This window comes from Psychroserpens sp. (genome assembly GCF_034670085.1).
In the GTDB taxonomy this organism is placed as follows: domain Bacteria; phylum Bacteroidota; class Bacteroidia; order Flavobacteriales; family Flavobacteriaceae; genus Psychroserpens.
In genome coordinates, this window is sequence record NZ_JAXMOD010000001.1 from 115,344 (window position 1) to 173,014 (window position 57,671).

The following is a 57,671-nucleotide window of genomic DNA, read 5'->3' on the forward strand; positions in this document are numbered from 1 at the left end:
GACTCGCAACATAATTTCTAATTTTGTGGGTGCCAAAAGAATAAAACGATGTTTTGTGCGGCAAAAACCGAGCAAAGAAGTAATAAATTACTGTAAATATTTTACGTTTAAGATTTTTCATCTGTGTAATTATTATACATTGAAAGACTAGACATAATTGGTACAAAAGATGGGAATCTTTTTCGGCTCTTTAAAACTAGTTTTTTAGTAAATTCAAATCTGTCACTTATAATCGTGCCTTCTTGAGGCACTTCAAATGGAAGTTCATATTCAAACTTATTCAATCGATATTGTAAATTTATATATTTCTTTCCAAAAAACTTTAATTGATTTGGTAGAACAATTCCTTTGTGAACTCTTTTTAGTCGTTCTCCTTTTTTAACACTAAAATTTCCAGGCATATAAATCTCCTCAAATGGCAGGTAGAATTTATGTTCAATAAGTAGGTTGCTCAACAATTTTTCAATCTCTTTGTGAAAGTTTAATACCAAATTGAGAACTTCTTTTTCTTTAGGTTGATTTTCGAACCATATCGCACGATAATCAAACACTCTTTTTACTAAATCATGCAATTCACCATCTTTAATATTAAGCAGCTCTAAATCGAATGAAATAGCCTTTCCTAATAACAAAAACGAACGAAGTTTAGATATTTTCAAAGTCGTTTGGGTATCTAATGCAATATACATTTTTAACAAATACTCAAGTGCGATTTGAGTTTTTAACCCTTGATCTTTAGTTGTCAATACATTGCCAAGTGACAAATCTTTACCACCTAACAACTGAAGATTTGACAATAAATTATAGGTCATTGCAGTAGTTAAATCTTGTTCTTCTACACCAAAAATGCCATGAGTTAAAATTTTCTTTTCATCATTTGACAAATCACCTCTAAGGTTGAGATTGCATTCTGAATCATTATGAAAAACACATATTAAATCTAAATCTGAAATACCAGGAGTTTTTACAGAACCCATTTGATAGACACTAAGAATTGAAGGATGTGATATAAGTTGATTCACAAGCTTGTTTTTAAGCTCATCATATTTACTTACTTCAATGAAGGTAGGATAATCAATAAACTTTACTCTCATGAAATTTCTGTTTTTATTTTAGCGACTAATAATATTATACTATTGTAGAACTCATCGTTCATCAATTTTTGATGTTGCTTTGGAATGTGTATTGGCATAAATCTGACCACTGCTTTTCTCACTAATCTAATTGGAATTTGCAATAACTTTTTTTGAAAATAATTTAGTTGCGGATGCCATTCGTTTCGTATTTGAGAAGCGCGTTCAATCACTAACCATTCCGATTGGTTAAATATAGCTTTTACGGCATGAAAACTTTCCTTTTTAAAAATTCCTTCTTTATATTTTGCAGAATAAAATAAGCAAGGCACCAACATTATCTGACTTAAAAAACTTTTTAGTTGAAACATGTTTTTTGGTTTCCACTTAGTAATGGCCTTTTGTTCAAGTTGATTGATCATTTTAAACAAACCAATCAAATAATCAGGTTGGTTATTCATCTGTATGTTGAGATCAATGTCTTTAGAAACTGGATATATGCCTTTTGATTTTTCTAAAACTGCCAGTGGCAAATAGTATTCAGGATAATCAAGTAACTGATTTTCATTTATTTGAAACCAACCATGATGTTGCAATGGATCAAACTTATAGATGTACTTCATGGATTCTATTTTAAAGTCCTTCAACTTTTGAGAATCAATCATGTTTGTTTTTACAATTAACAAGCCATCAAAATCACTATAAGGAATAACTTCATTTGTTGCTACACTTCCATGAACTATTACAGCTAAAAACAAGTCTTCATATTTGCTTTCAATCAAGTTTTGCAGTGACTTAATGAGTCCCAAATTACCCTTATATGATTCTAAAATCATTTAATCTTTTTGAATACGTTTTTAATAAACTGTTTAATAATATGACTATAAAATAACCAAATCAAAACACCAACAAGTACCGTTTGAGCTACTAATTTTATAAAATCTTGTCCTTGTAAGACATTAAAGTAATACACTAACCATTCACTTAAAATCAATGCAGCCACAGATAGGAAAACACCATTCAAATGTTTGTAAAGGGTTATAAAACTAAATTTAACATTAAGTCTGATGATAAACAAGACCACCAGCCAACCTAAAACTTTGGTAATTAAAATTAAATAAGCAACAGTAATAATACCATATGAAAACCCCAAGATAATTGCCAATACTGTTATAATTCCTCTAAACACCGAAACATAAAGAGACAATTCAGGCTTTCCTATGGAGTCTAAAACAACTGTACCAAATTGTGAAATAGACTGAAAAGCTCCAGCAAAACACAAGATTTTTAAAATAGGTACAGCTCCAATCCATTTAATTCCAAAAACAGTTAAAACTACCCAATCTGCATTAAAAGAAATCAAAGCCATGATAGGAAATGTTACCATTCCAATAAGCTGCATCGATTTAAAGTAGATATCAATTATTTGTTTGTAGTCATCTTTAATACTAGATAATGAAGGAAATAATACTTCAGCAAATATGCTTGATATTCTTTTTACAGGTGTATACATCACATTGTATGAAAATGAATAATACCCTAAGGTTGATGAATTAAAGAACTTACCAAGAATTAAATAATCAATATTCCTTTCAAAATATAAAAACCCTGTAGACAATCTATATTTTACAGCATACCATATCATATGCTTCACTTCAGAAATATTAAAATGAAAATTTGGTCTCCATTTACTATAAAATAAAGTAAACACAAGTTTAAAAAAGGTCGCACTTAATGCTTGTACGATTAAAGCATAAACTCCCATACCACAATATGCTGCTGTAATTGAAAGTATCGCACTCAACACATTGCAATAAATGACAATCTTACTAATGAGTTTAAATTCTAAATCTCGTTCAAGTATTTTATAATGGATAATAAAAATTGGATATACTAAAATGTTTATAGAACACCATTTGATTAAAGGTTCAATTTCTGCATTGTTATAATATTCGGCTGCATAAGGTGCTGAAAAGAATACAATTAGAAATGTAGCTGTGGAAACAAGATAGTTTAGGATATACAGTGTAGAAATTTGTTTCTGGGTTGAATCGTTATAATGAATAACAGCAGAACCAAAACCAATACTAAAGACCATAGCTATAAAGCCAATAAAAGTTGTAGCCAATGCTATTAAGCCAAAATCTTCAGCAAATAACAAAGTAGCTAATATGATATTTAGAACGATTGCATTTAACTGGGAAATAACATTAGTTATTCCTAGAAAAAAACCACCCTTCATTATTTTATTCTTAACGCTCAACGTCTATCTACAACTTTTTTAATTGGTTTCACGAATTTAATCGTATTGCTTAATTTTAAATTAATTAAAAACAAAATTTGCATTGCAAAATGCTTTAATTAAATTTTTTTTCAAGCTGATGCAAATCTAAAACAAAATAAAAGACAAATTGAATCTATTTTGGTTTTATAAAAATCAAAAATTCGTATTACATAAATACAAATAAACAGTTGTAATTAGACTTATCCATATTTGTTCAAAAAAGCTGGTGACCTTTTACATAATCAGGTGTCCAAGACTACGAGAATAAGTTGTTGCAATACTGTAGTTTTGTCATTCACAACTTTACACTATATTTGCATGTTCTAAAATATTGACAATCATTTCCTTTAGTAAAATCAAGATAAATTTTAGATCACATAATAATTACCGCTATGATAAAAAAACTTACACTTTTAGCTGCACTAACTATATGTACTATTGGTTATGGGCAAACTACAGAATTAGTGCATTTGAAATTAAGATTGAGCTCGAACAGTAATTCTTATAATACTGATATCTATTTTAATGATAATGCGACTCTTGGTTTCGATGTAGGATATGATGCTGGTTTTTTTGGTGTTATTCCAAATTTTGCAATTTATTCGCACTTAGTTGAAGACAATGCAGGATTAGCTTTAGCTTTGCAAGCCGTAAACACTACTGACCTTTCAGATGTCACTATTCCGTTAGGCGTAAATGCAAATCAAGGTCAACAAATAACGTTTAGTATCTCTCAGTCAACATTACCTGCTTCAGCAAACGTTTATCTTAATGATACAGTTACTAATACCTCGACGTTATTAAATAATACCGACTATACTGTTACTCCAGCGAGTACCTTATCGGGAACTGGACGTTTTTTTCTTAGAATTTCTGAAACTTATATTGCCTATACTTTTGATGGCTCTTGGTTACCAAGTGATCCAAGTGGCACAAATTCTGCTGGTCCTTCTGGTAGTGATTTAATCATCATTTCTGGTAATGCAGCTTTAACAGCTAACACTGGTTGTAATTCAGTTACAGTAAATCCTGGAGCTAGCCTAACAGTAAACAATAGTGTAAATCTTTTAGCGTCAAGTGGCATCTCTCTTGAGTCGAATTCGACTACCTATTCAAGTTTTATAGTGAATGGCTCCTTTTCTGGAACAGTTAATTATAATAGATTTGTGAATTCTAATGCTAACGGTAATGATTTAGTGTCATCTCCTGTATTTAATACTAGCTGGTCAAACTTCTTAAGTGCAGGTAATAATGCCGCAGACCTTTTAGATGATGGAAATACATCACCAACAACCTATGCATTTGCACCTTTTGATAAATCAATTGGTGATTTTAGTAACTATAACAGTACAACTTCTGCGACCCTTACAAATGGTATTGGTTATAGAGTTGCAACAGATTCAGGAACAACTCTAACGTTTTCTGGAAATAGTGTTGTTGGCACCATAATGGTGAATATTCAAAATTTTGGACCGTCGTTTGAAGAATGGAATTTGGTTGGAAACCCTTATCCTTCATATTTAAATGTTCAATCATTTCTTAGTGGAGAAGTGAGTCCTGGAGTAAAGAATATTAACTTATTCGAACCAACTTCTGCTGCCATTTATGGTTATGATGGTAATGCTACTAATGGTTGGACTATTTATAATTTAGCAAATACAAATGCGTCGACAGTTATGGCTCCTGGACAAGGATTTTTTGTAAGTGCAAATGTTGAAAATGTAGCTGCTTATAATTTACAATTTAAACCAGATATGCAATCTACTGGAACAAGTGACGATTTCATTGTAGGTCGTAATAACGAATTGATTTATCTAAAACTCGATGCAAGTACAGCTACTGATTCGTATACAACGGAATTCTACTTCAATAACAATTCAAGTCTTGGAATGGATTCAGGATATGACGCAACACTTTTTGGCTCTACTCCAGAATTTGCAATGTATTCGCACTTAGTAGAGGATAATGAAGGTAAACCTATAGCGTTACAATCCTTAAATATTACAGATGTATCTGCAACAACTATTCCATTAGGAATTCATGCAAACCAAGGTGAGCAAATTACATTTAGTATAGCAGATTCAACAATGCCTTCATCAATAAATGTATATCTTGATGATACAGTTACAAATACAACAACACTACTTAACACTTCTAATTATGTAGTTTCAACTGCAACCGCATTATCTGGAACAGGACGTTTCTTCTTAAGAACTTCAGAAGATGCCTTATCCGTAATTGAAGATAATTTAGACGCTATTCAAGTGTATGCCAATAAATCTCAAAAAATGATATTTATAAAAGGTCAACTTCAAGGCACTACTAAAATCAATATTTACGACATTCAAGGACGACAAGTTCACACTTCAGAATTAGATAGTAGAGCGACAACAAATCAAATTGATGTCTCCAATTTAATGACTGGTGCATATATTGTTAACCTTTACAATAACACACAACAGAAAACTCAAAAAGTTATTATCAATTAAACATATCAGTTTAAAATATAAAAGCACACTTTTTTAGTGTGCTTTTTTTTGCTGTATACCTAAAATAAATCAGCTAAGACCTGAAAAATATACTTTTTCTAAATTTGAAAACAACCCAAATCCCAGATTTAAGCATTCTAATATCATCAAAAAAATTATTAACAATTTCGGTATTTAATCATTTGTTAATATTTTGAAGGGTCATCATTAACAACTTTATGTTATCTTTATAGTCGCGACAATATTAAATTGTCTTGCATTCAAATATAAAATTCAATATTACAATGAAAAAAATTTACACGCTTTTACTAGCCCTATTAATTACTGGTTTAGGGTTTTCACAATCAAATCCAGGCGATATCGCTTTCATAGCATTTAATGCTGACGGAACTGATGAATTTGCTTTTGTAACCTTAGTAGATATTCCTGCAAACACAAGTATTTGGTTTACAGATAATGAATGGGATGGAGATTCATTTGCTGACCTTAATGAAGGAGAAATTGAATGGTCGCACACAAGTACAATTCTTGCTGGTACTGTAATTCTAATTGAAAACACTAACGGAAGTTCACCTACTGTTAATATAGGTACTGTATCTGGTGGTTCAGCCAATTTAGGAGCAAGTAATGAAGAATTATTTGCGCTGTTAAGCCAACCTAGTACGGCTGTTATGCCTACACCTGGTTTTTTAGCAGGAATAGCCAGTGATTTAGGTACTTCAACTCTTACAGGTTCGGGTCTAACTGTCGGGTTAGATTTCATTGATTTTAATAATGATAATGATGGTTTTAAGTATACTGGATCAATTTCTAGTGAATCTGCTTTTGCTGATTATTTACCTTTAATAATGAATACTGCTAATTGGCAAATAGAACCTTCAAACGGTAACTTAATCTTACCTATTTCAACTACGGCATTTACTATATCTGGGAGTGCATCTGACACCGAAGTTAGTTTTACTGCAACCTCAGCTTCAGTTTCAGAAGGCTTTGGAACTTTTGAATTAGAGTTTACAATTATAAATGAAGACGCAGTAGCAACAAGTTTTGATGTTGTGCTAACTGCTGGAGATAATTCAGATATTGATAATTATGTTACAGAAACTGTAACGTTTCCAAGTGGTTCTGCAGCAGATCAAGTTGTCGAAATAACAATTACTGATGATTTGGTTTTTGAAGATGACGAAGTTTTCACTTTCGAAATTCAAAATGTTACAGGTGGAAGTAATGCAGGCGCTGGAACAAATAGTTCCTTTGACCTGACTATAACAAATAATGATGCACCTCCAACAATTGCCTTACCATATACGGAAGACTTTGCAGATTGTGGTGCTGCTCTATGGGCTCCATATAGTCAAAGCGGAAGTAATTCTTGGACTTGCGCTGCTGGCCAATATACAATGAACGGGTTTCCAAATCCTGATGATATTGATTGGTTAATCTCTAATTTCAGTATTGATTTTAGTTTAACTAGTAATGAAAACATTGCTGTAACAACGTCGGAACAATTTGGAGATGATATTAATGATTTTGAAGAATTTGAATTACGCTATTCGACCGACTACCCAGGATATGGTGACCCAACAGGATTTACATGGACAGCATTAGCGTTTGACCCTAACAATACATCAACAGGTTTTGGTCTCTCTCCCGACTCTGTTACTGTAGTTGATGCCTCTGGAATCACAGGTGTAGCTTACTTAGCATTCTATTATGATGGCGCTGCAGGTTCAGGTCCTGAAGAATGGAACGTTACGGATATTTTAATTCAAGAAGGCGCTTTACCAACAAGTATTGAGTTTGTTAGTACATCTGCGTCTGTAGCAGAAGATTCTGGTACTTATGACTTAGTCTTAGCAATTACAAATGAAGATGCTACTAATGACACTACATTTGATGTTGTTTTAACTGCTGGTGATGCTGCAGATATAGATAGTTATGTTACTGTTCCTGTTACATTTCTTGCAACAGTGGGAGGAACTCAAAATGTCACAGTTACCATTACTGATGATATTATAGAAGAATTAGACGAAACATTTACTTTTGAAATTCAAAATGTTGCAGGAGGTAATGCTGCAGCAGTTGGAACAAATAACACTTTTGATTTAACTATTTTAGAAAATGATGAGGCTGTAATTCCTGGCACTTTATATGATGCCGACTTTTCAAATGATGGTGACGGATTTCCCGCACATTCAACCGCTTCACCTCCAGCAGTAGGTCCTGCATCAGTAGGTCCTTTTGGCACTGCGCCTAACGCTTGGAGTTTATCTTACGATACTGCACCATCTACTGATGGTTCGGATAACATATTCGAAGTTGTAGGTGGAGATTTATTTAGTGATGATTGGGGTGGCCAAGGTATTTTTACAAGTCAAATAATTGATGTGACCGGAATTAGTGTTGTTGATATCACTGCTACTGGTGTAAATGTTGGTGCAGGTGAAAACAATTTTACGTATTTCTATATCCTTGATGGTGGTGCTAGAGTTGAAACTCCTATAGCGTCAACAAATGGAGACCCTGTGAATTATGCTTTAACTAATATTGATGTTTCAGGAGCTACGGACTTAGAAGTAGGATTTGAATTCTCTGAAAATGGAGGTGGCGATGGCTACTCAGTTTCAGAGTTTCTGGTTATTGAAGGATCAACTGATACTTCAGTGCAATTCGCATCAACTAGTGATTCTGTATTCGAAGGAGTTGGAACTTATGATTTAACTTTTGAAATCCTTTTTGAAGATGCTACAAATGCAACAAATTTTGACGTAGTTTTAACGTCAGGTGATGCAGCAGATCTTAATTCATACACTACTCAATCAGTATCGTTTCCAGCTGGAACTTCAGGCAACCAAACTGTTACAGTAACTATTACTGACGACTTAGTCATCGAATCAACAGAGGTTTTTACTTTCGAAATACAAAATGTAGCAGGAGGAAATGCTGCTGTTGTAGGAGTTAACAACACATTTGACTTAACCATTCTTGATGATGATGGATTTGTACCAATGCCTGGTGACATTGTCATTTCTGAAATAATGTTTAACTCATCTGGTACTGATGATGAGTGGATAGAACTATATAACGATTCTGGTGCAGATATTACTTTAGATGCTGATTGGAGGTTGAATTACGGGTCTTCTACATACGATTTTACTGGTACTGTGATTACAGCTAATACTTATTTAACTGTTGCCTTAGGTAGTAATGGTGATGGGATTTATAATAATGATAATCCTTTTACGCCAGATGTTAGTACTATTGGTACTCCAGCTGATACTACAAATAACAGCAACAACCTTGGAAATACCTCTGCGACGATAGAACTAATATACCAACCAAGTGGTGCAAATACAACTATAGACACAGTAACCTATGATGATGGTGCGCCTGATTGGCATAGTGCTGCAGATGGAAATGGACCTTCATTAGAGTTAATTGATCTAACTTTTGATAATACATTGGGTGCAAGTTGGATAGCTTCTGGGTTTTATGATGGAGGTACTCCAGGAACAGAATATGTAGCTCCAATTACATATACCTTTAATGGCACTTGGTCTCCAAGTGATCCAAACGGAACGGCTACATTAGGTGATGATATTGTCATTGCTTCTGGTGATGCTTCTATAAATGCAAATACAACTTGTAATAGTGTAACCGTTAATCCTGGAGCTGGTCTTACAATAGATACTGGAGTGACACTTACGCCTACAAATGGTTTATCTCTAGAATCTAGTTCTACTAGTTACTCTAGCTTAATTCTTGATGGAACTGTGACAGGAACGATGACTTATGATCGTCACGTTAACGTAAATGGATCTGGAACTACAGGGAGTAACGATTTAATATCTGCTCCATTAACAGGACAAGACTTTGCAAGTTTTGCTTCAGCAAACTCCAATATTTTTAATAATGGAACTTTGTATTTATTTGGACCATTTGAAAAGGTTACTGGACAATTTGTAACTTATTTAGGAACCGAAACAGCTACACTTGATGCTGGTATAGGATATAGAGCTGCAACTTCTGATAATGGTGCGCTTACATTTATAGGTACTGCTGAAAATGGAAATGTTAGTAATGACATCGTAAATGGTGGATCTAATAACGCAGAATGGAACTTAGTAGGAAACCCTTACCCATCATACTTGAATGTACAAAACTTCCTTTTACATGATGTTGGTGGTGTAACAAACGTTCAATTGTTTGACGCTCCAACCGCAGCTATTTACGGATATGACGGAAGTGCACTAAATGGATGGACAGTTTATAATTTAGCAACGACAACTCCGTCTACTGTAATTGCTCCTGGTCAAGGATTCTTTGTAAGTGCTGATGCAGCTAGTACTGCAGCTTTTGATTTAGAGTTCACACCTGCAATGAGAAGTACTGGATCTAGCGATGATTTCATCGTTGGTCGTAATGCTGAATTAAATTATGTGTCATTAAAAGCGAGTACAGCTAGTAATGCTTTTGGTACTGACATTTATTTTAATGCTAATGCAAGTCTTGGATTCGATCTAGGATATGATGCTGCTCTATTTGGAGATACTACTCCCGATTTAGCTATCTATTCTCATCTAGTACAAGATAACGCTGGAAAAGCGATGACTTTACAAGCTATTAATTCGTCTAATCTTTCAGATGTAGTTATTCCTTTAGGAGTGCATGCAAATCAAGGTGAGCAATTAACGTTTAGCATTGATGATATGAATTTACCAGCTTCTGTCAATATATATCTTGAAGATGTAGTGGCTAACACCGTAACTTTATTAAATAATTCTGATTACGTGATTACACCAACAACAGCTTTATCAGGTACTGGACGTTTCTTCTTGAGAGCATCTGAAGATGCTTTATCAAACTTAGATAACAGTCTTGATTCACTTAATATTTACGCTTTAAACTCTTCTAAAGAAATAATAGTTAGCGGACAAATAAAAGAGAATACTGTTTTAAATCTATTTGATATTCAAGGCAGAAATGTAATATCAGTGGAGCTTGATGCAACAAATAATGAAAACCATATTGATGTATCTTCATTAAGTGGTGGTGTTTACATAGTTGCTGTACAAAATAACACACAACAAAAAACACAAAAAGTTATTATCAACTAAACAATAACAGTTTTGAATACAAAAGCACACTAAAATTAGTGTGCTTTTTTTGTTCAATTACATAAAACAGTTTAAACACAAGAGTTATATTGAATTCCAGTACGTTTTATTTTTAGATTTAGTGACTTCATTTAAATTAGAGTGTCATAAAAGTAACTATAGATAATTTCAAATATTAAGACGATTTAAACATTTGTTAATATTTTGAAGTTTCAACATTAACAACTTTACACTATATTTGCATCCGCTCCACTTTCAAATTAACTTACTATCAAGATATTATAAATTAAAAAACAATAATGCTATGAAAAAAATTTACACACTTTTAATTGCCCTTTTAATGACTGGCTTGGGGTATAGTCAAATTATAAGCCAGTATATAGAAACCAATTCTGGCACAACTCCTAAAGGAATTGAAATTTGGAATAATACAGGTGCAACATTGGACTTTTCAACTAATAATCTTGTAATTGAAAAAGGTACAAATGGAGCAACTCCAAGCGCAGACTTTACATTATCTACTGGTACATTAGCTGATGGAGATGTCATAGTTATTGGTACTTCGGATATGGCTACAGTTACTATAGCAAATGGAAGCACGCACTTTACGAAGGCGTTTACTTTCAATGGAGATGATGCACTTGTTGTAAAATATGGAGGAACCATAACTGACATGTTTGGTACTGCGGGTTCCGACCCTGGTTCAAGTTGGACTGGTAGTGGTGTCGATACTCGAAACCAAAATATAGAATTAAATTCAGGTTTAACTACTGGTGATACTGATGGATGGACTGATCCAAGTACTAGATTTAGCACAGTCAATACTGATCCTGCAGGAACTAATGGTGACGAAGGTTTTGGAATAGCTCCTTCAACAGGAGGAGGCTGTACCGCTCCAACAACTCAAGCTACCGCATATAATACAACCTCTATAACTAATACTACTGCTACCTTAAACTGGACGTCTGGTGATGGAGATGAAGTTTTAGTAGTCGTTAAAGCAGGTTCTGCTGTGGATACAGATCCTACAAATGGAACGTCTTATACTGCTAATACTGTTTTTTCTTCAGGAGATCAAATAGGCACAGGAAATTATGCTGTTTATGCAGGTACGACTGCAAGCACAGTTAGCATTACCGGCTTAAGCTCAGCTACTGAATATCATGTAGCGGTTTATGAGTACAACACTACAGGAACCTGCTATGAATTAACTGAATTGACTGGAAATTTTACAACAGATTGCTCAACACCAACAGATGTTACTCTTTTTACTGCAACTGCAGGAAATACAACTGTTGATTTAAATTGGACGAATGGTAGTTGTTTTGATGACATTTTAGTTGTAGCTAAAGCAACTTCTGCTGTATCGGTTTCACCAACAGGAGATGGTTCAGCATATACTGCTAACGCTACTTTTGGTTCAGGTACAGATTTAGGAACAAACGAATATGCTGTATATAAAGGGACAGGTTCATCGGTTACTGTTACAGGTTTAACAAACGGAACAACATATCATTTTACAGCCTTTGCTCGAAAAACTACTTCTTGGAGCGCAGGTGCGTCTGATTCCGGCACACCAACAACTGCACCAATCGCTGGAGATATAGTTATTACAGAAATCATGTATAATTCTTCAGGAACTGATGATGAGTGGATTGAAATCTATAATGCATCTGGTTCGGATATAACATTGGACTCCGATTGGAGAATATCTTATGGTGGAAGTACTTTCGATTTTAGTAGCACTGTAATTACCGATGGAAGTTACTTAACCATAGCCTTGGGAAGTGATGGTGATGGTACATTTAATGACGATAACCCTTTTACGCCAGATGTTAGTGCCATTGCTACTCCTGCTGCAACAACAGATGATAGTAATAATTTAGTAAATAGTACAGCAACTATAGCTGTTATTTATGATCCTAGTAGTTCTAACGTAACTATCGATACAGTAATTTACGATGATGGTTCTCCTTGGCCAACTACACCAGATGGCACTGGTCCTTCTTTAGAATTAATTGATGTTTCAAGTGATAATACATTAGCAGCAAGTTGGGCTGCTTCAGATAACAATGGTGGAACACCTGGATCTGCTTATCCTGTAACCTTCACATTCTCTGGCACTTGGTCACCTAGTGACCCAAATGGAGCAGCTGCTTCAGGTGACAATATCATTATTGCTTCTGGTAATGCTTCTATTGATAGTGGTACAACGTGTAATAGTGTAACAGTAAATGCTGGAGCTGGTCTTACTGTGGATTCTGGAATAACACTTACAGTTTCTAATGGATTAACTTTAGAGTCTAGTTCTACATCATTTTCAAGTCTAATTTTAGATGGAACTGTTAGTGGAACAATAAATTATGAACGACATGTTAATATAAATGGTTCTGGAACAACGGGAAGTAACGATTTAATATCAGCACCATTAACAGGACAAGCATTTAGTGCTTTCGCTACGGCTAACCCAAATATTTTAAGTAATGGCGCAGGTACATTGTTCTTATTTGGCCCTTTTGATAAAACTACTGGTGAATATGTGACATATGCTGATACAGAAACTGCAACTTTAGATGCTGGTGTTGGATATAGAGCTGCATCAGATGACAACTCAACATTTACATTTACTGGTACTGCAAATAATGGAACAATAACTAAGGACATTATTAATTCTGGACCTGCTGAAAACGAATGGAATCTAATTGGGAATCCATATCCTTCTTATATTAATGTTCAGGATTTTCTTAACCATGAAGTTAGTACTGGTGTAAGCAACCTAAATTTATTTGATGCTGGTACAGCCGCTATTTACGGTTATGATGGTGATGCTATAAATGGCTGGACCATATACAACTTAGCGACAACTACAGCTGCAACAGTAATTGCGCCTGGACAAGGATTCTTTGTAAGTGCTGATGCAACTAATGCACCTCTTTACGATTTAGAATTCACACCAAGTATGCGTTCTACTGGAACTACTGACGATTTTATCGTTGGTCGTAATGCTAATGGAACTTTAATCCATTTTACACTGAATTTAAGTTCTAATACAAATTCTTTTGATACTGAATTTTATTTCAACCCAAATGCTAGTGCTGGTTTTGATTTAGGATTTGATGCTGAACTTTTCACTAATCCTCCGTTCTCAGTATTTTCATATTTAGTTGAAGAAAATGAAGGTGATGCGTATCAGATTCAAGCACTAAATCCTAGTAATCTTGACGATACAACTATTCCTTTAGGTGTAAGAGCTAGTCAAGGTGTACAACTAACATTTTCAATGTCGCTTAACGAATTACCACCTACAATAGAAATCTTCCTTGATGATGTTGTAGCAAACACAACGACATTACTAAACACCTCAGATTATGTATTTACACCAGCAACACAATTAGCTGGAGCTGGTCGTTTCTTTATTAGAACCAATGACACGTCATTATCTACAATTGAAAACAGTCTTGATACCTTAAATATTTATGCATTAAACGACTCTAAAGAGTTAGTTGTTAGTGGACAATTACAAAACAACACCATGCTTAATCTTTATGATATTCAAGGGCGATTAGTACTTAGTACAAAACTTGATTCTACCGTATTACAAAATCGTATTGATGTATCATCTTTAAGTGGTGGTATATATGTAGTTAATGTTCAAAATAACAATCAGGAAAAATCACAGAAAGTGATTCTTAAATAAAATACTTTTTAAATAAATCTTTAAAGCGCACTACAATAGTAGTGCGCTTTTTGATTAAAAAACAGTGAATTACAATATTGCTAATTTTTTAATCCATTACTATTAATTTATCAACACGAAAACGTTTTCGTTTAATGCAGTATAAAAACTTTTATATATTTACATACTAATTACATAAAAATTAATTTGATTATGAAGAATTTATACATTCTACTTATTACTATTTTACTCACTGGTAGTGCTCAAGCGCAACTAGGAACAACTGTTTTTTCTGTTGGTGAAGATGATGCCAACAATTATGGTGGTAGTTGGGGAACGACTAACCAAGGCACAGGTTTTAGTGATTGGACTTTTGATACTGCAACACCAGGTGGTGGATTTGCTGGACGTTTTATAGGTTCATTCTCTACAGCTTTAGATGTTAGTGGAGATTCCTTTGGTATGTTTGCCAATAGTGGTAATGGTGCTGTTTCTGGAGCAACAACGACTATGCCTAAATCTTTAGAAGAAGGGGATTCATTTGTAGTATCGGTTGGTGTTAATTTTAGAGATGGTAATAAAGGATTTGATTTGAGAAATTCTGCAAACGCTACTATAATAAACTTCAATGTTGGAAGTGACGAATACAATATTACTGGGACTTCAGGACTCTATGGAAATGCTTACGATTCTAATACAGTCATTACATTTACCTTTACTCAAAATGCTACAGACGTATCATGGACTGCAGTGCGCTCAGGAGGTTCTTCTGGTAGTGAAAGTGGAACTATTGGAAGCATCAGTCCTGGAACGATTGAAAATATTAGATTTTATAATGTAAGTGCTGGTACCAATAACGATGGTGGAGCTGGTCAAAGAAATTTATTTGTGAACTCTTTAGAGTTTTATAGCTTATATACAGTAACTGGAAATAGCACTGTTAGTTCTTCTGGAAACATTACAGTTCCTTATTTAGATGTTCAAAGTGGTAGTACTTTAAATATCCCCTCAAACAGTAATGTAACTGTTTCTGGAAATTTAAATAATTCTGGTGCTTTAAATTTAGCATCTACAAGTACGCAATATTCTAGTATCATTCCAAATAGTGCAACTGGAACAATTACTTATAATAGATATGTAAATTCTAATGCCAATGGAAATGATTTAGTGTCTTCTCCAGTTACTCAATCATGGGCGAGTTTTTTAACAACGAATGGAACAGCGCTTTTAGATGACGGCAATACGGGTCCTACTACGTACGCTTTTGGACCTTTTAATAAAACCACAGGTGCTTATGAAAACTATACAGATGCAACATCTGCAACACTTACCAGCGGAACAGGATACAGAGCTGCTACAGATTCTGGAGCTACATTAGCCTTTTCAGGAACAACACCAACTGGCAGCGTAGCTGTAGATATATTAAATTCAGGGCCACAAGAACAAGAATGGAACCTTGTTGGGAATCCATATCCTTCTTATATTAATGTTCAGGATTTTCTTAATCATGAAGTAAGTACAGGTGTTTCAAATCTAAGTTTATTCAACTCAGGAACAGCTGCCATATACGGATATGATGGTGATGCTTCAAATGGCTGGACCATATACAACTTAGCAACAACTACAGCTGCAACAGTAATTGCGCCTGGACAAGGATTCTTTGTAAGTGCTGATGCAACTAATGCACCTCTTTATGATTTAGAATTCACACCAAGTATGCGTTCTACTGGAACTACTGATGATTTTATCGTTGGTCGTAATGCCAATGGAACTTTAATCCATTTTACACTGAATTTAAGTTCTAATACAAATTCTTTTGATACTGAATTTTATTTCAACCCAAATGCTAGTGCTGGTTTTGATTTAGGATTTGATGCTGAACTTTTTACTAATCCTCCGTTCTCAGTATTTTCATATTTAGTTGAAGAAAATGAAGGTGATGCGTATCAGATTCAAGCACTTCATCCTAGTAATCTTGACGATACAACTATTCCTTTAGGTGTAAGAGCTAGTCAAGGTGTGCAACTAACATTTTCTATGTCGCTTAACGAATTACCACCTACAATAGAAATCTTCCTTGATGATGTTGTAGCAAACACAACGACATTACTAAATACCTCAGATTATGTATTTACACCAGCAACACAATTAGCTGGAGCTGGTCGTTTCTTTATTAGAACCAATGACACGTCATTATCTACAATTGAAAACAGTCTTGACACCTTAAATATTTATGCATTAAACGATTCTAAAGAGTTAGTTGTTAGTGGTCAATTACAAAACAACACCATGCTTAATCTTTATGATATTCAAGGGCGATTAGTACTTAGTACAAAACTTGATTCTACCGTATTACAAAATCGTATTGATGTATCATCTTTAAGTGGTGGTATATATGTAGTTAATGTTCAAAATAACAATCAGGAAAAATCACAGAAAGTGATTCTTAAATAAAATACTTTTTAAATAAATCTTTAAAGCGCACTACAATAGTAGTGCGCTTTTTTTATGGTATTCATAAAATTGTATTATCTCTTAAGAATAATCACTTTATTTTTTAACAAAATCTTTGATAACACTTTCATTTTTATATATTTGTAATTCGGCTTAACATTCTGTAACTTATTGCAATTGTTTACCATCCCAAACCACCATTTTTTTCCTATTTAAGTTATTAAACAAGTTTTAATTAAAACAAGAATAACTTATGAAAAAATTTACATTTTTACTCTTTTCCTTATTAGCCGTGTGCTCGTACGGACAAGTGTCAATTGACGAAGATTTTGATTCTGGTACTCCTGCGGGATGGACAGACACTTATGCTAACACAACATCACAAGTTTGTGCTGGGCAATCTGAAAGAGACAACATTTTTACAGCTGCAGGAGGAAGCATGACTTCTCCTAATCAGGTGGCTGCATCTAATGGAACCGATATCACATTCTCTATCAGCTATAAAGTTGTGGATTGGTCTGCTGCAACTGTAGCTACGGCTGATGGTTGGGGAAATGCAGCTTTACAGTATTCTACCAACGATGGTACTACTTGGACTACCGCTGGTACTATTGATGATTCTAATGATAGCAACTCTAACGTTTGTACAACGTTTAGTGTTACTATTCCTGGTGCTTCAGTACCAACGAGTTCAGATCTTAGATTTAGAGTATTTAATACTTGGGCTGCTGGCGATTATTACTTTTATATCGATGATTTTTATGCAAATCAAGTGGCTGCTACACCACCAAACTGTGATTCTAGCTTAACTTCTGCTACGACAGATTTTGCTATTGACGGAACATTAACTTGGTCTGCAGCAACTGGAGGACCTTCAGGATACAAAATTGCAGTTGGTTCTTCAATGGGAGGAACTGATATTTCAGGAGGTACTTTAGACTTAGGAAATACAACATCTTACACTCCAGCTGGACTATCATATAGCACAACATATTATACAACAATTACACCTTATAATTTAAATGGTGATGCTTCTAGTTGTTCAGAAGAATCTTTTACTGTTGAAGCTGCACCACCATTAGGCACAGATTGTAATAGTCCAGTTGATGCAAGTAGTTTACCTTACGTAGCTGTTGCTGAAACTACATCTGGTTTTGGTGATGATTACTCAGGATCTCCTGGCGCTAGTGGATGTGGATCAACTTCATCTTATTTAAATGGTGATGATAAAGTCTACTCTTTTACTGCTAGTGCAGATGGTTCTATAAATGTTGACCTAACAAATATTACGGATACTTACACAGGTGTATTTATCTACAACGATTGTGCAGATATAGGCACATCATGTGCGGCTGGAGACACGAATACCAGTAGTACTGCAGATTTAAGCATTACAGCTTTTCCTGTCACCAATGGCGAAACATATTATATAGTAGTCTCTACTTGGGCGTCGCCTCAAACTACAACTTACGATTTATCAATTACGGCAGGCGCTACATGTTTTGATGTATCAGGTTTAACACTTGATAGCTCAACAACTACGTCTGCAACAATTAGTTGGACAGCAGCTGGAAGTGAAACTGCTTGGGAAATAGCAGTTCAAGCTGATGGAACAGGAACTCCTGGTACTGCAGATAATTCTGGAGCAAATACAACGAATAATCCACATACTGAAAGTGGCTTATCTCCAAGTACGGCTTACGAAGTATATGTAAGAGCAGAATGTACTGCAGGAACTGATTTTGGAGGATGGGTTGGTCCATTTGATTTTACTACAGATGCGTTATGTCCTGAGGTATCCGGATTAACTATTGATAGCTTTACAGGTGATTCTGTAACTGTTAGTTGGACTAATGGTGCTTCTGAAACGGATTGGGAAATCGCTGTTCAAGCTGATGGAACGGGAACTCCTGGATCTGGAACTGCAACGACAAACAACCCACATACTGAAAGTGGATTGACAGGAAATACAGCTTACGAAGTATATGTAAGAGCAGATTGTACTGGTGCTGGTAATGGTTTTAGTACTTGGGTTGGACCTGTAGATTTCACTACAGATTGTACGGCAATTGTACCTGATTATACAGCAGATATGTCAACAAATGTACCAGATTCATGTTGGGATGAAGCTGGAAGCGGTGAAGTTGCTGCTGGTCCTGGTGGACTAGGAGCTTCTGATTGGAGAGACACAAGTGCCTCTTATGCTGTAGGAGATGCCAATGCAATTAATTTATTTGCTGGCAATACTGATAGAGAATGGTTATTATCACCAGCTTTTGATTTATCTGCTGATGGATATGAATTAGTTGTCAACGTTGCAGTATCAGACTGGCAAGATGGATTTACAGCTGCTACTATGGGATCTGATGATGAGGTACAATTATTAATGAGTACAGATGGTGGTACAACTTGGACTAATCTTACAACATGGAATGTTGGAAACCAACCAGCTTTAGCTGGTACAGAATATACTGAAGATTTAACTGGAACAACTGGTACAGATGTGCGATTCGCAATTTGGGCATCAGATGGTACGGTTAATGACGCAGAAGATTATGATTTCCTTGTTGGGCAATTTGTAGTGAGAACGCCTCCTGCATGTCCTGATGTATCAAGTATTGCTGTGTCTAACATAAGTGCAACTACAGCTGATATTGATTGGACCAATGGTGGTTCTGAAACAGATTGGGAAGTAGCAATACAAGCTCAAGGAACAGGAACACCTGGTGGTGCTGGCACAGCAACAACTAGTAATCCATATAACGCAGCTGGATTAACAGCTCAAACAGACTACGAAGTATATGTGCGTTCTGATTGTGGTGGCGGACAGTTAGGTGCATGGATTGGACCTGTGAATTTTTCAACGGCTTGTAATACATTTTCTTTACCTCTAGTTGAAGGCTTCGAAAGCGGTGTACCTCCAACATGTTGGACGTCGTTTAGAGGCACCAATGGTGAAGGAACAGGATTTGATTGGACAACGGCTGGATTTTCTAACAGTGGATCATCAGCAGCATTTGTACGATATGAAAATGTCGCAACAGGTGCAGAAGATTGGTTAGTAACTCCTGCTCTTGATATGAGTACCGCTACAAACCCAGAATTATCTTTCTATGCGTCAGAAGATTTTGGAACAGACTATGGTACTGTTTATACAATACGAGTATCTACCACTAATACTGATCATGCATCATTTACTACAGTTCAAACATACACAGAGGCTGATTTTTCAGTCGATAGTTACGATCAATTTAGTGTAGACCTATCTGCTTATGCAAGTGAAGCAACAGTTTACGTCGCCTTTGTTATGGCAAATGACGATGGTGACAATTGGTATTTGGATGATGTAGTTATTTATGATAATGTACCAACAACCTTTACATACACAAGTGGTACTTGGGCGCCATTCAACCCAATGGGTTTTGCATCGACTGATGATGATGTTGTTATTGCGGCTGGTGATGCTGTATTGAGTTCTGATTTATCATGTGACTCGATGACAGTTAATCCTGGTGCTGGGCTTACTGTTGATATAGGAGTAACACTTACAACAGCTAGTGGTATGACATTAGAATCTAGCGCTACGAGTTATTCAAGTTTGATACTTGACGGTACGGTAGCTGGCACAATGACTTACGAACGTCATGTAAATATGAATGGTTCTGGATCTACAGGAAGTAACGATTTAGTTTCTGCGCCTTTAACAGGTCAAGCATTTAATACGTTTGCAGCGGCTAACTCTAACATTTTAAATAATGGTACTTTATATTTATTTGGACCGTTTGAAAAGGTTACTGGACAGTATGTGAATTGGGCTGGTACTGAAACTTCAACTCTTGATCCTGGTGTAGGATACAGAACTGGAACTACAGACAATGGCTCAGTAACTTTTACTGGAACTGCAAATAATGGTACTGTAACAAATGACATTATTAACGGTGGATCTAACAACGAAATTTGGAACCTTGTTGGTAATCCTTATCCTTCTTATATTAATGTTCAGGATTTCCTTAATCATGATGTTGGTGGTGCCACTAACCTTGCATTATTTGATGCAACAACAGCTGCTATCTACGGATATGATGGAAGTGCACTTAACGGTTGGACAATTTACAACCTAGCAACGACTACACCATCAACAGTAATGGCTCCTGGGCAAGGATTCTTTGTGAGTGCTAATGCAGCTAATACTGCTGCTTTTGATTTAGAGTTTACTCCTGCTATGAGAAGTACAGGTAGTAGTGATGACTTTATTGTAGGTCGTAATGCTGCTTTAACTTATTTAATACTTAATGTAAGTGCAAATGATAAATCATATAATACTGATTTATACTTTAATTCTAACGCAAGTCAAGGATTTGATGTAGGATACGATGCAGGAATTTGGGGTGATACGCCACCTGAGTTTGGAATCTACTCTCACTTAGTTCAAGATAATGTTGGTAAACCAATGGCTTTACAAGCATTAAACTCAAGTAACCTTTCTGATGTGACAATCGCTTTAGGTGTAAATGCAAATCAAGGTGAGCAAATTACGTTTAGTATTTCTGACATGACATTACCAGCTTCTGTTAATGTATATCTTGAAGATGTGGTTGAAAACACTTTAACATTATTAAACAACTCTGACTACGTAATGACGCCATCAACAGCGTTATCAGGAACTGGACGTTTCTTCTTAAGAGCTTCAGAGGATGCTTTATCAACTTTAGACAACAGTCTTGATATGTTAAACATCTTTGCAGTAAATGCTTCTGATGAACTTGTAATAAGTGGCCAATTAGCAGAAGAGAATACTATGTTAAACCTATACGACATTCAAGGTAGATTAGTGTTAAGCACGAAGCTTAATGACTCTATTTTACAAAACCGTATAGATGTTTCAAGTGTGAACGCTGGAGTTTATATTGTTACTGTTCAAAACAACAGTCAAGAACAAACTAAGAAAGTTATATTAGACTAAATAATTTTTATAAAAAATAGGTCAAAAATTAATGACATTAAAATAATTTTATTATTTTTGGCCTTTATCACAACAATAAAATGAAAAAATTAGAATCACAAAACCAAATTACTCGTAAGGAGGCAATTACAAAGATGAGCAAGTATGCTGCTTTAACAGCAATTGGAACGTTCATCATTTTAAACCCTAAACAAGCGCAAGCTTCTTCTCCACCAGATCCAGGAGGAAATCCTTTCGATTAAATCTATTTTTTTGATTTGAGAACAAATCTGTCTCCAAAGTTAATTCATGATATTAATGAAGATACTGTTTTACTTTGGTTTGAAAAATCAAACAGATATGTTGTTACATCAAAAGTAAATAGCAATCTTATAAAACTTTATATGAATCCTGACGAAAGTCGGGATTCATTTGTTGATAACTTGTCAACGAACTTTCAACTTAATCCGATTCAAGCTAATACGCTTTATGATGATATCTCAGGGTTTTTGAAAGATGCCAATATAGAAAGAGAGGAAGACGTAATTTCTAATAAAGTGTCAACAGTTCCTGACTCCTATATTGAACATTGTTATAAGTTTTCTGACTCGATTGTATGTATTCGTTATGACTCTGAAATTCTAAAAGGTTTGGTTCATCCTCAAATGAATCACCATTCTATAGAAAACACTTCTAATTATGATGTCCTCTTTAACGTTTTCAAACTAAATGATGACTTACACCTCTTAAAAAACGGAGTGCATATAGGCAGCTATAAAACGGATTTATTCCATTTCCTTCAAGGGAAATTTGCTTTAGAGCTTACAAATACAATTCATAAAAAGGATATCAATAACTGGGTAGCAACATTTCATGCCTCTACAATATCAAATGGAAAAGAGTCCATAATGATTATTGGAGATTCAGGTAATGGAAAAAGCACACTTTCAGTGTTGTTAATGGCTCATGGCTATGACATCCTTTGTGATGACTTCACGCCTCTGTATGAAGACAATCTTGAACTATATCGTTATCCTGCAGCTACATCCATTAAAAAAGGAGCTTTTGATGCATTAAAGCCTTATTTAAAGGGCATAGATTTATTAAAAACTCATACCAACGGTCCAAAAAAGGTAAATATTAAATATGTACCTCCTGTGATTAGCTATGAAAGTCTTCCAGCAAGTTTTGAATGTCATAAAATTGTATATGTAAAATACGATGCTTCGAAGAAAGATCATCTTAGCTTTGTATCACCTGAAAAAATTCTTGAAACTTTAATTCCAGATTCTTGGATTTCTCCAGAAGAATCACATGCTTTAAAATTTATAAATTGGTTTAAAAATGTTAAGTGTTACGAATTGAATTACAACAATAATGACTTTGCCATTTCAAAATTTAAAGATCTCTTCGAAGAATCATAAAAGTTTTTACTTACTTTTAAGTACTTAATAAAAACTATTGTCTTCACAAAAAAATTCATATAAATACACCCTTCAATTAATTGCAGATATTTTGAGTTTTGAAAACTCCATTAAAACTTTGCAACAAAAGATGACTTCCAATACCATAGATTGGGAGCAGTTTGTGTTTATTGCGAGTGATTATCTTGTTTTAACAACCTGCTATTGTAGACTAAAAGCAAAGAATTTATTAAAGTACCTTCCTGAAGATTTGTGTTTATACTTAGAAGAAATAACATCCATTAATAGAAATAGAAACAATACCTTACTAAATGAGATTAAAAATATTGCTGAAATATTCAATAAAAACAATATAGATTATGTGTTTTTAAAAGGTGGTGCATACTTAATCAAAAATTATTATAATGATTTTGGAGAAAGAATGCTTGGTGATATTGACATCTTGGTTAATGACGATCAAATTGATGACAGTTATCAATTACTAATAAAAGACAACTATATCGAGACGACACAAGGCATTAGCGCAAAATATTTCGACAATAAGCATTTGCCTCGATTACAACATAATTTGAATTTGGCGGCTGTGGAAATTCACAGCAAAGTACTTTTGAAATCTTATAATGGTGTTTTAGCTGTTAAAGACATTTTAAATTCTAAAGAACTAGTACAAAACGTGTATGTACCTTCTAATCAACACTTGTTATTCCATTCAATTTTGAATTTTCAAGCTAATGATTCGGGTTATACTTTTAGCCGAATAAGCCTTAAATCTATTTATGATTTACTTATCATAAAAAGGAATCATGATTTTAGCTATGATGATAAGTTTAAACCAGCTTATTTCAAAAACTACTTCTCAATAGCCAAGATTTTCTTTACTGATTTTGATGCTTTCAAATCAAATCTATTTATAAATAATTTGTTTTTATTAAAATTAAAGTATCCTTTTTTAAGAAAAAGCATAGATTATATGATAAGAAAGATTCAATTTTTGAGCACACTTATTACAAGTAGAATATGGTTCTTTTTTAAAAACAAAAACTACAGAAAGGATATCGTTAAAGATTATAAAAGAATTTTTGGTCTAACAAAGCTTAAAAATTCTTAAGTGATTACTTTTTAATGTAATATGTTTACTGTTTCTTTGTAAATTAGTGCTTAAAGCATATATTTGATTTACATTATTTTTTAACTATGAGAAATTTAGTTTTACTTTTAATATTAGTGACGTTATTTAATTTTAATGGTCATTCACAAACAACTTCAGAAACGGAATATGATATTACTGAAGAATCTGATTATATAGATGCTCCATGGAAACTTATGGTCGGCGTTAATGCTGTTGGAAGCTTAGGTACTAGGCAACCTTTTGCTCGCTTAGGTGAATTTCAATTCAAAAACCCTTTGGCATTAGCTATAGAGCATAAATGGTCAAAATATTTTGCTATTGAACAAGATTTAACTTTCAATGGATATGAAGTTAAAAATGAAATCGATGGTGGTATTTTAAAAGAAGACTATCTTTATATTTCTTCTAATACGTATATTAAATACTATTTCTCTGATGTACTTTTTACTGCAGATTGGATAGATCTTTATGCTGGTGCTGGTTTTGGTATTTTCTCGGTTAATGAGTTGAACTCATCTGGTAATTTAGTCTTTGGAGGTACAATTTGGGTTTCAGACAATGTAGGTATAAGACTTCAAGGTGTTGGGAAATTTGCAGTTAACGCAAAAGACCGACAATTTGATAACAATCACTTTCAATACATGCTTCAGGCCGTTATTAAACTATAATTAATAGCCTTTAAAGTTAAAATTAAGCATTCCTTTTACTTTATTATAAATCTCTGGAAATTGAGACCTAAATTCTTGTGGAGTTTCGATAAAGGTTTCAATAATTACAGCTAAAAACTCAAATTGGTTGGTAAAGGCATACTCTCTAATATACTTCGACGACACTAGCTCTTCTTTTAAATTACTATTGGTGTCTAAATCTTGTGTAAGTTCATAATAGGAATCCAAAAATATTGCAGAACTCGTACTTCGTTTTCTAACATTCATGTAATAAAAATGAATAGCATGAATAAACTCATGAACTGCTAAATTAAGATTGTCATCTTCTACATGGTAACCATGTAATACATCTTTCCAAGACAACACTAACGCTCTATATCCGAAGTTAAATTCACCTTTATGGTAGTTTTTATTGGTTCTTGAATAAAACTCTTCAGGATAAATTAAAATACGTTCTACAGAATCAATTTTGTAATCTCTTAAACCAAAAGTAAGTTTAACTAATGTTGCAGAAATTACAACCTTCATTTCGTCATTTACCTCCAATTCTTTACCAATAAATTCGGTACGATTTATCGTTCTATTAACCCTATGTTCAAAATAAGATTTATGCTTTCTAGATAAGTTATTATAAAATTTAATTTTTTGTCTAAGTATTGCCTTGCGCTCATTGGAGAGTTTCTTTTTAATAACATATAAATGATTGTAAAACAGATGTTTTTTAACGTACTCTATGTAAGCCATTTCAATAAAATTAAACAGCTTAAATAGCATAAAAAAAAACGCGATAGAAATAATAAAAAACAATAAGGCATTAAATACCAACTCTGCTTGAGGTGAAAGTTCTTGTTTGTGTTGTAGAATAATCGCTAGTAGGTTGTGCATTTTTGTTTTAAAATTCTTTTCAGCTTTAGTTAAGGCCTATACTCAAAAATACACTTTTATATATTAAACTGATTTTATTAGAAATCACCAATCACTTTAAATCATATTGAGCTTCTCTTAGATAAAAAACTTATTCTTAATTATTCCTTCTCATGGACTCTCTACGTTCGTCTTTCCTCAAAGCTCCGCTTTGAAAATAGAAAACTTCTGATTATAAATTCAAGCAAGCTTGATTTACTATAAGATTGACTCTCTACGTTCGTCTTTCCTCAAAGCTCCGCTTTGAAAATAGAAAACTTCTGATTATAAATTCAAGCAAGCTTGATTTAACACAGAAGTTTTCTATTTATTCGTGACCTCGAGAGGATTCGAACCTCCAACCCTCAGAGCCGAAATCTGATATTCTATCCAGTTGAACTACGAGGCCATTACTTCCTGCATTGGCAGGAATCTCTTAAGATAATTTAGATTTTACAATTGTTGAAATTGTTTTGCCATCAGCTTGTCCAGCTAATTGCTTATTAACTATTCCCATAACCTTTCCCATATCTTTCATACCATCTGCTCCTACCTTTTCAATAGTTGCTGCTACTACCTTCTCAATGTCTTCTTCACTTAATTGAGCAGGTAAAAATTGAGATATTATTTTAGCCTGTGCCAATTCTGGTTCTGCTAAATCGTTACGATTTTGCTCTGTATAAATAGTCGCACTATCTTTGCGTTGCTTTACTAACTTGGATAAAATTTTTATTTCTTCATCCTCCGTTATATCTTCTCCCGAACCTGAAGTTTGTGCTAATAATAACTCAGATTTAACAGCTCTTAAAGCTGCCAAAGCTACTTGATCCTTTTCTTTCATTGCCGCTTTAATAGCAGTCATTATGTTATTTTGCAAACTCATTATACCGTATTTAACTTAGATTGCGAAGATAGGAAAAATCTAAGTGCTTTTGGTTTGCCACCTCATTTTAAAAGATAAAAAACCCGAAAAGCTTTTCTCAACTTTTCGGGTTTAACAAAGTGTGAAACACTAAACTAAATTTGCTATTAATCTACGTTGTCGTGTAAAAATGAATTGTTGCTTCTCAATTGAATGTCGTCGTTATCATCTGTAGCTACCGAAGTTCTTGAAGCCTTGGTATCTGATGAATGTTGAGATTCTTCTAAACTCACACCTTGTCTTTTATATGCAGGTTCTTTTTCAATTTCGTCAATTTTAGCTGTATTGAATTTGTAGTTAAAGTCTTTCATCTTTCGTCTACGTTCGTCAGCTCTCTCTTTAAGTAATTCTGAAATTGGGCTGTTCATCGGGTCAATTTCTTCTCTAATTTCTTCTTCAGAAACCTCAGATTCAATCATTTTTTTCTCAAATACAATTTCTTCTTCAACTTCTGGTTGAACTTTTGTTTTTGTTTCATTAATTGAGGACTCATAAGTCATAAAGTCATCAAGTGCATAACGCGTCTCTCCTTCTTCATTTGCTTCAGTAACAGGAACTATTTCAATATGATCATTAACATCTAAATCTTTGACTTCTTCAAGTGCAAAAACAGTCTTTTCCTCAATTTCTGTTGTTTCCTCTTCTTCTTGACCAAAAGACAATGGCAAATCAAATGTTAACGTAATTTGCTCCTCTTCAATTTCATCAACAGTTTCCTCTTTCGTCTCCTGAATAGGTGTAATAATAAAATCTTCATCAATTGATTTATGATCTAGGACTTCATCATACACTACATTTATATTTTTAATAATTTCAGTAGTTGTGATTAAATTAGTTTCAAAATCTTCTACAACTGTATCTAAATCATCTTCTTCCATTAATGTGTGAACCACTACTTCTGGTCCAACTTCATCATTTTCAAGTACAATATCGGGTGTGATAATCGCTGGATCATTTTCTTTCACATGCACATCATTTCGATCATCTTCTAAAGCATGAACTACCTTCGTTTGCTCTGTATTAGAAATTTCATGTTGTTGATCAATATCGAAACCAGTAGCGATAATTGTCACAGAGATAGATTCTTCTAAAGAATCATCTTCACCAACACCCATAATAATATTTGCGCCATGTCCAGCTTCATTTTGAATGTGGTCATTTATTTCACCTATTTCATCAATAGTAATTTCTTGAGAACCTGAAACGATCAGCAACAATACGTTTTTAGCACCAGTAATTTTATTATCATTTAATAATGGCGAATCTAGGGCTTTCATAATTGCTTCCTGCGCTCTAGTCTTACCTGAAGAGGTAGATGAACCCATAATTGCAGTACCACTATTGCTCAATACTGTTTTAGCATCACGTAAATCAATATTTTGTGTATAGTGATGTGTAATTACTTCTGCTATACCACGAGATGCAGTAGAAAGGACTTCATCCGCTTTAGAGAAACCAGCTTTAAAGCCTAAATTACCATAGACTTCACGAAGTTTATTGTTATTTATTACCACTAACGAATCTACATGTGATCGAAGGGTTTCTATTCCTTTTTGAGCTTGTTCGTTTCTTGTTTTTCCTTCAAACTGAAATGGCATGGTTACAATACCAACAGTTAAAATATCCATTTCTTTTGAAAGTTTTGCGATGATTGGTGCAGCTCCAGTTCCTGTACCTCCACCCATTCCTGCAGTGATAAAAACCATTTTTGTATTTGTACCTAGCATACGTCTTAAATCTTCTAGACTTTCAACAGCTGCTTGCTCTCCTACTTCGGGATTTGCTCCTGCTCCTAACCCTTCGGTTAAATTCACTCCTAATTGGATCTTGTTTGGGACACCACTATTTTGTAATGCTTGGGCATCTGTATTACAAATCACGAAATCAACACCTTTAATCCCTTGTTGAAACATGTGATTAATGGCATTGCTTCCACCTCCACCAACTCCAATCACTTTGATGACGTTTGATTGGTTTTTTGGTAAATCGAATGCAATATCGCCTAATTCAATGTTGTTGCTCATAAATATTCTTTTTACTGGTTGTTGTTTTGTACTTAATATGTTTTATTCAATAGATTTAATTCTTTGATTACTCAGCATTATCTAAAAAATCTTTGACACGTTCAGTTAATTTATCTAAGAACGATTTACGTTCTTTTTTAGGTTGCTGAATCCGTTCTTCTTCATGACTTATATGCTCCTCGGAATGCTCTTCCATAGCAAGTTCCATCTCTTCAACTTCTTTTTCAACACGTTTACGCTCTTGACGCTTTAAACCGTCCATCACCAATCCAACTGCGGTTGCAAACAAAGGACTGGCAATATCATCATCGCTGTCTCCTGCTAAATGCTCATTAGGATAACCTATTCTGGTATCCATTCCTGTTATGTATTCTACTAATTGCTTTAAATGTTTAAGTTGGCTACCACCTCCAGTTAAAACAATACCAGCAATTAATTTCTTTTTTTGTTCTTCATGACCGTAATTTTTAATCTCTACATAAACCTGCTCAATGATTTCTACGACTCTAGCATGTATAATTTTAGACAAATTCTTTAAGGTAATTTCTTTCGGATCTCGTCCACGTAAACCTGGTATCGATACAATCTCATTATCCTTATTCTCTCCTGGCCATGCAGAACCAAATTTTATCTTAAGCAATTCTGCTTGTTTTTCAATTATCGAGCAACCTTCTTTTATATCTTCAGTAACTACATTTCCTCCAAAAGGAATAACTGCTGTATGACGAATAATTCCATCTTTAAATACAGCCAAATCTGTTGTTCCTCCTCCTATATCAATTAATGCTACACCTGCTTCTTTTTCTTCTTGACTTAATACTGCATTTGCAGAAGCCAAAGGTTCTAATGTAATGCCTTCTAATTCTAAACCAGAACTTTTTACACAGCGACCAATATTTCTAATGGATGATACTTGTCCAACAACAACATGGAAATTCGCTTCTAAGCGACCTCCATACATACCAATTGGTTCTTTAATTTCTGGCTGACCGTCAATTTTATATTCCTGTGGTAACACATGAATTATTTCTTCACCAGGCAACATTACAAGCTTATGCACTTGGTTTATTAATCGATCAATATCATCTTCGTCAATGACAACTTCAGAATTTGCTCTTGTGATATAATCACTATGTTGTAAACTTCTAATATGTTGGCCAGCAATACCAACAGTGACGTCTTCTATTTTTAATCCAGCTTCTGCTTCTGCTTCTTGAACAGCTTGCTGTATTGATTGTATTGTTTGTGTAATATTATTCACAACTCCTCTATGAACACCTAAGCTCTTGGATTTACCAATACCCAAAATTTCCGCCTTTCCATATTCATTCTTACGACCTATCATTGCCACAATTTTTGTGGTTCCGATATCCAATCCTACTGAAATTTTATTATTCTCCATCACTTATTTTTTGGTGCAAATAACTTGCTTATCAAACTTTAAATTCACTACACTATAACTATCTAACGCTTTGTCTTTTGTCGCTTTCAAATAAAATGCTTTGAGATTATTGATTTTTTTGTCTAACAGGTTTAAATTTCCTAAATGAACCTTAAAATCAGTATCACGTAATCTCAAATCGATTGATTGATCTTCATTTTGGTGAATCTCAACGACGTGCTTTTTCAAAAACTCATCCACTTTAACTTTTTGGGCTACAGTGAATACATTTGACAAGTTATTTTTTTCAATTGCTCCAGTTATTAATGGCACACGTGCTGTGTAATTTGTTGATAAAGGCATATAAGAACCTTGCTCATCAATGTAATAGGATGCATTTGTACTTACTCTTGCTATAGGTTTTTTTTGTTCAATATTTGCAGTGATTGAGCCATCAACACTCATAAACACTTGCGCTTGCTTAATCATTGGGTTGGAATTCAGGGCAGTTTCCAACGCGTTCAAATCTATAATATCTTTAGGCTTGTTCGTAACACTCTCTTGATTTTGTATTAACAATTTACTAACAGTCTCCTGTGTTACATACAGATTATCATCACCAACAAATTGAATCATTGGAGTATTTACTGTTCTAGTAGAATTTCTAAGCGTTGAAAACGCGAACAAAAATCCAACTAACAGCAGTAATAATGAGACCTTTATGTAATTATAATTAACTCGCAATACTTAATGCTTCTTTTATATATTTTACTTCTTCTCCAATATCGCCTGCACCTATAGTTAAAATAATTGGTGCTGAAGACGCTTTTATATGTTGAATTAATTCTGATTTTTGAATTAATTTTTTGTGTTCAATATTAATTTTACTTAAAAGCCATTCTGAATTTACACCCTCAATCGGTAATTCTCTTGCTGGATAAATGTCTAGTAATAAAATCTCATCAAATTGAGATAAGCTCGTTGCAAAGTCATCAACAAAATCTTTAGTTCTACTGAACAAATGGGGTTGAAAAATGGCCAATACTTTTTTATTTGGGTACATTTCTCTAACTGCTTGATGCACTGCATTTATCTCTTCAGGATGATGTGCATAGTCATCAATAAATACTAAGTTTTCGCTTTTAATCTGGTACGTAAATCTGCGTTTCACTCCTTTATAGGATGCTAAAGCTTTGGCGAGCTGCGGTTTAGGGATTCCGTATTCTACAGTCATCGCCAAGGCAATTAAAGCATTCGACAGATTGTGTCTACCAGGTAGGCTAAATTTAAAATCTTCGAGTAGTGTATGTGGTGTTTTTACATCAAATACATAGCTACCATTTATTATTTTTATGTTTTGAACGGAATAATCTGAATCGTCTTCGATGCCATAGGTAATGCCTTTAATTGGCAATCCACTTTTAACGAATAGTTTTCCGTTGGGTTTAATTTTTTTTGAAAAATCCTCAAAGGATTTAACTAATTCTGAAGCATCTCCATAAATATCTAAGTGATCTGCATCCATCGAGGTTATACATGCATAATCTGGAGATAAAGTCAAAAAGGAACGATCAAATTCATCGGCTTCTACAACAGTTACATCTGTTCCATTTAGAATAAGATTAGAATTATAGTTTTCACTTATTCCACCTAAAAACGCCGTTACTTTCACATCGCATGCATTAAGTAAATGCCCTAAAATACTTGTGGTCGTTGTTTTTCCATGTGTACCTGCAACCGCTAAACAGAATGTTTGTCTTGTAATTTCTCCGAGTATTGCCGAACGTTTTAAAACGTCGAAGCCATTCGAATTGAAGTAATTTAATTCGGTATGCGATTTGGGAATCGCTGGAGTATAAACAACTAGAGTGTTTTCCTGACTTAAAAACGGATCATCAATCAAGCGTATATCATCTTCAAAATGAATCGAAATACCTAAATCTTCTAACGAGTTTGTAATGTCTGTTTTTGTTTTATCATAACCACCAACGTTCAAACCTTTAGCCATAAAATATCGTGCAATAGCGCTCATTCCGATGCCTCCAATTCCAATAAAATAAACGTTATTTATGTGTTTAAAATTCATGTATTACTTCAACAATTTTTCTACTTCGTTTGCTATATCCTTTGTGGCATTAACCAATGCTAAACCCTTTATACTTTTACTTAAATTTTCTCTTTTTTCTTTTGAATTCAACAGTTCTGTAAATTCACTTTCAAACTGACCTTCTAAATCACTTTCCTTAATCAAAACAGCAGCATTTTTATCTGCAATAGACTTTGCATTTTTTGTTTGATGGTCTTCTGCGACATTAGGTGAAGGAATAAAAATCACAGGTTTTCCAACGACACAGAGTTCCGATACAGAGCTTGCTCCTGCTCTTGAAATAATAATATCTGCAGCAGCATAAGCCATATCCATGTTGTTCAAAAAGGCATGCACTTGAACATGGTCTAGTTTGTTATACTGCTTATATTGTTGATAATACAGTTTACCACATTGCCAAATTAATTGCACATTTAACGACTCAAAATAGTCGAGTTTACTCTCAATTAACTCATTAACCCTCCTTGCCCCTTGACTTCCTCCTAAAATCAAAAGTGTATGTTTACTATGTATTAATGTGAACGCATCCTTACCTTTAATATGTTTGTGCTCGACATCTAACAAATCTTTACGAATAGGGTTTCCTGTTAATTTTATTTTCTCCTTTGGAAAGTATTTTTCAAGACCTTCATAAGCCACACAAATGGTATCTACCTTTTTGCCTAGAAGCTTATTTGTAATTCCTGGATAGGAGTTTTGCTCTTGAATTATACTAGGTATCCCTTTTGAAGCTGCTACTTTCAATAACGGACCACTTGCAAATCCTCCAGTACCAATGGCTATATCAGGCTTAAACGTGTTTATGATTTTTTTTGATCGCAACAAACTAACAATCAATTTAAATGGAAACATTAGATTTTTCAAAGTCAGTTTACGTTGTAATCCTGAAATCCATAAACCTTCAATTTCATAGCCAGCTTGTGGTACTTTTTCCATTTCCATCCGATCTGAAGCACCAACAAATAAAAACTCAGCATCAGGAAAACGGGATTTTAATTCATCTGCAATCGCAATCGCAGGATAAATATGACCTCCAGTTCCTCCACCAGACAATATGATTTTATAGTTACTCATTAAATCGTTTCGCTTAATATTTCAAGCGGATTATCTTCATTAATTTCTTGTTCTTTTATTTCTTCACGTTTTGCGCTGACACTTAAAATAATTCCTATAGCTAAACAGGTCATCCAAATAGAAGTTCCTCCACTACTAATCAAGGGTAATGTTTGTCCAGTGACAGGAAATAATTCAACCGCAACAGCCATATTAATTAAAGCTTGAAATACAATTGGCAAGCCAACACCAAGCACTAATAATTTTCCAAATACAGTATCTGATTTTTGAGATACTATGACAATTCTAAATAACAACCACGAGTACATTATCAATAAAAATAAACCACCAATCAACCCATATTCTTCAATAATTATTGCGAAAATAAAATCTGATGACGATTGCGGTAAAAAATTCTTTTGTACACTCTTTCCAGGACCTACACCTTTTATACCACCAGAAGCAATAGCTATTTTAGCTTTTTCTATTTGATAATCTGCCTCAGTATCTTCTCCATTTGAAAAGTTTTCAACTCTACTCATCCAAGTATCAATACGATTCGGCATAGCATCAGGAAACGCTTTCGCAACCAATACAAAAAGAGATAAAGCAACAATTCCTGTACCTATAATTACAGCTAAATATTTAATGGGATAACCTCCTATAAATGCTAGAATCATAATCATTAAGAACATGATGGCAGTCGTAGAAAAATTAGCCGGCAATATAAGTATCAAAACAAAAAAGACTGGAGCCCATAATGGCAATAAGGTTTCTTGAAACGTAATTTTTCGGTCTTGAATTTTTGACAAATATCGAGCGACATACACCATTAAAACTACAGCAGCTAATGTTGATGTTTGAAATGACATACCAACAAAAGGAATTTGAATCCATCGACTTGCATTTGCACCTTCAATTGTTGTTCCTTGCAACATTGTTATGACTAGTAATACTAAGACAATTGGAATCATAACCATGGATAAACCTCTAAAATATCGATATGGAATTTTATGTACACCATACATAATTGCAAATCCTAAAATGAGATGCATAAAATGCTTAACAAAAAACCCAAAGGTATTTCCAGAACCTCCAACGTAAGCTAAATTACTTGCAGCACTATACACAGGAAGGAATGAGAAAATTGCTAGCAAAGCAGCAATTGCCCATATTAATCGATCTCCTTTTATGTTTTTAAATAGTGTTTGCACAGTTTCTCTTTATTATTCTTGTTTTTTTATCATTCAGAGCAAAGCGAAGAATCTTAAAAAACGAGAGATTCTTCCTTCAAAATGACATTGTTTATAAATTCCTTACTGCATCTTTAAATTGACGACCTCTATCTTCGTAGTTTTCGAATAAATCAAAGCTTGCACAGGCTGGTGATAACAACACATTCTCGCCAGCTTCAGCAATTTTATATGCAATCTTAACAGCCTCACTCATATATTGAGTTTCAATAATGATATCGACCATATTTCCAAAATTCTCCATGAGTTTTTGATTGTCTACTCCCAAACAAATGATAGCTTTCACTTTTTCATTTACAAACTGAAATAACTCTTGATAATCATTCCCTTTATCTTGTCCGCCAACAATCCATACTGTTGGAGCATCCATACTTTCTAAAGCATAATATGTTGCATTTACATTCGTAGCCTTTGAGTCATTGATGTATTGCACTTTATTAATTTTAAGTACATGCTCTAATCGATGCTCAACACCTTGAAAATTTTCTAAACTCTCACGAATGGTTTGCTTTCTTATTTTTAATAAGTGCGCTACTGTTGAAGCAGCCATTGCATTTTTAATGTTGTGTTTTCCCTCTAATGCTAAATTTGCTGTTGGCATAATTATCTGGTTGTTATCTATTGTTATTTTAATATTGTCTTTGTCTAAATACGCGCCATTTTCAATTTGTTTTGTCAATGAAAACGGCAATAATGTTGATTGAATGGGATGTTGTTTTAACCAAGAATCGATAACCTCATCATCGGCATCATAGATGAAATAATCATCCTTTGTCTGATTTTCAACAATCCTGAATTTTGAAGCGATATAATTTTCAAACACGTAATCATATCGATCTAAATGATCTGGTGTGATATTCAGTAGAACGGCAATTTTAGGTTTAAATGTTTTTATATCATCCAACTGAAAGCTACTTATTTCAAGCACATAGTTTGCAAAATCCTCCTCCAAGATTTGCTTAGCGAAACTATCACCAATGTTACCAGCTAATCCAACATTTAACTCTTGTTTTAGCAGATGATAGGTTAAACTAGCCGTCGTTGTTTTACCATTACTACCAGTAATTGCGACCAATGTGGCATCAGTAAATTTTGATGCAAATTCAATTTCAGAAACGACTGCAATTCCTTTAGCTCTAATTTGCTGCACTAGAACAGTTTTATCCGGAATACCAGGACTTTTCATGATTACATTTGCATTCAGAATTTTAGCCTCTGTATGCTGACCATATTCAAATTCAATCTCATTATGTATAAGAACTTCTTTGTACTTCTCTTTTATTATTCCTTTATCCGACACAAAAACGTCGAATCCTTTGTCTTTCCCTAAAAGCGCTGTTCCAACACCACTTTCTCCTCCTCCTAGAATTACTAGCCTTTTCATCTATCGTATTTTCAGTGTTACTATAGAAAGTATTGCTAGCAAGATTCCTATAATCCAAAAGCGGGTTACAATTTTACTTTCGTGATATCCTGATTTTTGATAATGATGGTGTAAAGGCGACATTTTAAATATGCGTCGTCCTTCACCATATTTTTTTCTTGTGTATTTAAACCAGCTTACTTGCATGACTACTGACAAATTTTCGGCTAAGAAAATTCCGCAAAGCAATGGAATTAACCATTCTTTTCTAACAGCGATTGCTATTACAGCTATGATTCCACCTATCGTTAAACTCCCAGTATCTCCCATAAACACTTGTGCTGGATACGTGTTATACCATAAGAACCCGATGAGTGCTCCAACAAATGCCGCGATATAAATAGTAATTTCTTCAACTCTAGGGATGTACATAATATTGAGGTAATCTGAAAAAATGATATTACCAGAAACCCAAGCGAAAATCCCTAATGTGAGTACGATTATGGCCGACGTTCCTGCAGCCAAACCATCAATTCCATCTGTGAGGTTTGCACCATTTGAAACCGCTGTTATGATAAAAATTGCTACTATAATAAAAATCAACCAAGCATATTTTTCTAAGTCAGTACTTATCCATGTCACTAAATCTGAGTAATCAAACTCGTTATTTTTAACAAACGGAATTGTTGTTTTTGTAGATTTTTCTTCAAGTTGAAACAATTCAAAAGGAGAAATGTTAGGGTTTTCAGCTAGTAATTCTTGTTGTTGCTCAATAGGAAGTTTTTCCTTAATAGTAACATCATTATGAAAAAACAATGTCGCTCCAACTATAATCCCCAATCCAACCTGACCAAGAACTTTAAAACGTCCTTTTAGTCCATCTTTATCATTTTTAAACTTCTTTATATAATCATCAATGAATCCAATGACTCCCATCCAAAGCGTAGTAACTATCAATAAAATAATGTAGACATTTTCTAATTTTGCTAGTAACAACACCGGAATTAAGGTTGCAAGGATAATAATTACTCCTCCCATTGTTGGTGTACCAGCTTTTTGAGCCTGACCTTCTAGTCCTAAATCTCTAATGGTTTCACCAACTTGTTGTTTCTGTAAAAAACGTATGATTCGTTTTCCATAAACTACAGAAATCAACAACGATAAAATCATTGCTACAGCAGCTCTAAATGTTAGAAACCCAAAGAGTGATGCTCCAGGCAACTGGAACTGTTTTTCTAAATATTCGAATAGGTAATATAACATTGGTTAAATTATTTCTGTAACTGCTTTAAAAATTCTTGTACTATTTGGAAATCATCAAAATCAAAACGTTCACCTTTAATTTCTTGATAAGTTTCATGACCTTTACCGGCTATTAAAATGATATCATTTGAGTTCGCCATCTGACAAGCTGTTTTTATGGCTTGTTTTCTATCTGTTATTGAAATTACTTTCTTAAAATTTTGGGGCTCAACGCCTTTTTCTATGTCTCCAATAATAGCTTCCGGAACTTCACTTCTAGGATTATCACTAGTAAAAATCACCTTATTACTTAAGGCTGAAGCAATGTGACCCATTTTTGGGCGCTTAGTTGTATCTCTATCACCTCCACAACCAACCACAGTTATCAATTCTTCGTTTTTTGTACGAATACTGTTAATGGTTTCCAATACATTTTTTAGTGCATCTGGTGTATGAGCGTAATCTACTATAGCTGTAATTTTCTCATCTGAAATTAGATATTGAAAACGACCACTTACACTTTCTAATTCACTAATTAGTCTTAATATTTCAACTTTTTCAAGACCTAACAATTCGGCGGTACCATAAATAGCTGCAACATTATATGCATTAAAATTTCCAATCAATTTTGTCCACAATTCACTGCCATTCAGTTTCAAAAGCAAGCCAGTTAATTCATTTTCTAGAACTTGTGCTTTATAATCTGCATAGGTTTTAAGAGCGTAGGTATATTTTTTTGCTTCTGTATTTTGCAACATTACCAAACCGTTTTTATCATCAATATTCACTAATGCAAAAGCCTGTTTTGGTAATTGATCAAAAAATGATTTTTTAACATCTCTATATTCAGCAAACGAATCATGGTAATCTAAATGATCATGAGATAAATTGGTATAGACACCTCCTTCAAATTGTAAGCCTTCAGAACGTTTTTGATGAATGCCATGTGAACTTACTTCCATGAAACAGAACTCAACACCAACGTCATTCATAAGTTTCAAATACCTATTAATGGTTAATGAATCTGGAGTGGTATGAGTTGCCCTGTATTCAGTATTATCAACCATAACCTTTACAGTAGATAATAAACCAACTTTATAACCTGCATTTTTAAACAGTTGATACAAGAGTGTTGTAATCGTAGTTTTCCCATTAGTTCCAGTGACACCAATTAATCTTAAATTACGCGATGGGTTTTCATAAAAATTAGACGCCATATACGCTAATGCACTACTTGTGTCCTCAACTTCTATGTAGGTAATTCCATTGTGCAATATTTCTGGAAGTGCTGCGCAAACTACAGCAATAGCACCTAGACTTATTGCTTTTTCGATATAATTATGACCATCAACTGCTGTTCCTTTTATAGCAACAAAGACGTCTCCATTTGAAACTGCTCGAGAATCAAAATGAATAGTATTAATATCAATACTTGTGCTTCCAACAACAGCATTGATAGTAACCTTGTATAATATGTCTTTTAATTCTGCCATTAAATAGCTAATACAATTACTTGATTAGGTTTTATCTTTTCACCTTTATTTATAGATTGATTTCTCACCACTCCAACGCCTTCTAGCTTCACTTTTAATCCCATATTTTCCAATAATGCCAATGCATCCATAGCTGGTAATCCAACAACATTTGGCATAATAGTTTTATAGGTGTTTGCGATATCGTAATAGGCTTCAAATGATTTTTCAACTTTAGTATTGACAATTTCTAGGGATTCTACCTCATCTGTCAAAGGTGTTTCCGTATAAATTTTTTGAGCAATCCTTTTAAAAACTGGACCAGTAACATCTGCTCCATAGTAACCAACTTTTGTACTTGGTTTATGTATTACAACAATGCAAGAATATTTAGGGTTGTCAGCTGGAAAATAACCTGCAAATGAAGACACGTATTTTCTATCCTTTCGCCATTCTTCATAATTACTGTAATCTGTTCTTGCTGTTCCCGTTTTACCTGCCATAGAAAAGTTTTCAGAATACATTTTAGAACCTGTTCCACGAATCACAATATTTTTTAAAATCTCACGTATTTCATTTAAGGTTTTATCTGAGCAAATCTTTTGATTTAGTACTTCTTTTTCAAAAACCTCTATCTCTCTATCAAACTCTTTTACTGCTTTTATAAATCTTGGCTTTACCATTTCGCCATTATTTGCAATAGCATTATAGAAGGTAAGGGTCTGCAAAGGTGTCATTCTAAGGTTATATCCATAGGCCATTGATGGCAAGGCATTACGACTCCAATTTTCCTTTCCTGGTTCAGCAATGTCTGGAATTCCTTCGCCTATAATTGATATCCCTAAAGGCTCATGAAGATTCCAACTTTTCAATCTATTAATGAATTTTTTAGGTTGCTTAGAATAAGCTTCATCTATTATGGTAGCCAAACCGATATTTGATGATACTTCTAAAGCACGAGCCGCAGAAATTTCACCGTGACCACGTGAATCGCTGATTGTTCTGCCATAGAAACGTTTAGTTCCTTGATACGTATTTACAATAGTAGATGTATCAATAACTTTATCTTCTAATGCGGCCATAAACGCCATGACTTTAAACGTAGAACCTGGCTCATGGCTTTCACCAACAGCATAATTTAATCGTTCATAGTAATTGCCGTTTTTGTTTCTCCCAAGATTTGATATCGCTTTAATCTCACCAGTTTCTACATCCATAACAACTGCACAACCATGTTCTGCTTCATAAAGTTCTAATTGGCCTAACAAAGAATGGTGTGCAATATCCTGAATATTAACATCAATCGTTGTATAGACGTCATAACCATCTTTTGGGTCTACTTGATTATAATCTACAATAGGTTTCCATTGACCATTACCAATTTTTTGTTTCAATCGCGAACCATTAACTCCTCTTAAATATTTCATACCAAAAGCGCCATCAATTCCTGCCCTTGTTACATTTTTATCTTCATCAATTCGTTCATAACCAATAGTACGTTCGGCAATTCCTCCCATTGGATGCTCACGCCTAGTAGTTTGCTCAACGATAAGACCTCCTTTAATCGCACCAAGTTCAAGCATTGGAAAATTTCGTAATCTAATGTAATCGGAATAGCTAATATTTCGAGCCAATAGAAAATATCTATTCTTATTAGATCTAGCTTTATGTATTGAATTTTGATGATAGCTAGAAGATTTTCCAGTGTATTTTGCTAATGAATCAGATAATGATTTAATGTATTTATTAAACGTTTCCTGTTTTGGCTGAATAGCATCTAACCTGATATCGTATTTGGGAATAGAAGTGGCTAGCAAACTACCATCAGCAGAATATACATTTCCTCTATTAGCAGGAATTTCATGATTTTTTACTGTACGTTCTTCGGCTAGTGCCCTGTAATCATCACCTTGTACAAATTGAATGGTACACAACTTAAAAACTACAGCCAGAGCGAAGACAAACATACATCCAGCTATGAAATACAATCTGTTTAATATGTTAGTTTCGGTTGTTGCCACAGTTTCAATTTTGTGATTTTACTATTATTTTTATTGGTGGGTTTTCTGAAATTTCAATCCCCTTTTTTTTCATTTCTTTTTCTATATGAGACTCTTTTTTCATTCTCATTAGTTTTCCTCGTCCGTCAACAAATGCTGACCTTAGTTCTTTAACTTCATTTTTTAGTCGTGCAATCTCATATACTTTTTGATCAGCTGTATGTGAGCTAGCAATCATTATTATAGCCAAGAATGAAATAAAAATGATAATTTTCCAGTTTTTAAAGGAATCATCACTTACTAAAAATTTACCTCTTAATATGCTGTAAATATTTTTTTTCATAATTTTTCAGCAATACGAAGCTTTGCGCTTCTTGCTCTATTATTTATAGCTATCTCCTCTTTGGAGGGAACAATTAAATTGCCCACTTTTTTTAGTGGCACTTCAAAGTTCCCAAAGACATCTCTTTCAGGCTCTCCTTCAAACATGCCATTTCTTATAAATCGTTTTACTAATCTATCTTCAAGTGAATGGTATGAGATTAAACTTAATCGTCCGCCTTTCACCAAAATTTCTGGTGTTTGTATCAAAAACTCTTTTAAAGCTTCAATCTCTTGATTCACTTCTATTCTAATCGCCTGATAAATCTGAGCCAGTACTTTATTTTCTTTTTTATGATTTAAAAACCGTTTTAGAACCCCTTTTAATTGTTCGCTCGTTTTTATTTCCTCATTTTTTCGTTCTTCAACAATTACTTTGGCCATTGCTGGTGCTTGACGTAATTCTCCGTATTGAAACAAAACTTGCCTTATTTGCTCTTCTTCATATTCATTTACAACGTGATAAGCAGAAATGGTATCATCTTGATTCATTCTCATATCCAAATCAGCTTCAAAACGCGTTGAAAACCCTCGTTCTGCAACATCAAACTGATGAGAAGACACTCCAAAATCGGCTAAAACCCCATCAACTTCTTTTGCACCATAAAATCTTAAAAATCGTCTTACATATCTGAAATTCTCATTTATCAATGTGAATCGATCATCATCAATTGTATTTAAAAGAGCATCTTTATCTTGATCAAAGGCAAACAACTTCCCGTTTGGTCCTAATCGATTTAATATTTCTCTACTGTGACCTCCACCTCCAAAGGTTACATCAACATAAATTCCATCAGGTTTAATATTCAAACCATCAACGGTTTCTTTTAGCAAAACTGGGTTATGATATTCCATCGTCATCATCTTGTCCCATCACTTCTTCAGCTAAATCAGCAAAGTCACCAGTAGCATCATCAATTGCCTTTTCGTACTTTTCCTTGTCCCAAATTTCAATAATGTTAATTGCAGAAGACACTACAATTTCTTTGGCAATGCCAGAAAAAGCCACTAAATCTTTTGGAATCAATAATCGACCAGCTGCATCAACTTCAACCATTTTTAAACCAGCAGTAAAACGACGTATGAAATCGTTATTCTTCTTTTTAAAACGGTTGAGTTTATTAACTTTTTGCATCAACATTTCCCATTCACTCATTGGATAGAGTTCTAAACACGGCTGAAAGACAGCGCGTTTCAAAACAAATCCATTTTGCAAAACTGGAAGCAACTGCTTTTTTATTGCAGCAGGAAGCATGAGCCTTCCTTTGGCATCCACCTTACATTCATAAGTTCCTATTAATGGGTTCAAAATGATTGATTTACTATGAGTAACGATTAAGATTCAAATATATTGAAAATTATCCCACATTTTACCACTCTACTCCACTTTTGTTGATAAATTTTCGATGATCTGCGATTTTTCAGCTGATTTACCGCCAGATTTGGGTGCTAAAAATTTAAAAATCAGACTGCTAAAAAATAATAACATCATCCCAAAAGCATTGTTAACATCTCATTCGTATTCATTTATGTTCGATAGAAATATTATCGGGAAGTTTTAATTGAAATACCTATATTTGTTTTTGATCAAATGACCTATAATTAATGGCGCATCGTTTAAAGAAGGAAAAGGAATTCAGTTACATTGAAGTTGGAGAAGGCACTCCAATTATTGTATTACATGGACTCATGGGTGGACTAAGTAATTTCGATGCCGTTACCACATTTTTTAGTAAAAAAGGCTACAAGGTTCTTATACCTGAATTACCTATCTATTCGATGTCTCTATTAAAAACAAACGTAAAGAGTTTTGCAAAATACCTTCATGATTTTATAAAATTTAAAGGCTTTGATGAGGTTATTTTGTTAGGGAATTCTTTGGGAGGACATATTGGTCTCTATCACACAAAGTTATATCCTGCGAAAGTTAAAGCATTAATTATTACTGGAAGTTCTGGTTTATACGAAAGCGCAATGGGTGGCGGTTACACAAAGCGTGGTGACTATGAGGTGATTAAGAAAAAAGCACAAGAGGTTTTTTATGATCCTGAAGTGGCAACAAAAGCCATCGTTGATGAAGTTTACGAAACAGTAAATGACAGAAATAAACTTATAAAAACACTTGCTATAGCAAAAAGCGCCATAAGACATAATATGGCAAAAGATTTGCCGAAAATGACTTTACCTGTTGGCATAATTTGGGGCAAAAATGACACAGTAACTCCACCTGAAGTTGCAATAGAATTCAACGAACTTTTACCAAATTCAGACTTGTTTTGGATTGATAAATGTGGTCATGCTGCAATGATGGAGCACCCAAATCAATTTAATGAAATATTGCACTCTTGGCTTAAAGAACGTAATTTCTAATACAATCGCTGTCGCGAAAAATTTTTGTTATGCTTATTAAAACTGCTGAATTCGTATTGAGTAATTCTGATGTAGACAAATGTCCGAAGGATCATCTACCCGAATATGCATTCATTGGAAGAAGTAATGTTGGAAAATCTTCATTAATAAACATGCTGACCAACCATAAAAATCTTGCAAAAACTTCGGGAAGACCAGGGAAAACACAACTTATAAACCACTTTTTAATCAACAAAAATTGGTTTTTGGTAGATTTACCAGGTTATGGTTATGCAAAAGTTTCAAAATCTGCGAAGCGAAAATTTCAGAAATTTATTACCAATTACTTCGAAAAAAGAACGCAGTTAGTTTCGGCGTTTGTTTTGGTAGACATAAGGCATGAGCCTCAAAAAATTGATTTAGAATTTATGGAATACTTAGGCATAAGTGAAATTCCGTTTTCTATTATTTTTACCAAAGCAGATAAGTTAAAACCTAAAGCCATTGAACGTCAAGTAGAAGACTATTGTCAAGAACTTTTAAAAAGTTGGGAAGAATTACCTCCTCATTTTGTAACTTCTTCATCAAAAGCCATTGGCCGTGATGAGGTGCTTCAATTTATAGATGACACAAATCATCAGATTAACTCAATGCGATAAATATCTCTAAAGTGATTGTAGATTTTTTACTTATTGGAGCAGCAAAATCAGCAACTACTAGCTTAAGCAATGGATTATCTCAACATCCCGACATTTGTTTTAGCGACCCCAAAGAACCACAATTTTTTAGTGACCCAAATTGGAGAGACAACTTAGAACATTACCATTCATTATTTAAAAAAAAATCTGCTAAATTATATGGTGATGGCTCTACAAATTATTCCAAATACCCACATTACAATAAGAATATTCATCAAGATATTTTTGAATACAATCCAAAAATGAAAATCATTTATATGATGAGACACCCAATAGATCGTATTGTATCTCACTATATACATGCTTATAATCGAGGCCATGAAACTATTGATGACATGAATGAAGTCTTAACCAGGAACCAACATTATTTGGATACTGCTCGATACGCCATGCAAATTGAACCGTATATAAATCGATTTGGAATAGACCAAATTCAATTGTTGTTTTTTGAAGATTTTATTTCAAACCCTCAAGATGTTTTAGATTCTACTTTTAAGTTTTTAGGCCTTAAGAGTACAACTATTAGTGCAAAAGTTTTGGACTCAAACAAAAGTTTCAATAGAAGAGTTTTACATCATAAATATGACCAGCCAAGAACTGTAATTGAAAAGATACGAAAGGTCGGATTTATTATTAAAAACTATTTTAATGGTGATTTTATAAATCAAAAACCAAAATTATCATCTAAAACTAGAGCATATATTATAGATAATGTTAAAGACGATATTCATTACATAGAAAAATTAACAGGAAGAAATTTATCTCATTGGTTAAACTAAGTTTTTACGTCTAATGCATCTCTTAGCGCATTACCAATCAACATAAACGCCATTACTAAAAGCATGATGCACAATCCTGGTATTAAGGCCAAATAAGGCTTTCCTAAAATGATATAATTATAATGATCCTTTATCATTGCTCCCCAACTTGACATTGGAGGTTGTGCACCAATACCTAAAAAACTAAGACCACTTTCTATAAGTATTGCTGCCGCAAAATTTGCTGCGGAAATCACAATAATTGGTGCCATTATATTAGGTAAAATATGCTTAGTTATTATTCTATAATCATTAAAACCTAGTGCTCTTGCAGCAGTCACATATTGCATTTCTTTAGCACTAATAATTTGCCCTCTAACAACTCTAGCCACTTCTACCCACATTGTTAATCCAACTGCAATAAACACCTGCCAAAATCCTTTACCTAAAGCTAGAGTAATAGCAATTACCAATAGTAAAGTAGGAATCGACCATGTTACGTTTATAATCCACATAATAATGGCATCGACTTTACCTCCATAATATCCTGCAACACTTCCCATTAAAATTCCTATAACTAAAGAAATAAAAACAGCGATAAAGCCAATAAAGAAAGAAATACGAGAACCAACTAAAACACGACTCAGTAAATCTCTTCCGTATTTATCAGTTCCAAAAATGAAGGTCTTTTGTTTTATATAACTTAAGTAATCGTTGTTTGGAAAACGGCTTATGTCAATTGATTTCTCAACACCAGTTAGTCCATCGGAAGCATATTCTGTATAAACTAAATTTTGATCATCAATTTTATATTCTGATATAGGTATTTCGGTATCTGTTTTAAGTTTTCCGAAGAATAGTTTGGACATGAAAGACTGTTGAATATCTAATTCTGAAGGCAAACTTAACAGAGTCACTTTAAATCCAGGCGATTTTGAATGTATTGACAAATGCATTTGATTAGCATTTTGCGAATCGTCTGGTGCAATTGTATATGCGAAAATGGAAATAAGTCCGATACTTACAATGAGCCAAAAACTTAAAACGCCCCAAAAGTTTTTTTTAAACTTTTGAAGCGCTAATTTGGTTAATGAGCCACTAGGATTACTCATATTAATTTTTTACTGTAGTCGCAACTTTTGATTTAATGCCGTATGTCATTTTCAAATCATTTAAAACATTAAGTGCTTCTTCAATATAAACATCTTTGCTTAAATTAGTATGCCAACGTTCGCGTTTCTCTTTCAAAACAGAATCTTGCTCCATTAACTTTAACTCTTGAGTTAAAGATTCAAACGTTAAGTTCGTTTGGTAATTAGAAAGCTCTTCAAATCGTTTCGCTTCCTTTTCACTTAATTCAAGTGAAGCTTTATAATCTTTATAATTTAGTGAAAACAAATTCTGATCTCTTATCTGTTTTACCCATTTAGCATTTTCATCAATTAAATTTAATTGTTCACTATTTGCCATTCGTTCTTTACTCTTTGCTATAGTTGCATCATAATCAAAATAGCTGTCCCAAACATCATATTGAGCAGCTTCAATTTTACTCCATGGCAAAGGATTTTCCTGATTCTTTTCACCTATATCAATATAACTTAATCGATTTGGAATAACAACGTCACTTTTTACACCTTCTAATTGATTAGAACCTCCATTAATTCTATAGAATTTTTGAATAGTCAACTTTAATGCACCTACATCACCACTTGTACTATTTCTAACCATTGGGTTAAGATCTACGACAGTTTGAACCGTTCCCTTTCCAAAAGTATGATCACTACCAATTATGATTGCTCTTTTATAGTCTTGCATTGCAGCTGCCAAAATTTCAGAAGCAGATGCAGAATACTCATTTACCAAAATCACTAATGGTCCATCCCAAACTATAGATCTATCTCTATCCATTAAGACTTCTTTTGGTTCTCCAATTGTTTTGACTTGAACAACAGGACCGTCTTTTATGAAAAATCCAGCCATATCCACAACAGTTTGTAATGAACCTCCACCATTATATCTTAAATCAAGAACAAGACCTTCAATGCCTTCGGCTTTTAATCTTTCTAATTCAATCTTCACATCTGAAGCCGCATTACGATTATTAACATCATTAAAATCGACATAAAATTTTGGCAAATCTATAATCCCGTATTTTTTCCCATCTTTAATAACTGTAGAAGATTTAGCATAGGTTTCGCCTATCTCTACTATATCTCTTGTAATAGTTATATCTTTAACTGTACCATCTACTTTTTTTACAGTAAGTGTGACATCCGTTCCTTTAGGTCCTTTAATAAACTTCACGGCATCACTTATATTCATTCCAATAATATTAAGTGGTTCTTCTTCGTCTTCTTGCCTTACTTTTAAGATTTGATCTCCTGCGTCAAGCTCCTTTTGCCTCCATGCTGGTCCACCTGCAATAACTTCAGTTATAGTAATTATGTCAATCTTTTTTTCAAGTCTAGCACCAATACCTTCAAATTTACCAGATATATCAGCATCGAAACGCTCTCTATCTTCAGGTTCATAATATGCGGTATGTGGATCGTATTGACGTGCAATAACATTTACATAAACCGAAAGTAAATTTTCTCTTTCTCTGTCTTGCACATAACCATATAGCTCATCTAAATATTTCAGTGTAATATCTCTGGCTTCTGCTTCCAACTCAACAAGTGACTTTTTGGCTACATCTGAATCAGTGTTGGCTTCAATATCTCTTTCCTTTTGAGTAATTAAATCGTCATAATTAGCAATAGTGGAAAATTTAAGCTGTTTTGCCCAGCGTTCTTTTAATTCTTTTTTCGAATTAACATAGTCCAATTCCTTGTACTTTGTAGAATATTCTTCATCTAAGGAAAAGTCAAAAGGACTGCTTAATACCTCTTTATATATTTCTTTTGATTCAGCTATTCTTTGAACATAACGATCATAAGTTAGGTTAAAAAAAGCAACGTCATACGCCTTAATTTGGTCATCTAAATCTGTTTTAAATTTCTCAAACTCCTTAATATCAGACGCGTAAAAATAGCGCTTCATAGGATCTAGTTGGTCTAAATAATCATCAAATACCTCTTTTGAAAAATCATCGTCAACGTCTTGAGGATTAAAATGTGTTTGATCTAGTAGGTATGTAACTAATTGAATAATTAACTTATCCTTATCTGGATCTTCAAATTTTTTAGATGTAAAGCTGCAAGAAGCAAATGCCAAAAGCAACACCAAAAGCAATAGTTTATAATTTCTTTGCATAATATTTTTCATAATTCATTTTTCATGTCATTCACTGCTATAGTTAGACTTTTAATCTATCTGTATAAGCGATGCCATAGAATTTATAATTTCTACTAAAGTAAAAGAAAAAATCATGCCAATAAAGTCAAGTGCTACTAATTTTTTGTTAAACCTCTATTTATAGGAATTTCAAGCGTGTTTGTGTACTTTTGTAGGTGTCTAAAAAAATAAATACATGTCAAAAAAGCCTCTTATTTTAGTGACTAATGATGATGGTATTACTGCACCAGGCATAAGGACTTTAATTGAAGTCATGACTTCAATTGGTGATGTTGTAGTTGTAGCACCTGATAGTCCACAAAGTGGAATGGGTCATGCCATCACTATTAATTCAACATTGCAGGTTGAAAAAGTAACCATAGATGATGGCTCACAATTGGAATATAGCTGTTCTGGAACGCCTGCAGATTGTGTAAAACTTGGAGTTAAACAACTTTTAGACAGACGACCTGATTTATGTGTGTCTGGAATTAATCATGGTTCAAATTCCTCTATTAATGTTATATATTCAGGTACAATGAGTGCTGCTATTGAAGCTGGGGTTGAAGGCATACCTGCAATAGGGTTTTCACTTTGTGATTATAATTGGAGTGCGAATTTTGACGCTTGTAAAACTTATGTAAAAACTATAACCGAAAATGTATTAAAACAGGGTTTAGATAGTGGCACTGTGCTTAATGTAAACATTCCTAATCTAGATAAAAAGGACATAAAAGGTATCAAAATCTGTCGTCAAGCCAAAGCCAATTGGGAAGAAGAATTTGACAAGCGTACTAATCCGCAAGGAAGAGAATACTATTGGTTAACAGGTAAATTTGTTAATCTAGATCATGGAGAAGATACAGACGAATGGGCTTTAGCTAATGGCTATGTTGCGGTCGTGCCTATTCAATTTGACTTAACTGCTCATCATAGCATTCAACAACTAAATACTTGGGAATTTGAAACATAAAGACATAATCATAGGAATTATTATTGGCCTAATTGCAAGTGCTATCGGATTAACATTATCCCTATTATTCTTTGGGACTGGAGAATCAATCAAAGACTCTTTAAGAATTGCCCTTGCCCAAGGTGTGTTTACTAAATTGGTTAGTATTGGAGCGCTTTTAAATCTAGGTGCTTTCTTTCTATTTATAAATACAAACAAAGAATCAAAAGCAAAAGGCGTCCTTATTGCTACCATTATTGTAGCTTTAATAACCATAATAATTCGATATACATAATTGAGAGCCAATAATTGGCATTAACAAAACAATACTCTGTAATAATATTTTTTATAATCACTTATTAGATTATTTTTAAATACATGAAATACTATATCATAGCTGGCGAAGCCTCTGGAGACCTACATGGTTCCAATTTGATGAAAGCATTACAACATCAAGATGTTAATGCTGAATTTAGATTTTGGGGAGGCGACCTTATGCAAGCTGTTGGTGGTACATTAGTAACCCATTACAAAGACCGATCGTTTATGGGCTTTGCTGAAGTCATTTTCAACCTTCGGAAGATTTTAGGATTAATAAGTTTTTGTAAAAATGATATTGAAAGTTATAAGCCTGATGTTATCATTTTTATTGACAACTCTGGATTCAATCTTCGAATTGCGAAATGGGCAAAAGAGAAGAATTATAAAACTCAGTATTATATTTCTCCACAAGTTTGGGCATCTAGAGCTGGTCGTGTAGAAAAAATAAAACGTGATGTTGATGCCATGTATGTTATCCTTCCTTTTGAAAAGGAATTTTATGCCAAATACGATTATGACGTCCATTTTGTTGGTCATCCATTAATTGATGCCATATCTAATCGGCAACAGGTTGATGAAAAAACGTTCAGGAAAGACTATAACCTTAGCGACAAACCCATTATCGCACTATTACCTGGAAGTAGAAAACAAGAAATCACAAAAATGCTCGGCGTTATGTTGAGTTTGGTCGATGATTTCAATGGTTATCAATTTGTAATTGCTGGAGCACCAAGTCAGGAATACAGTTTTTACAAACCATTTATTAAACAAGACAATGTTGCTTTTATTTCGAATAAAACTTATGATTTATTAAGTGTTTCGCATGCCGCTTTGGTAACCTCAGGAACAGCAACTTTAGAAACCGCTTTATTTAAAGTTCCACAAGTTGTTTGTTATAAAGCAAATAATATTTCTTATCAAATCGCAAAGCGAATTATTACATTAAAATATATCTCACTTGTAAACTTAATAATGGATCGCGAGGTGGTTACCGAATTAATTCAAGGTGATTTAAACAAAAAGCGACTCAAAAAAGAACTGAGAAATATCCTTGAGGATACCGAACGTATCAGATTGTTCATAGATTACTATGATTTAGAAAAAAAATTAGGTGGTAAAGGAGCTAGTGACAAAGCTGCAACATTGATTTATAACAGTTGTAAATAACATTGTTAAAAACGTAAATCAAATCTTCTGTCCTAATTAAATCAATTATCTATTTTTAGATTTTAATTGCAGTCTATGAAAAAAATCCTCCTTCTCCTTTTATTATGTATCAGTTTTGGCAGTTGTAATTCTTCCAAAGGCATAACAACTAAAAAGTCTAAAACAACAAAAGTCAGGACTAAAAAAACAAACAACACGAATTCTGCACCATCCAAAACCATTGAAAGCATTATTGATTATGCTCAAACTTTTAAAGGCACTAGATACAAATATGGAGGCACAACTAAACGTGGTATGGATTGCTCTGGATTAGTAGTAACCGCATTTCAAAAAGAAAATATTAGCTTACCGAGAACAACTTCAGACTTAAAAAATACAGGAGATTGGATTGATGTTAAAAAAGTCAAAGAAGGTGATTTGCTATTCTTTGCCACAAAAAAGAATAGTAGAAAAGTAAATCATGTTGGTATAGTTACTAAAAGCAGACCTGGTTACGTTGAGTTTATTCATTCTACAACAAGCAAAGGTGTAATTACTTCTAATTTATCTGAACGCTATTGGTACTCAGCTTATGTGCAAGCAAGACGTGTAATGTAGATTATTTTCTCTAAATATAGTTTATTTACTATATTTAGAGTGTGAAGTCACTCAATTTTATTATTATTAAGTTAACGTTTTGCCTAACAGTTGGCATTATACTTTCCCATTTATTCTATACAAAACTAATCTATGCATTTTACTTTACAATTGGATTGCTGTTTGTTTTATTCATAGCACATCGTATTGCTAGTTGGAATTTAAATAAAACCATTTGGTTTGGGTTGGTCGCTTATATTCTGATGGTTGCTCTGGGCTTATTAAGTTACAATACCCATCAGCACAAAAATTTCCCTGCACATTACAGTAACAATAAAAATGTTGATATAACTGTCTCAAATGATATCACATTCAGAATAAAAGAACGTCTTAAATCAACTAGATATCACCATAAATATAGTGTTGAATTACAGAACATAAATGAGACGCATGTACAAGGAAAAATGCTATTAAACATTCAAAAAGAAGACAGGAGTTCTAAACAATATAATGTAGATGACATCTTACTCATCCATTCAGAATTTCAAGAGATTAGAAGTCCGTTAAATCCAAATCAGTTTAATTATAAAGCCTATTTAGAAAAGCAGTATATCTATCATCAATTGTTTATTGAAGAGCATTCCATCTTTGAAATTCAATCTGAAAGCCGAAGTGTTTTAGGTTATGCTGATGATTTAAGGCAAACCATCAATACCAAATTGAACAATTTCAATTTTAAGCCTGAAGAATTGGCCATTATTAACGCACTCATTCTTGGTCAACGCCAAGATATGGATCGCGATATGTATACAGATTATGCTAATGCTGGTGCAATTCATATACTCGCAGTTTCGGGTTTACATGTTGGCATCATACTTATGATGCTGAATTTTGTTTTAAAACCACTAGAATACTTAAAAAGAGGCAAGACGTTCAAGGTTATTATCATTCTAATTTTACTTTGGAGTTTTGCTGTTATTGCTGGATTATCAGCTTCAGTAACTAGAGCGGTAACCATGTTTAGTATTGTTGCTATCGCAATGCATTTAAATCGGCCAACAAACATTTACAACACCTTATCAATTTCAATATTTATACTGTTATTAGTCAAACCTATGTTTTTGTTTGATGTTGGTTTTCAAATGAGTTATTTAGCAGTATTTGCTATTGTTTCAATTCAACCATTGATATACAAACTATGGTCTCCTCAATGGAAAATAATAGACTATTTCTGGCAAATTTTTACAGTTACTATTGCTGCTCAATTAGGAGTTGGACCAATAAGTTTGTTTTACTTTCATCAATTTCCAAGTTTGTTTTTTATTTCAAATCTGGCGATTATTCCATTTTTAGGATTGATTTTAGGCCTTGGGATTCTGGTCATTATTTTGTCAATTTTGAATGTACTACCAGAACTATTAGCTAATGCTTATGGAAGTCTAATAGGTGCAATGAACTATGTTGTATTGTGGGTTTCTAACCAAGAAGAATTTCTAATTAAGGACATTTCTTTTGAGGCTAAACATCTGTTTTCAACCTATCTCTTATTATTAGCTTCAATTTTAGTTTATCGAAAAATAAATTTTAACAGAATAGCATTTCTCTTAATTTCAATTGTGGTTTTGCAAGGCACAATAATTTACACAAAAAAGAGTAATACTTCTGAAGCCTTTATCATATTTCATAAAAGCAGGTATAGTGTCTTGGGAAAAAAGAAAAACACCAATTTAAAAATATATCACAACTTAGATAAAACAAGTTTAAAAAGAGAGCAGCTTATTAGTGATTATAAAGTTGGTAATTTTATAAAGTCAGTCAGATATGATTCTATCTATAATGTATATAAAACATCTCATAAAACACTTTTAGTAATTGATAGCTTAGGTGTTTATAAGGTAAGTTTCAAACCCGATTATATTCTGCTAAGAAACTCGCCAAAATTAAATCTAAAACGTGTTATAGACTCTTTAAAACCAGAATTGATTATTGCAGATGGCAGCAATTATAAATCTTATGTTAAACGATGGAAAGCAACCTGCTTAAAAGAAAAACTCCCTTTTCATCAAACTTATGAAAAGGGAGCGTTTATTATAAAGTAATTTATTTATTGTTGAAACTGAGGTTTAAAAGCCTCATAATACGCATTAAAATCTTCTTGACTTGTCATAGATACATAGTCATCACCTAAAAATAATTTTAAATATAATTCAAGTTGCTGTGGTTTTTGGTAACCTCTAATTGGTGAAATTACCTTAGCATCCACATCAAAGAACACTACAGTAGGATAGGCGCTAACTTTTAAATAACGAGTTAAATCGTGCACTCCGTTTCTTCTATTCTTCAATTCTGCTTTATAGTTTGGATTACTAAACGTTTTTCCATCGTAATTAACAGTTGAATCCCCTTCAGCATCAAATTTAACAGCGTAGTAATTTTTGTTTACAAATTCCACTACATCTTTATTATGGAACGTATTTTTATCTAACATTTTACATGGACCACACCAATTTGTGTAGACGTCCATCATAATTTTCTTTGGATTTTTCTTTTGAAGTTCTAAAGCTTCCTCAAAAGTTACCCAGTTAATTTCATTGACCTGAGCAAAACTACTAACCGAGGTTAATAGCGCTAAAACGAATATGTAAGTTATTTTTTTCATGATTAATGTGTTGCAATTTCTGTTCCGAACTTACAAAAAATGCTCCAAAAGAGGAGCATTTTGCGTTTATTTTAACGATTTACTCGTTATTTGACACCATGCATTAACTTTTTAAGCACTGGATTTAACAACATTGAAATCACACCTACACCTATTGGAACCAATGTAAATATTAAGAAAAATGTACTTAGAGAATATTGTTCTGTGATTTTATCAATCATTCCTCCCATATTTCCAGCAGCTTTCTGACCTATTGCAATCGCCAGGTACCAAATACCAAACATAAATCCTATCATTCGTCCAGGAACTAGTTTACTTAAATATGATAAACCAACTGGTGAAATACATAATTCTCCCATAGTATGTAATAAATACGCTAGGATTAAGAAAATCATACTCACAGAAGCTGTTTTAGCACCTTGAGGAATTCCCATTGTTCCAAATACAAGTATTCCAAACCCAAGTCCTAAAAGCATAAGTCCAAATCCGTATTTCATTCCAACACTAGGATTGTATTTACTTTCCCACCATTTAGAAAATAAAGGCGCCAAAGTAATAATGAAAAATGAATTTAAGATTCCGAACCAAGAAGCACCTACTTCGGTAGCATCTTTGCTAAATTCATTCATGATTTTATAACCAACTACAAACCAAAGAAATACAAAAGTTAGGGCTAAAACAATATTTGAAGCAGCTATTTTAGAAAAGGTCTTTTTAAATAATAAAAACAGCACCCAAGTAATAATTGCTAAAGGAACAATTGTTAGTATTGTATCAATCACCTTAAAAATCATTGCAGATGAACCTGTAAGTAATCGATCAGTATAATCTCTTGCAAACAATGTCATTGAGCCAAGCGACTGTTCAAATGCTGCGAAGAAAAAGACTGTAAAGATTCCAAAAATAGACACGGCAATAATCTTATCTCTAACCACTTTTGAATATCTACCTATTCTAGTTATTATTAGATATAAGAACAAGATTAAAGCCAAAAGAATAGTCACATTTGAACCATCTAAACCAGCAATATTAAAGTTCAAAATATTAACATTACCAATCTTAGACATAGGATCATTAAACAAATACAATAAACCTCCAATTGAAGACAGAAGAATTAAAACTTTATCTACCATTGTAAACGGGTTAAGTTTTTCTGGAGCATCAGTTGTGTCATGATCTCGTGGACTTTCTTCATTAATATTTTGAGGCAGTTCAACTTCGTGAATTTTAGAAGGCTTTTCACCAATCTGACCAAATAAATCTTTAGCTAACCAAAACTGAATAAGACCACCAAGCATAAAAATACCTGCAAGACCAAATCCATAACTCCAACCAATATTTTCTGCTAAGTAACCACAAAGCATCATTCCGAAGAAAGCACCAGCATTAACTCCCATGTAATAAATGGTATAAGCTCCATCTTTTTTAGATTCCTTTCCTTTATACATTTCAGAAATCATTGAGGTCATATTAGGCTTAAAAAAACCAGTACCAATTACTAAAAGGGCCAAACCTAAGTATAAAGACCAGGTGGTTTCAAAAACCATGGCTAAATGTCCAAGCATCATAATAAAGCAACCAATAATTACAGCCCATTTATAACCTGTAATTTTATCAGCTAACCAACCACCAACAATTGGTGTTAGATATAGTAAAGAAGAATACGTACCTATTAATGCTAATGCATTTTCCCGAGACCATTCCCAACCAGGATTATCACTTAAAAAAGGAGCAGTTAAGAATAGTACTAAAAGGATTTTCATTCCGTAGAATGAGAAACGTTCCCACATTTCAGTAAAGAAAATTACAAATAGTCCAGCTGGATGCCCAATGACCTTGTCTTTAAATAGATTTTCGATATCAGTATTCATAAAAAGAAAGTTTAGTTATAAGAAGAAAACCCTCAAATAGAGGGTTTAATTAGTGTTTTATGTTTTTTTAATTGTCTGCTAATTCAAATCCTTCAGCTTCATCAGTATGCATCATTCGTTCATTATCTTCAGCACCATGAGTTAACCGTTTTAAAGGTTTTAGTATTAAAATAAATAAAGAACCAATTACAACGGTAAATACTAAAATACCCAAAAAGATAGTGTATTCTCCAAATTCAGAAGCAGATTCTCCTACAATACCAGCAACTTTACTTCCTAAACCAGTTGCAGCAAAATATACACCCATCATTAATGACGCATATTTAACAGGAGTCAATTTTGTTATGAATGACAGTGCTACTGGAGACAAACATAATTCTCCAATTGTATGAAATAAATAAGCTAAGACTAACCAAATCATACTTGATGTTCCAGACTTCTCAAATTCCATAGCCGCAAATACCATAAAAAGGAATCCGAATCCCATAATAATGATACCTAATGCCATTTTAAAAAGTGAAGATGCCTCTTTGCCTTTTAATTTTCGTTTAGCCCAAATAGAAGCTACTACTGTGGCAAACAAGATTATAAACCCAGCATTTAAACTTTGAAACATAACCGTTGGTATTTCCCAACCAAACAATACTCTATCAATCTTAGATTCTGTGTACAAATTCATCAATCCACCAGCTTGCTCGAAAGCTCCCCAAAAAACAATTACCATAATAAATGATAATAGCAATACCATAAATCGATCTTTAAAAACTTGAGTATCTAATTCTTTATAAATCATCATTAATAAAGAAATTACTGCGGTAAGAAACACAAATAAAAGTCCGTAACCCCAACCTAAATTATACCATCCAAAAGCAGAAATCAATAATAATATTCCTGCGAATACTAATTGAGTGGGCGAACTAAATAGTTTTCCGTAAAGTTTTCCGTAAGAGATTTCGTTTGGATCATCTTTTTTTGGTGGTTCAAAATTTCCAACTTGTGTCAAATATTTTTGACCAGCAACATAATTGATTAAACCCAAAAGCATCACAATACCTGCTAATCCGAAACCAGCGTGCCATCCCCATTCAGCAACTACTAATCCTACAATCATAGTAGCAAGTAAAGAGCCTAAATTAATTCCAATATAAAAAATACTGAATCCTTTATCTCGACGTATGTCACCTTCCTTGTATAAACCTCCTACCATTGTAGAAATATTAGGTTTTAGAAGTCCAACTCCAAGAATTACAAGTCCTAAACCTGTATAAAAAGCCCAAATGTCGGTTAAAACCAAGACACCATGACCAAGACAAAGTATAATAGCTCCGAATAAAACTGCTTTCTTTTGACCTATCAATTTATCTGCAATCATTCCTCCAGGAATTGACATCACGTATACCAACATTGTATACCAACCATAAAGGGCCAAAGCTTCTTTACTTGTCCATCCTAATCCTGCACCTCGATCATCTCCGATAGTTTGTGTGGTCATGTATAACACTAGAAGTGCTCGCATACCATAGTAGGAAAAACGTTCCCACATTTCTGTTAAAAATAAAATGTACAAACCTATTGGTTGTCCGAAAAGCTCTTTTTGATGAGGTTTCAATGCAGTAGTTGACATAAAAAAATTAGTGTTAGTTAGTGTTTTTCACAATTATTGACAAAGCATCAAGAATCATGCTAT

At 33.6% G+C, this 57,671-nt stretch carries 40 protein-coding genes and 1 tRNA gene; 17 read left to right on the forward strand and 24 right to left on the reverse strand.

The window, feature by feature from the left end:
• Positions 1-107: 107 nt before the first annotated feature.
• From VOI25_RS00505 to VOI25_RS00515, 3 genes are read right to left on the reverse strand one after another with little or no spacing between them, the layout of a single operon-like run.
• Positions 108-1,094, reverse strand: coding sequence for a hypothetical protein (locus VOI25_RS00505; RefSeq protein WP_323786920.1), 987 nt, complete (start codon positions 1,092-1,094; stop codon positions 108-110).
• Positions 1,091-1,909, reverse strand: coding sequence for a nucleotidyltransferase domain-containing protein (locus VOI25_RS00510; protein ID WP_323786921.1), 819 nt, complete (start codon positions 1,907-1,909; stop codon positions 1,091-1,093). The genes VOI25_RS00505 and VOI25_RS00510 overlap by 4 nt, the downstream gene beginning before the upstream one ends.
• Complete coding sequence (locus VOI25_RS00515; protein WP_323786922.1) at positions 1,906-3,315, reverse strand: lipopolysaccharide biosynthesis protein; 1,410 nt, start codon at positions 3,313-3,315, stop codon at positions 1,906-1,908. The genes VOI25_RS00510 and VOI25_RS00515 overlap by 4 nt, the downstream gene beginning before the upstream one ends.
• 434 nt (positions 3,316-3,749) lie before the next feature.
• Here VOI25_RS00515 and VOI25_RS00520 point away from each other — a divergent pair, with 434 nt between their 5' ends.
• From VOI25_RS00520 to VOI25_RS00560, 9 genes are all read left to right on the forward strand, one after another.
• Positions 3,750-5,846 carry a T9SS type A sorting domain-containing protein gene (locus VOI25_RS00520; RefSeq protein WP_323786923.1) on the forward strand — a complete coding sequence of 699 codons (2,097 nt, stop codon included), beginning with the start codon at positions 3,750-3,752 and terminating at the stop codon, positions 5,844-5,846.
• A 284-nt stretch (positions 5,847-6,130) separates the two neighbouring features.
• Positions 6,131-10,963: a beta strand repeat-containing protein gene (locus VOI25_RS00525; RefSeq protein ID WP_323786924.1), complete on the forward strand. Its 4,833-nt coding sequence runs from the start codon at positions 6,131-6,133 to the stop codon at positions 10,961-10,963.
• 304 nt (positions 10,964-11,267) lie between these two features.
• Positions 11,268-14,660: a lamin tail domain-containing protein gene (locus VOI25_RS00530; protein WP_323786925.1), complete on the forward strand. Its 3,393-nt coding sequence runs from the start codon at positions 11,268-11,270 to the stop codon at positions 14,658-14,660.
• Between the two features lie 192 nt (positions 14,661-14,852).
• Positions 14,853-17,093: a T9SS type A sorting domain-containing protein gene (locus VOI25_RS00535; RefSeq protein ID WP_323786926.1), complete on the forward strand. Its 2,241-nt coding sequence runs from the start codon at positions 14,853-14,855 to the stop codon at positions 17,091-17,093.
• A gap of 253 nt (positions 17,094-17,346) precedes the next feature.
• Positions 17,347-22,056 (forward strand): T9SS-dependent choice-of-anchor J family protein, encoded by a 4,710-nt coding sequence (locus VOI25_RS00540; RefSeq protein WP_323786927.1) that lies wholly within the window; start codon positions 17,347-17,349, stop codon positions 22,054-22,056.
• 80 nt (positions 22,057-22,136) lie between these two features.
• Complete coding sequence (locus VOI25_RS00545; RefSeq protein WP_323786928.1) at positions 22,137-22,298, forward strand: hypothetical protein; 162 nt, start codon at positions 22,137-22,139, stop codon at positions 22,296-22,298.
• A gap of 15 nt (positions 22,299-22,313) precedes the next feature.
• A complete protein-coding gene (locus VOI25_RS00550) occupies positions 22,314-23,459 on the forward strand; it encodes a hypothetical protein (RefSeq protein WP_323786929.1) in 1,146 nt (381 codons plus the stop codon).
• A 37-nt stretch (positions 23,460-23,496) separates the two neighbouring features.
• Entirely contained in the window at positions 23,497-24,567 is a 1,071-nt protein-coding gene (locus VOI25_RS00555; protein WP_323786930.1) for a nucleotidyltransferase family protein, read from the forward strand.
• Positions 24,568-24,653: 86 nt separating this feature from the next.
• Positions 24,654-25,256, forward strand: coding sequence for a hypothetical protein (locus VOI25_RS00560; RefSeq protein ID WP_323786931.1), 603 nt, complete (start codon positions 24,654-24,656; stop codon positions 25,254-25,256).
• Here the strand turns inward: VOI25_RS00560 and VOI25_RS00565 are convergent, their stop codons facing one another.
• The 16 genes from VOI25_RS00565 to mraZ all read right to left on the reverse strand — a co-directional run bounded on the left by VOI25_RS00565 (position 25,257) and on the right by mraZ (position 42,666).
• Positions 25,257-26,141, reverse strand: a complete 885-nt coding sequence (locus VOI25_RS00565) for a zinc-dependent peptidase (protein WP_323786933.1) — start codon at positions 26,139-26,141, stop codon at positions 25,257-25,259.
• A 353-nt stretch (positions 26,142-26,494) separates the two neighbouring features.
• Positions 26,495-26,568, reverse strand: a tRNA-Arg gene (locus tag VOI25_RS00570).
• A gap of 27 nt (positions 26,569-26,595) precedes the next feature.
• A complete protein-coding gene (locus VOI25_RS00575; RefSeq protein ID WP_323786934.1) occupies positions 26,596-27,042 on the reverse strand; it encodes a GatB/YqeY domain-containing protein in 447 nt (148 codons plus the stop codon).
• 146 nt (positions 27,043-27,188) lie between these two features.
• Positions 27,189-29,105: a cell division protein FtsZ gene (gene ftsZ / locus VOI25_RS00580; RefSeq protein ID WP_323786936.1), complete on the reverse strand. Its 1,917-nt coding sequence runs from the start codon at positions 29,103-29,105 to the stop codon at positions 27,189-27,191.
• A gap of 67 nt (positions 29,106-29,172) precedes the next feature.
• The gene (gene ftsA, locus VOI25_RS00585) at positions 29,173-30,507 is read right to left on the reverse strand and encodes a cell division protein FtsA (RefSeq protein ID WP_323786937.1); all 1,335 of its coding nucleotides are present in this window, start codon (positions 30,505-30,507) and stop codon (positions 29,173-29,175) included.
• A 3-nt stretch (positions 30,508-30,510) separates the two neighbouring features.
• The gene (locus VOI25_RS00590; RefSeq protein ID WP_323786938.1) at positions 30,511-31,122 is read right to left on the reverse strand and encodes a cell division protein FtsQ/DivIB; all 612 of its coding nucleotides are present in this window, start codon (positions 31,120-31,122) and stop codon (positions 30,511-30,513) included.
• A gap of 97 nt (positions 31,123-31,219) precedes the next feature.
• Positions 31,220-32,572, reverse strand: coding sequence for a UDP-N-acetylmuramate--L-alanine ligase (gene murC, locus VOI25_RS00595; protein WP_323786939.1), 1,353 nt, complete (start codon positions 32,570-32,572; stop codon positions 31,220-31,222).
• A gap of 3 nt (positions 32,573-32,575) precedes the next feature.
• The gene (gene murG, locus VOI25_RS00600) at positions 32,576-33,667 is read right to left on the reverse strand and encodes an undecaprenyldiphospho-muramoylpentapeptide beta-N-acetylglucosaminyltransferase (protein WP_323786940.1); all 1,092 of its coding nucleotides are present in this window, start codon (positions 33,665-33,667) and stop codon (positions 32,576-32,578) included.
• Positions 33,667-34,860 (reverse strand): FtsW/RodA/SpoVE family cell cycle protein, encoded by a 1,194-nt coding sequence (locus VOI25_RS00605; protein ID WP_323786941.1) that lies wholly within the window; start codon positions 34,858-34,860, stop codon positions 33,667-33,669. The genes murG and VOI25_RS00605 overlap by 1 nt, the downstream gene beginning before the upstream one ends.
• Positions 34,861-34,951: 91 nt before the next feature.
• Positions 34,952-36,283, reverse strand: a complete 1,332-nt coding sequence (gene murD, locus VOI25_RS00610; RefSeq protein ID WP_323786943.1) for a UDP-N-acetylmuramoyl-L-alanine--D-glutamate ligase — start codon at positions 36,281-36,283, stop codon at positions 34,952-34,954.
• Positions 36,284-37,525, reverse strand: a complete 1,242-nt coding sequence (mraY, locus tag VOI25_RS00615) for a phospho-N-acetylmuramoyl-pentapeptide-transferase (RefSeq protein ID WP_323786944.1) — start codon at positions 37,523-37,525, stop codon at positions 36,284-36,286.
• A gap of 8 nt (positions 37,526-37,533) precedes the next feature.
• Positions 37,534-38,997, reverse strand: coding sequence for a UDP-N-acetylmuramoyl-L-alanyl-D-glutamate--2,6-diaminopimelate ligase (locus VOI25_RS00620; protein ID WP_323786945.1), 1,464 nt, complete (start codon positions 38,995-38,997; stop codon positions 37,534-37,536).
• Entirely contained in the window at positions 38,997-40,943 is a 1,947-nt protein-coding gene (locus VOI25_RS00625; RefSeq protein WP_323787620.1) for a penicillin-binding protein, read from the reverse strand. Before VOI25_RS00625 ends, VOI25_RS00620 begins: the two co-directional genes overlap by 1 nt.
• A gap of 58 nt (positions 40,944-41,001) precedes the next feature.
• Positions 41,002-41,319 (reverse strand): FtsL-like putative cell division protein, encoded by a 318-nt coding sequence (locus VOI25_RS00630; protein ID WP_323786946.1) that lies wholly within the window; start codon positions 41,317-41,319, stop codon positions 41,002-41,004.
• The gene (gene rsmH, locus VOI25_RS00635; RefSeq protein ID WP_323786948.1) at positions 41,316-42,212 is read right to left on the reverse strand and encodes a 16S rRNA (cytosine(1402)-N(4))-methyltransferase RsmH; all 897 of its coding nucleotides are present in this window, start codon (positions 42,210-42,212) and stop codon (positions 41,316-41,318) included. Before rsmH ends, VOI25_RS00630 begins: the two co-directional genes overlap by 4 nt.
• Complete coding sequence (gene mraZ / locus VOI25_RS00640) at positions 42,199-42,666, reverse strand: division/cell wall cluster transcriptional repressor MraZ (RefSeq protein WP_323786949.1); 468 nt, start codon at positions 42,664-42,666, stop codon at positions 42,199-42,201. The genes rsmH and mraZ overlap by 14 nt, the downstream gene beginning before the upstream one ends.
• A 296-nt stretch (positions 42,667-42,962) precedes the next feature.
• On the opposite strand from mraZ, the gene VOI25_RS00645 reads away from it, so the two are divergent.
• Genes VOI25_RS00645 through VOI25_RS00655 form a run of 3 tightly spaced genes read left to right on the forward strand, consistent with a single transcriptional unit; the run spans position 42,963 to position 45,183 of the window.
• Positions 42,963-43,727, forward strand: a complete 765-nt coding sequence (locus VOI25_RS00645) for an alpha/beta hydrolase (RefSeq protein ID WP_323786950.1) — start codon at positions 42,963-42,965, stop codon at positions 43,725-43,727.
• A gap of 29 nt (positions 43,728-43,756) precedes the next feature.
• Positions 43,757-44,365 carry a ribosome biogenesis GTP-binding protein YihA/YsxC gene (gene yihA / locus VOI25_RS00650; RefSeq protein ID WP_323786951.1) on the forward strand — a complete coding sequence of 203 codons (609 nt, stop codon included), beginning with the start codon at positions 43,757-43,759 and terminating at the stop codon, positions 44,363-44,365.
• Positions 44,366-44,376: 11 nt separating this feature from the next.
• On the forward strand, positions 44,377-45,183 hold the full coding sequence (locus tag VOI25_RS00655) for a sulfotransferase (RefSeq protein ID WP_323786952.1): 807 nt from the start codon (positions 44,377-44,379) through the stop codon (positions 45,181-45,183).
• Here VOI25_RS00655 and VOI25_RS00660 read toward each other — a convergent pair.
• Complete coding sequence (locus tag VOI25_RS00660; RefSeq protein ID WP_323786953.1) at positions 45,180-46,274, reverse strand: ABC transporter permease; 1,095 nt, start codon at positions 46,272-46,274, stop codon at positions 45,180-45,182. The two genes, VOI25_RS00655 and VOI25_RS00660, sit on opposite strands and share 4 nt — an antisense overlap.
• 1 nt (position 46,275) lies before the next feature.
• Entirely contained in the window at positions 46,276-48,417 is a 2,142-nt protein-coding gene (locus VOI25_RS00665) for a carboxy terminal-processing peptidase (RefSeq protein ID WP_323787621.1), read from the reverse strand.
• 217 nt (positions 48,418-48,634) lie between these two features.
• Between VOI25_RS00665 and surE the strand changes: the two genes are divergently transcribed.
• The 5 genes from surE (at position 48,635) to VOI25_RS00690 (ending at position 53,553) form a co-directional block, all read left to right on the forward strand.
• Positions 48,635-49,411, forward strand: coding sequence for a 5'/3'-nucleotidase SurE (surE, locus tag VOI25_RS00670; RefSeq protein WP_323786954.1), 777 nt, complete (start codon positions 48,635-48,637; stop codon positions 49,409-49,411).
• A complete protein-coding gene (locus tag VOI25_RS00675) occupies positions 49,401-49,685 on the forward strand; it encodes a hypothetical protein (RefSeq protein WP_323786956.1) in 285 nt (94 codons plus the stop codon). Before surE ends, VOI25_RS00675 begins: the two co-directional genes overlap by 11 nt.
• Before the next feature lie 83 nt (positions 49,686-49,768).
• A complete protein-coding gene (lpxB, locus tag VOI25_RS00680; RefSeq protein ID WP_323786957.1) occupies positions 49,769-50,878 on the forward strand; it encodes a lipid-A-disaccharide synthase in 1,110 nt (369 codons plus the stop codon).
• Between the two features lie 75 nt (positions 50,879-50,953).
• Positions 50,954-51,475: a C40 family peptidase gene (locus VOI25_RS00685; protein ID WP_323786958.1), complete on the forward strand. Its 522-nt coding sequence runs from the start codon at positions 50,954-50,956 to the stop codon at positions 51,473-51,475.
• A 41-nt stretch (positions 51,476-51,516) separates the two neighbouring features.
• Positions 51,517-53,553: a ComEC/Rec2 family competence protein gene (locus VOI25_RS00690; protein WP_323786959.1), complete on the forward strand. Its 2,037-nt coding sequence runs from the start codon at positions 51,517-51,519 to the stop codon at positions 53,551-53,553.
• A 5-nt stretch (positions 53,554-53,558) separates the two neighbouring features.
• Here the strand turns inward: VOI25_RS00690 and VOI25_RS00695 are convergent, their stop codons facing one another.
• From VOI25_RS00695 to VOI25_RS00705, 3 genes are all read right to left on the reverse strand, one after another.
• Positions 53,559-54,113: a thioredoxin family protein gene (locus VOI25_RS00695; protein WP_323786960.1), complete on the reverse strand. Its 555-nt coding sequence runs from the start codon at positions 54,111-54,113 to the stop codon at positions 53,559-53,561.
• An 86-nt stretch (positions 54,114-54,199) separates the two neighbouring features.
• Positions 54,200-55,984 (reverse strand): peptide MFS transporter, encoded by a 1,785-nt coding sequence (locus tag VOI25_RS00700; protein WP_323786961.1) that lies wholly within the window; start codon positions 55,982-55,984, stop codon positions 54,200-54,202.
• A gap of 67 nt (positions 55,985-56,051) precedes the next feature.
• Positions 56,052-57,608: an oligopeptide:H+ symporter gene (locus VOI25_RS00705; RefSeq protein ID WP_323786962.1), complete on the reverse strand. Its 1,557-nt coding sequence runs from the start codon at positions 57,606-57,608 to the stop codon at positions 56,052-56,054.
• Between the last annotated feature and the right edge of the window lie 63 nt (positions 57,609-57,671).

Coding starts and splice junctions, on each gene's coding strand:
- VOI25_RS00505 (WP_323786920.1), bottom strand. CDS start 1,094: ATGAGAGTAAAGTTTATTGATTATCCTACCTTCATTGAAGTAAGTAAA.
- VOI25_RS00510 (WP_323786921.1), bottom strand. CDS start 1,909: ATGATTTTAGAATCATATAAGGGTAATTTGGGACTCATTAAGTCACTG.
- VOI25_RS00515 (WP_323786922.1), bottom strand. CDS start 3,315: ATGAAGGGTGGTTTTTTTCTAGGAATAACTAATGTTATTTCCCAGTTA.
- VOI25_RS00520 (WP_323786923.1), top strand. CDS start 3,750: ATGATAAAAAAACTTACACTTTTAGCTGCACTAACTATATGTACTATT.
- VOI25_RS00525 (WP_323786924.1), top strand. CDS start 6,131: ATGAAAAAAATTTACACGCTTTTACTAGCCCTATTAATTACTGGTTTA.
- VOI25_RS00530 (WP_323786925.1), top strand. CDS start 11,268: ATGAAAAAAATTTACACACTTTTAATTGCCCTTTTAATGACTGGCTTG.
- VOI25_RS00535 (WP_323786926.1), top strand. CDS start 14,853: ATGAAGAATTTATACATTCTACTTATTACTATTTTACTCACTGGTAGT.
- VOI25_RS00540 (WP_323786927.1), top strand. CDS start 17,347: ATGAAAAAATTTACATTTTTACTCTTTTCCTTATTAGCCGTGTGCTCG.
- VOI25_RS00545 (WP_323786928.1), top strand. CDS start 22,137: ATGAAAAAATTAGAATCACAAAACCAAATTACTCGTAAGGAGGCAATT.
- VOI25_RS00560 (WP_323786931.1), top strand. CDS start 24,654: ATGAGAAATTTAGTTTTACTTTTAATATTAGTGACGTTATTTAATTTT.
- VOI25_RS00565 (WP_323786933.1), bottom strand. CDS start 26,141: ATGCACAACCTACTAGCGATTATTCTACAACACAAACAAGAACTTTCA.
- VOI25_RS00575 (WP_323786934.1), bottom strand. CDS start 27,042: ATGAGTTTGCAAAATAACATAATGACTGCTATTAAAGCGGCAATGAAA.
- ftsZ (WP_323786936.1), bottom strand. CDS start 29,105: ATGAGCAACAACATTGAATTAGGCGATATTGCATTCGATTTACCAAAA.
- ftsA (WP_323786937.1), bottom strand. CDS start 30,507: ATGGAGAATAATAAAATTTCAGTAGGATTGGATATCGGAACCACAAAA.
- VOI25_RS00590 (WP_323786938.1), bottom strand. CDS start 31,122: ATGATTCAATTTGTTGGTGATGATAATCTGTATGTAACACAGGAGACT.
- murC (WP_323786939.1), bottom strand. CDS start 32,572: ATGAATTTTAAACACATAAATAACGTTTATTTTATTGGAATTGGAGGC.
- murG (WP_323786940.1), bottom strand. CDS start 33,667: ATGAGTAACTATAAAATCATATTGTCTGGTGGAGGAACTGGAGGTCAT.
- murD (WP_323786943.1), bottom strand. CDS start 36,283: ATGAAAAGGCTAGTAATTCTAGGAGGAGGAGAAAGTGGTGTTGGAACA.
- mraY (WP_323786944.1), bottom strand. CDS start 37,525: ATGTTATATTACCTATTCGAATATTTAGAAAAACAGTTCCAGTTGCCT.
- VOI25_RS00620 (WP_323786945.1), bottom strand. CDS start 38,997: ATGGCAGAATTAAAAGACATATTATACAAGGTTACTATCAATGCTGTT.
- VOI25_RS00625 (WP_323787620.1), bottom strand. CDS start 40,943: ATGTTTGTCTTCGCTCTGGCTGTAGTTTTTAAGTTGTGTACCATTCAA.
- VOI25_RS00630 (WP_323786946.1), bottom strand. CDS start 41,319: ATGAAAAAAAATATTTACAGCATATTAAGAGGTAAATTTTTAGTAAGT.
- rsmH (WP_323786948.1), bottom strand. CDS start 42,212: ATGGAATATCATAACCCAGTTTTGCTAAAAGAAACCGTTGATGGTTTG.
- VOI25_RS00645 (WP_323786950.1), top strand. CDS start 42,963: ATGGCGCATCGTTTAAAGAAGGAAAAGGAATTCAGTTACATTGAAGTT.
- yihA (WP_323786951.1), top strand. CDS start 43,757: ATGCTTATTAAAACTGCTGAATTCGTATTGAGTAATTCTGATGTAGAC.
- VOI25_RS00660 (WP_323786953.1), bottom strand. CDS start 46,274: ATGAGTAATCCTAGTGGCTCATTAACCAAATTAGCGCTTCAAAAGTTT.
- VOI25_RS00665 (WP_323787621.1), bottom strand. CDS start 48,417: ATGCAAAGAAATTATAAACTATTGCTTTTGGTGTTGCTTTTGGCATTT.
- surE (WP_323786954.1), top strand. CDS start 48,635: ATGTCAAAAAAGCCTCTTATTTTAGTGACTAATGATGATGGTATTACT.
- lpxB (WP_323786957.1), top strand. CDS start 49,769: ATGAAATACTATATCATAGCTGGCGAAGCCTCTGGAGACCTACATGGT.
- VOI25_RS00685 (WP_323786958.1), top strand. CDS start 50,954: ATGAAAAAAATCCTCCTTCTCCTTTTATTATGTATCAGTTTTGGCAGT.
- VOI25_RS00695 (WP_323786960.1), bottom strand. CDS start 54,113: ATGAAAAAAATAACTTACATATTCGTTTTAGCGCTATTAACCTCGGTT.
- VOI25_RS00700 (WP_323786961.1), bottom strand. CDS start 55,984: ATGAATACTGATATCGAAAATCTATTTAAAGACAAGGTCATTGGGCAT.
- VOI25_RS00705 (WP_323786962.1), bottom strand. CDS start 57,608: ATGTCAACTACTGCATTGAAACCTCATCAAAAAGAGCTTTTCGGACAA.